This window comes from Ruegeria sp. CDSC079 (genome assembly GCF_059610505.1).
Map to the genome: position 1 here is coordinate 1 of NZ_JBXWNT010000012.1, position 56,569 is coordinate 56,569.

The 56,569-nt window shown below is 57.0% G+C and carries 56 protein-coding genes (1 of these 56 cut by a window edge); 28 read left to right on the forward strand and 28 right to left on the reverse strand.

What is annotated here, in order from left to right; translation table 11 throughout:
* The first annotated feature begins 287 nt into the window (after positions 1-287).
* Positions 288-1,031 (forward strand): LytTR family DNA-binding domain-containing protein, encoded by a 744-nt coding sequence (locus tag AC2FIC_RS18770; RefSeq protein WP_496692901.1) that lies wholly within the window; start codon positions 288-290, stop codon positions 1,029-1,031.
* 6 nt (positions 1,032-1,037) lie between these two features.
* Here the strand turns inward: AC2FIC_RS18770 and pdeM are convergent, their stop codons facing one another.
* The 15 genes from pdeM to AC2FIC_RS18845 form a co-directional block, all read right to left on the reverse strand.
* Positions 1,038-1,700: a ligase-associated DNA damage response endonuclease PdeM gene (pdeM, locus tag AC2FIC_RS18775; protein ID WP_496692900.1), complete on the reverse strand. Its 663-nt coding sequence runs from the start codon at positions 1,698-1,700 to the stop codon at positions 1,038-1,040.
* Positions 1,701-1,742: 42 nt separating this feature from the next.
* A complete protein-coding gene (locus tag AC2FIC_RS18780; RefSeq protein ID WP_496692899.1) occupies positions 1,743-4,154 on the reverse strand; it encodes a ligase-associated DNA damage response DEXH box helicase in 2,412 nt (803 codons plus the stop codon).
* A gap of 40 nt (positions 4,155-4,194) precedes the next feature.
* Positions 4,195-5,502: a DUF8689 domain-containing protein gene (locus tag AC2FIC_RS18785; RefSeq protein WP_142637954.1), complete on the reverse strand. Its 1,308-nt coding sequence runs from the start codon at positions 5,500-5,502 to the stop codon at positions 4,195-4,197.
* A 118-nt stretch (positions 5,503-5,620) separates the two neighbouring features.
* Positions 5,621-6,157, reverse strand: a complete 537-nt coding sequence (locus AC2FIC_RS18790; protein ID WP_281973279.1) for a prepilin peptidase — start codon at positions 6,155-6,157, stop codon at positions 5,621-5,623.
* A 3-nt stretch (positions 6,158-6,160) separates the two neighbouring features.
* Complete coding sequence (locus AC2FIC_RS18795; protein WP_496707630.1) at positions 6,161-7,012, reverse strand: tetratricopeptide repeat protein; 852 nt, start codon at positions 7,010-7,012, stop codon at positions 6,161-6,163.
* Between the two features lie 29 nt (positions 7,013-7,041).
* Complete coding sequence (locus AC2FIC_RS18800; protein WP_185956705.1) at positions 7,042-7,623, reverse strand: tetratricopeptide repeat protein; 582 nt, start codon at positions 7,621-7,623, stop codon at positions 7,042-7,044.
* A 6-nt stretch (positions 7,624-7,629) separates the two neighbouring features.
* Positions 7,630-8,607, reverse strand: coding sequence for a type II secretion system F family protein (locus AC2FIC_RS18805; protein ID WP_142637960.1), 978 nt, complete (start codon positions 8,605-8,607; stop codon positions 7,630-7,632).
* Between the two features lie 10 nt (positions 8,608-8,617).
* Positions 8,618-9,586 carry a type II secretion system F family protein gene (locus AC2FIC_RS18810; protein ID WP_142637962.1) on the reverse strand — a complete coding sequence of 323 codons (969 nt, stop codon included), beginning with the start codon at positions 9,584-9,586 and terminating at the stop codon, positions 8,618-8,620.
* 11 nt (positions 9,587-9,597) lie between these two features.
* Complete coding sequence (locus AC2FIC_RS18815) at positions 9,598-11,040, reverse strand: TadA family conjugal transfer-associated ATPase (RefSeq protein ID WP_142637964.1); 1,443 nt, start codon at positions 11,038-11,040, stop codon at positions 9,598-9,600.
* 24 nt (positions 11,041-11,064) lie between these two features.
* The gene (locus AC2FIC_RS18820; protein ID WP_496692897.1) at positions 11,065-12,300 is read right to left on the reverse strand and encodes a CpaE/TadZ family protein; all 1,236 of its coding nucleotides are present in this window, start codon (positions 12,298-12,300) and stop codon (positions 11,065-11,067) included.
* Positions 12,301-12,494: 194 nt separating this feature from the next.
* Positions 12,495-13,124 carry an OmpA family protein gene (locus AC2FIC_RS18825; protein ID WP_496692896.1) on the reverse strand — a complete coding sequence of 210 codons (630 nt, stop codon included), beginning with the start codon at positions 13,122-13,124 and terminating at the stop codon, positions 12,495-12,497.
* A gap of 17 nt (positions 13,125-13,141) precedes the next feature.
* On the reverse strand, positions 13,142-14,548 hold the full coding sequence (locus AC2FIC_RS18830) for a type II and III secretion system protein family protein (protein WP_142637970.1): 1,407 nt from the start codon (positions 14,546-14,548) through the stop codon (positions 13,142-13,144).
* 194 nt (positions 14,549-14,742) lie between these two features.
* Entirely contained in the window at positions 14,743-15,624 is an 882-nt protein-coding gene (cpaB, locus tag AC2FIC_RS18835; RefSeq protein ID WP_142637972.1) for a Flp pilus assembly protein CpaB, read from the reverse strand.
* Positions 15,625-15,767: 143 nt separating this feature from the next.
* Positions 15,768-15,977, reverse strand: coding sequence for a hypothetical protein (locus AC2FIC_RS18840; protein WP_142637974.1), 210 nt, complete (start codon positions 15,975-15,977; stop codon positions 15,768-15,770).
* Positions 15,978-16,058: 81 nt separating this feature from the next.
* Positions 16,059-16,268 (reverse strand): hypothetical protein, encoded by a 210-nt coding sequence (locus AC2FIC_RS18845; RefSeq protein ID WP_496692895.1) that lies wholly within the window; start codon positions 16,266-16,268, stop codon positions 16,059-16,061.
* A 352-nt stretch (positions 16,269-16,620) separates the two neighbouring features.
* Here AC2FIC_RS18845 and AC2FIC_RS18850 point away from each other — a divergent pair, with 352 nt between their 5' ends.
* Positions 16,621-17,487 carry a lytic transglycosylase domain-containing protein gene (locus tag AC2FIC_RS18850; RefSeq protein ID WP_496692894.1) on the forward strand — a complete coding sequence of 289 codons (867 nt, stop codon included), beginning with the start codon at positions 16,621-16,623 and terminating at the stop codon, positions 17,485-17,487.
* Between the two features lie 43 nt (positions 17,488-17,530).
* On the opposite strand, the gene AC2FIC_RS18855 is transcribed toward AC2FIC_RS18850, so the two are convergent.
* The 5 genes from AC2FIC_RS18855 to tldD form a co-directional block, all read right to left on the reverse strand.
* Positions 17,531-18,157: a 3-oxoacid CoA-transferase subunit B gene (locus AC2FIC_RS18855; RefSeq protein WP_142637980.1), complete on the reverse strand. Its 627-nt coding sequence runs from the start codon at positions 18,155-18,157 to the stop codon at positions 17,531-17,533.
* On the reverse strand, positions 18,157-18,861 hold the full coding sequence (locus AC2FIC_RS18860; RefSeq protein WP_281973275.1) for a CoA transferase subunit A: 705 nt from the start codon (positions 18,859-18,861) through the stop codon (positions 18,157-18,159). The genes AC2FIC_RS18855 and AC2FIC_RS18860 overlap by 1 nt, the downstream gene beginning before the upstream one ends.
* A 91-nt stretch (positions 18,862-18,952) precedes the next feature.
* Entirely contained in the window at positions 18,953-21,586 is a 2,634-nt protein-coding gene (gene topA, locus AC2FIC_RS18865; RefSeq protein WP_496692893.1) for a type I DNA topoisomerase, read from the reverse strand.
* 150 nt (positions 21,587-21,736) lie between these two features.
* Complete coding sequence (dprA, locus tag AC2FIC_RS18870; RefSeq protein WP_271950505.1) at positions 21,737-22,867, reverse strand: DNA-processing protein DprA; 1,131 nt, start codon at positions 22,865-22,867, stop codon at positions 21,737-21,739.
* A 239-nt stretch (positions 22,868-23,106) separates the two neighbouring features.
* The gene (gene tldD, locus AC2FIC_RS18875) at positions 23,107-24,528 is read right to left on the reverse strand and encodes a metalloprotease TldD (RefSeq protein WP_496692892.1); all 1,422 of its coding nucleotides are present in this window, start codon (positions 24,526-24,528) and stop codon (positions 23,107-23,109) included.
* Between the two features lie 176 nt (positions 24,529-24,704).
* Here tldD and coxB point away from each other — a divergent pair, with 176 nt between their 5' ends.
* From coxB to AC2FIC_RS18935, 12 genes are all read left to right on the forward strand, one after another.
* Entirely contained in the window at positions 24,705-25,616 is a 912-nt protein-coding gene (gene coxB / locus AC2FIC_RS18880; protein WP_142637990.1) for a cytochrome c oxidase subunit II, read from the forward strand.
* An 87-nt stretch (positions 25,617-25,703) separates the two neighbouring features.
* Complete coding sequence (gene cyoE / locus AC2FIC_RS18885) at positions 25,704-26,660, forward strand: heme o synthase (protein ID WP_142637992.1); 957 nt, start codon at positions 25,704-25,706, stop codon at positions 26,658-26,660.
* Entirely contained in the window at positions 26,657-26,818 is a 162-nt protein-coding gene (locus AC2FIC_RS18890; RefSeq protein WP_185956706.1) for a cytochrome c oxidase system small membrane protein, read from the forward strand. Before cyoE ends, AC2FIC_RS18890 begins: the two co-directional genes overlap by 4 nt.
* Positions 26,818-27,393 (forward strand): cytochrome c oxidase assembly protein, encoded by a 576-nt coding sequence (locus tag AC2FIC_RS18895; protein ID WP_496692891.1) that lies wholly within the window; start codon positions 26,818-26,820, stop codon positions 27,391-27,393. The genes AC2FIC_RS18890 and AC2FIC_RS18895 overlap by 1 nt, the downstream gene beginning before the upstream one ends.
* Before the next feature lie 22 nt (positions 27,394-27,415).
* Positions 27,416-28,231, forward strand: coding sequence for a cytochrome c oxidase subunit 3 (locus AC2FIC_RS18900; RefSeq protein WP_496692890.1), 816 nt, complete (start codon positions 27,416-27,418; stop codon positions 28,229-28,231).
* A 155-nt stretch (positions 28,232-28,386) separates the two neighbouring features.
* The gene (locus AC2FIC_RS18905; protein WP_496692889.1) at positions 28,387-29,064 is read left to right on the forward strand and encodes an SURF1 family protein; all 678 of its coding nucleotides are present in this window, start codon (positions 28,387-28,389) and stop codon (positions 29,062-29,064) included.
* On the forward strand, positions 29,061-30,449 hold the full coding sequence (gene thrC, locus AC2FIC_RS18910) for a threonine synthase (protein ID WP_496692888.1): 1,389 nt from the start codon (positions 29,061-29,063) through the stop codon (positions 30,447-30,449). The genes AC2FIC_RS18905 and thrC overlap by 4 nt, the downstream gene beginning before the upstream one ends.
* Positions 30,446-31,708: a M16 family metallopeptidase gene (locus tag AC2FIC_RS18915; RefSeq protein WP_496692887.1), complete on the forward strand. Its 1,263-nt coding sequence runs from the start codon at positions 30,446-30,448 to the stop codon at positions 31,706-31,708. The genes thrC and AC2FIC_RS18915 overlap by 4 nt, the downstream gene beginning before the upstream one ends.
* The gene (locus AC2FIC_RS18920; RefSeq protein WP_271950493.1) at positions 31,708-32,292 is read left to right on the forward strand and encodes a GNAT family N-acetyltransferase; all 585 of its coding nucleotides are present in this window, start codon (positions 31,708-31,710) and stop codon (positions 32,290-32,292) included. The genes AC2FIC_RS18915 and AC2FIC_RS18920 overlap by 1 nt, the downstream gene beginning before the upstream one ends.
* Before the next feature lie 121 nt (positions 32,293-32,413).
* On the forward strand, positions 32,414-32,923 hold the full coding sequence (locus AC2FIC_RS18925) for an imm11 family protein (protein ID WP_496692886.1): 510 nt from the start codon (positions 32,414-32,416) through the stop codon (positions 32,921-32,923).
* A gap of 75 nt (positions 32,924-32,998) precedes the next feature.
* Entirely contained in the window at positions 32,999-33,817 is an 819-nt protein-coding gene (locus tag AC2FIC_RS18930; RefSeq protein ID WP_496692885.1) for an MBL fold metallo-hydrolase, read from the forward strand.
* Between the two features lie 38 nt (positions 33,818-33,855).
* Entirely contained in the window at positions 33,856-35,271 is a 1,416-nt protein-coding gene (locus AC2FIC_RS18935) for an FAD-binding oxidoreductase (RefSeq protein WP_496692884.1), read from the forward strand.
* Between the two features lie 12 nt (positions 35,272-35,283).
* Here the strand turns inward: AC2FIC_RS18935 and AC2FIC_RS18940 are convergent, their stop codons facing one another.
* Positions 35,284-35,823, reverse strand: a complete 540-nt coding sequence (locus AC2FIC_RS18940; RefSeq protein WP_142638010.1) for an adenine phosphoribosyltransferase — start codon at positions 35,821-35,823, stop codon at positions 35,284-35,286.
* A 312-nt stretch (positions 35,824-36,135) separates the two neighbouring features.
* Here AC2FIC_RS18940 and AC2FIC_RS18945 point away from each other — a divergent pair, with 312 nt between their 5' ends.
* Positions 36,136-36,309 carry a hypothetical protein gene (locus AC2FIC_RS18945; RefSeq protein WP_281995766.1) on the forward strand — a complete coding sequence of 58 codons (174 nt, stop codon included), beginning with the start codon at positions 36,136-36,138 and terminating at the stop codon, positions 36,307-36,309.
* A 4-nt stretch (positions 36,310-36,313) separates the two neighbouring features.
* On the opposite strand, the gene AC2FIC_RS18950 is transcribed toward AC2FIC_RS18945, so the two are convergent.
* The 3 genes from AC2FIC_RS18950 to AC2FIC_RS18960 all read right to left on the reverse strand — a co-directional run bounded on the left by AC2FIC_RS18950 (position 36,314) and on the right by AC2FIC_RS18960 (position 38,984).
* Positions 36,314-36,943: a LysE family translocator gene (locus tag AC2FIC_RS18950; protein ID WP_496692883.1), complete on the reverse strand. Its 630-nt coding sequence runs from the start codon at positions 36,941-36,943 to the stop codon at positions 36,314-36,316.
* A 51-nt stretch (positions 36,944-36,994) separates the two neighbouring features.
* Complete coding sequence (locus tag AC2FIC_RS18955) at positions 36,995-38,011, reverse strand: DUF418 domain-containing protein (RefSeq protein WP_496692882.1); 1,017 nt, start codon at positions 38,009-38,011, stop codon at positions 36,995-36,997.
* Between the two features lie 100 nt (positions 38,012-38,111).
* Positions 38,112-38,984 (reverse strand): S-methyl-5'-thioadenosine phosphorylase, encoded by an 873-nt coding sequence (locus AC2FIC_RS18960; RefSeq protein WP_496692881.1) that lies wholly within the window; start codon positions 38,982-38,984, stop codon positions 38,112-38,114.
* Between the two features lie 302 nt (positions 38,985-39,286).
* On the opposite strand from AC2FIC_RS18960, the gene AC2FIC_RS18965 reads away from it, so the two are divergent.
* Positions 39,287-40,921 carry a SulP family inorganic anion transporter gene (locus tag AC2FIC_RS18965; protein ID WP_142638018.1) on the forward strand — a complete coding sequence of 545 codons (1,635 nt, stop codon included), beginning with the start codon at positions 39,287-39,289 and terminating at the stop codon, positions 40,919-40,921.
* Between the two features lie 32 nt (positions 40,922-40,953).
* On the opposite strand, the gene AC2FIC_RS18970 is transcribed toward AC2FIC_RS18965, so the two are convergent.
* Both AC2FIC_RS18970 and AC2FIC_RS18975 read right to left on the reverse strand, forming a co-directional pair.
* Positions 40,954-41,592: a CatB-related O-acetyltransferase gene (locus AC2FIC_RS18970; RefSeq protein WP_496692880.1), complete on the reverse strand. Its 639-nt coding sequence runs from the start codon at positions 41,590-41,592 to the stop codon at positions 40,954-40,956.
* On the reverse strand, positions 41,592-42,197 hold the full coding sequence (locus AC2FIC_RS18975) for a flavin reductase family protein (RefSeq protein ID WP_142638022.1): 606 nt from the start codon (positions 42,195-42,197) through the stop codon (positions 41,592-41,594). Before AC2FIC_RS18975 ends, AC2FIC_RS18970 begins: the two co-directional genes overlap by 1 nt.
* A 71-nt stretch (positions 42,198-42,268) precedes the next feature.
* On the opposite strand from AC2FIC_RS18975, the gene AC2FIC_RS18980 reads away from it, so the two are divergent.
* The 5 genes from AC2FIC_RS18980 (at position 42,269) to AC2FIC_RS19000 (ending at position 45,298) form a co-directional block, all read left to right on the forward strand.
* Positions 42,269-42,763: a GNAT family N-acetyltransferase gene (locus tag AC2FIC_RS18980; RefSeq protein ID WP_271950478.1), complete on the forward strand. Its 495-nt coding sequence runs from the start codon at positions 42,269-42,271 to the stop codon at positions 42,761-42,763.
* Between the two features lie 53 nt (positions 42,764-42,816).
* On the forward strand, positions 42,817-43,575 hold the full coding sequence (locus tag AC2FIC_RS18985; protein ID WP_496692879.1) for an EcsC family protein: 759 nt from the start codon (positions 42,817-42,819) through the stop codon (positions 43,573-43,575).
* Positions 43,576-43,671: 96 nt separating this feature from the next.
* Entirely contained in the window at positions 43,672-44,130 is a 459-nt protein-coding gene (locus AC2FIC_RS18990; protein ID WP_496692878.1) for an NUDIX hydrolase, read from the forward strand.
* 70 nt (positions 44,131-44,200) lie between these two features.
* Entirely contained in the window at positions 44,201-44,656 is a 456-nt protein-coding gene (locus tag AC2FIC_RS18995; RefSeq protein ID WP_271950473.1) for a DUF1178 family protein, read from the forward strand.
* A gap of 3 nt (positions 44,657-44,659) precedes the next feature.
* Positions 44,660-45,298: an SDR family NAD(P)-dependent oxidoreductase gene (locus AC2FIC_RS19000; RefSeq protein ID WP_496692877.1), complete on the forward strand. Its 639-nt coding sequence runs from the start codon at positions 44,660-44,662 to the stop codon at positions 45,296-45,298.
* On the opposite strand, the gene AC2FIC_RS19005 is transcribed toward AC2FIC_RS19000, so the two are convergent.
* Positions 45,292-45,648 carry a hypothetical protein gene (locus AC2FIC_RS19005; RefSeq protein WP_142638033.1) on the reverse strand — a complete coding sequence of 119 codons (357 nt, stop codon included), beginning with the start codon at positions 45,646-45,648 and terminating at the stop codon, positions 45,292-45,294. The two genes, AC2FIC_RS19000 and AC2FIC_RS19005, sit on opposite strands and share 7 nt — an antisense overlap.
* Positions 45,649-45,812: 164 nt before the next feature.
* Between AC2FIC_RS19005 and AC2FIC_RS19010 the strand changes: the two genes are divergently transcribed.
* The 6 genes from AC2FIC_RS19010 (at position 45,813) to AC2FIC_RS19035 (ending at position 54,612) form a co-directional block, all read left to right on the forward strand.
* The gene (locus AC2FIC_RS19010) at positions 45,813-47,051 is read left to right on the forward strand and encodes an aspartate kinase (protein ID WP_496692876.1); all 1,239 of its coding nucleotides are present in this window, start codon (positions 45,813-45,815) and stop codon (positions 47,049-47,051) included.
* A gap of 46 nt (positions 47,052-47,097) precedes the next feature.
* Complete coding sequence (gene ptsP, locus AC2FIC_RS19015) at positions 47,098-49,341, forward strand: phosphoenolpyruvate--protein phosphotransferase (RefSeq protein ID WP_496692875.1); 2,244 nt, start codon at positions 47,098-47,100, stop codon at positions 49,339-49,341.
* A gap of 138 nt (positions 49,342-49,479) precedes the next feature.
* Positions 49,480-50,925, forward strand: a complete 1,446-nt coding sequence (gene zwf / locus AC2FIC_RS19020; protein ID WP_142638040.1) for a glucose-6-phosphate dehydrogenase — start codon at positions 49,480-49,482, stop codon at positions 50,923-50,925.
* Between the two features lie 2 nt (positions 50,926-50,927).
* Positions 50,928-52,733, forward strand: coding sequence for a phosphogluconate dehydratase (gene edd, locus AC2FIC_RS19025; protein WP_496692874.1), 1,806 nt, complete (start codon positions 50,928-50,930; stop codon positions 52,731-52,733).
* Between the two features lie 5 nt (positions 52,734-52,738).
* Entirely contained in the window at positions 52,739-53,371 is a 633-nt protein-coding gene (locus AC2FIC_RS19030; RefSeq protein ID WP_142638043.1) for a bifunctional 4-hydroxy-2-oxoglutarate aldolase/2-dehydro-3-deoxy-phosphogluconate aldolase, read from the forward strand.
* 50 nt (positions 53,372-53,421) lie between these two features.
* Positions 53,422-54,612, forward strand: a complete 1,191-nt coding sequence (locus tag AC2FIC_RS19035) for a pyridoxal-phosphate-dependent aminotransferase family protein (protein WP_496692873.1) — start codon at positions 53,422-53,424, stop codon at positions 54,610-54,612.
* Between the two features lie 126 nt (positions 54,613-54,738).
* On the opposite strand, the gene AC2FIC_RS19040 is transcribed toward AC2FIC_RS19035, so the two are convergent.
* Complete coding sequence (locus AC2FIC_RS19040; RefSeq protein ID WP_496692872.1) at positions 54,739-55,854, reverse strand: pyridoxal phosphate-dependent aminotransferase; 1,116 nt, start codon at positions 55,852-55,854, stop codon at positions 54,739-54,741.
* A gap of 93 nt (positions 55,855-55,947) precedes the next feature.
* On the opposite strand from AC2FIC_RS19040, the gene AC2FIC_RS19045 reads away from it, so the two are divergent.
* On the forward strand, positions 55,948-56,569 hold the 5' portion of the coding sequence (locus tag AC2FIC_RS19045; RefSeq protein ID WP_496692871.1) for an SMP-30/gluconolactonase/LRE family protein. 449 nt of this gene lie beyond the right edge of the window; the window shows 622 of its 1,071 coding nt (coding positions 1-622); the start codon lies at positions 55,948-55,950; its stop codon lies off the right edge, out of view.

The window sequence follows — 56,569 nt, forward strand, 5'->3', positions numbered from 1 at the left end:
AATCGCATGCCTGCTGGCCAACACCCTGACCGCCGCATGCCGCGCAAACAAACTCCCAGAACCAGAAGGCCTGACGGTGTGACCCATAGCGGACAGTCGTGCATGTAGATTTTCAGGGCCGGGGTACTCCCCGGCCTAAAATTTGTTAATATGTAAACTAAGTGTGAGATTACGGGCATTGAATGTGCCTGTATTGGTGATAAACTTTCTATTCCAGCCGGTTACGTTGTAATATGGCAAGTCCCCGGTAGTATTGGCTGGACCCGGAGAGTTGTTGTCGAGTGTTTATGTTCACGAAACTGCGCCCAGTTTTCGCCGAAATAGTAGGGTACCGGTTGATTGCCGGGCTGGTTTTCCTTCTGCTATTGTCCTTCGTATTCCAACCATTTCAGGCCATCGAAGTAACCTTTCCTTGGCGCTTGGCCTTCTGGATCGGGGTGATGGGGCTGGCGCTAGGGGTGACCTGCGTCGCAAGAAGACTGTTGCGCAGGTTGTTCGCTGAGACCGAGTTTTCTGGGCGCGACCTTGTGCTGATATCTTTGGTTTTCGTCCTTTTCGTTCCAAGCCTTTGGTTGATGGTCTGGTTGCTGTTTTCGGCCAACGGACTGCCGTGCCCGGATATGTTATCCGTAACATCTTATGGCGCCTTGCTGTCGGTGGGCTTGATCCTGGTGCGGCGTGAGGCATCGAAACCTCAATCCGAATATGCTGAAATTCCGCTGCCGCGCATGTACAAGCGGTTGCCGGGATCCTTTCAGGGTCGGGTCTATCGCCTGACGGTCCAAGACCACTATGTGGATGTGGTGACTTCTGAGGGCACGTTTACGATCCGGTCGCGTTTTACCGACGCCATAGAGGAAATGGAACCTATACCGGGCCATTGCACGCACCGATCGCATTGGGTTGTCGATGACGCCATTGCTGGGGTCGAACGTAAGGGTGGCAAGACCATGTTGCGCCTGAAGAACGACGAGCTTGTTCCGGTCAGCAGGAAATACCGTCCGTTCCTAGAAGAAGATGGCCTGATCTGAGACGCCCTATCTGGGCATTGGGATCATTTGCGGGACTTTCCCTGTCAAGATCGCCATTGCCTGATCGCTCATCAAGGCGTCCAGAACGTGATCCGAGCTAAAGAGCCCACCAGTATAAGTCCCATAGGCAGGCAGGATCAGACGCGCCTGATCCATCAGGAAGGCGGGGCGGGTGATGGAACGACCGCGGATCCGCACGCGCGCCTTGGGGTGGTAATGTCCCGAAACCTCAGCCTTGCCCTTGGGTTGCGCAATATGACGAAAGACCAGAGGGTCAACCGCATATTCGGCCAGATGGCTTCCGCCCAGATCTACCGGGCCGGGGTCATGGTTTCCTTCGATCCAGACCCAGCGGCGACCGGCCTGCATCGCCGTAATCTTCAGCCTGTCGGGCACACTCAAGGCGTTTAGGGCATCAAGATCATCAAAACTATCCCCAAGGCAAATAACGATGTCAGGCTGAGTGTGCTCGATATCTGCGGCCAATCGGGCCAGGGTGTCCTGGCTGTCATAGGGGGGTAATGTCGTGCCGCCCCGGCGCGCCAAACGCTCGGATTTACCCAGATGCAGATCGGACACGCAAAGCACGCTTTTGTCGGGCCACCAAAGGGCACCAGACCCAAGCGCCAACAGATTTTGCCCGGCTAAACAGATCGAAACTTCGTTCATGTTACGTTCTTTGCGACGTTCCGCTACCGCGCGCAATAGATTTTAGCAGGATTTCAGCCCAGCCTCTTGCAATAGGCGCGCGCTTTCTTCCGCCAGCAGGCGTTCTTCAGCAGCACCTTTGACGGGTACCTTGCCAACCTCAAGAAACAGTGGTGCAGCCAGAGGTGAAACCCGATCCAATCGCATCAGATCTATGCGTCCCCCGATCCGCTCGATCAGTGCCTCGATCCGCCCGAAATCGACGAGACCGCGCATGGCCTCTTCTCGGGTGATCTGCATTAACAGGTGATCGGGATCGTATTTCAGCAAAGTATCGTAGAGGATATCTGAGGAAAACGTGGCCTGCCGACCACTTTTGCGCTGACCGGCCATGTTCCGTTCGATCAGCCCTGCAATCGTGGCCGAGGCACGAAAGGTGCGCTTCATCACGGCATTGCCCGCCAGCCAGGTTTCCAAGCCGTTGCGCAGCTCGTCCGGTTGGAACAGCAGGCGCGGGTCCATTACTGCGTCCAGCCCCCAAATCAGGGTTGCATAGTCGGTGGCAACAAAGCCCAGCGGTGCCAGGCCGGTTTCCTCCATTCGTTTGGTCAGCAACAGCCCCAGTGTCTGCTGCGCATTGCGACCCGCAAAACCGTAGACACACAGGTTTTCGCGCCCATCGTTGGGGAAACTTTCGATCAGTAACCTGTCACGTTGAGGCAGGCGCGAGATATCGCGCTGCAACGCCAGCCAATCCGCGGTATGCGCGGGTAACTGGGGCCAATCGGGCTGTGCAAACAGCCGCAGGATACGGTCGCTCAGCTGCGTCGAGGTCGCAAATTTGGTGCCTGAAAACATTGCGATCTTGGGCTTCTTATCCGCTCGGCGGCTGACTTCGACCGTCATCTCGCGCAATCCCTCATAGCGCACGATCTGGCCGCCGATCAGAAAGGTATCTCCGTGGGTCAGCGAGGCAGCAAAGGCTTCTTCGACCTCTCCCAGAGGTTTGCCCCCTCGATTGCGTTTCAGGCGGACTTTCAACGTATCGGTGTCCTGAATCGTGCCAAGGTTCATGCGGATACGCTGCGCAGCACGGGGGTCACGTAGCTGCCATTGACCATCTGGCCGTAGCTGCAGCCTTTGCCACCGATCATAGGCGCGCAGCGCATAGCCCCCGGTTGCACAAAAGTCCAAACAGGCGTCGAACTCTGCTCGGGTCAACCCGGCATAGGGGCCCGCTGCGGTCATTTGCCGGAACAGGTCATCGGCCAAGAATGGCCCGGATGCTGCGGCAATCAGGATATGTTGACACAACACATCGCGAGGACCTGCGCCGCGGGAATCACCGTCCAGATCATGAGCTTTCACAGCCTCAAGTGCCGCTATGCATTCCACAACTTCGAAGCGGTTTGCGGGCACTAACAATGCTTTGGAGGGGGCGTTGTATCTGTGATTTGCGCGCCCGATGCGCTGAACCAGCCTTTTGACGTTTTTGGGCGCCCCGATCTGAATGACCAGGTCGACATCGCCCCAATCAATACCAAGATCCAGACTGCCTGTGCAGACGATTGCGCGCAGCTCACCGCGAACCATTGCGGCCTCGACACGTTCGCGTTGCTGCCTGTCCAGACTGCCGTGATGAATGCCAATCGGCAGCCCGTCTTCGTTGGCAAGCCAGAGGTTGTGAAAGAAAATCTCGGCCTGTGCGCGGGTGTTGTGAAAGATAAGCGTCGTCTTATGCTTCCGGATCTGGTCTAGAACGGCAGGGATGGAATAGGCCGCGCCACCGCCCGACCACGGAGGCATTTCCGGCGTTTCCAACATTTGGATATCGGGGTCAGGCCCAGGATCGGCCTCAACGATCCGGCAGGGATCAGGGTGACGTGCCAGAAATCGGGCAATCGCATTGGGGTCTTCGACCGTTGCAGACAAGCCCACCCTGCGCAGGTCCGGGCAGAGCCCCTGCAGACGGGCCAGCGCCAGCATCAGCTGGTCGCCACGCTTGCTCTCGGCCAGGGCGTGGATTTCATCGACAACCACCCGTTGCACGCCCTGAAACATCCGCCCGGCGTCTTCATAAGAGGTCAGCAGGGCCAGGCTTTCAGGTGTGGTCAAAAGGATCTGCGGTGGGTCAACCCGCTGACGCTTTTTCTGTGTGGCTGAGGTATCTCCGGTGCGGTCCTCAATCCGGACGGCCAGGCCCATTTCCTCGGCTGGGCCACGCAGGTTTCGCCGGATATCTGCCGCCAGCGCCTTGAGAGGGGAGACGTAGATTGTATGCAGGCCATCATGGTCCCGCTCTGCCAGATCGGCCAGCGTGGGCAGAAATCCGGCCATTGTCTTGCCCCCGCCGGTGGGGGCTATCAGCAACGTCGCCGGTTCAAGGGCCCGGTCGTACATGTCCTGCTGATGCGGGTGGATGGACCAACCTTTGTCTTCAAACCAGTCAGTAATCCGGGCGGGAATCTGCGTCATAAAGGCAGATTACCCGGCCCGTCAGCGAAATGGCATTAGGTTATTTGACGATTTTCTCATCTTTGACGAACATGTTGGCCCAAGCGCGTTCAATCAGATCGGGGCTCATCTGATAGGGGATGCCCTCGAATTCGCAGATCGAGATCATCTGATCAATCAGGAATATCGGCTGATAGTTCGCATAGATGTTGTCGATGGTCGGGTATTTGACCTTTAGCAGATGGACCAATGCGGCCTCGTCCAGAGGCATCCCGCGTTTGCGGGCCACCATGGCGAAGATTTTCAGGAAGTTCTCTTGGTTCGGACCGTCAATCTTGATCTTGAAGAAGATCCGGCGCAAAGCGGCTTGGTCAAAGATCTCGTTGGGGTGAAAGTTGGTCGAAAAGATGACCAGCGTGTCAAAGGGCACTTCGAATTTTTCACCCGATTGCAGGCCAAGGATATCCTTGTTCTCTTCCAGTGGAACAATCCAGCGGTTGATCAGGGCCTGAGGTGGTTCCTGCTGACGGCCAAGGTCGTCAACGATAAAGATGCCGCCCGTCGATTTCAGCTGCAGCGGGGCCTGATAGGTCCGCGCCGTAGGGTTATAAACCAGATCGAGCATGCTGAGTGACAGTTCACCGCCAGTCACAACAGTTGGTCTTTCACATTGGACATAGCGCGAATCAAACCGCTTGCGGCGGCGCAAGCTATTGGGATCATCTGCTTCTTGTTCGATGGCTGTGTGTACAATCGGGTCATACACCGTGATCACCTGACCAGCGTATTCGATGGCATATGGGACATAGACATTATCGCCCAAAGCATCCCGAATACCGTTCGAGATAGAGGATTTACCATTACCCGGAGGTCCATACATCAGGATTGATCGGCCTGCACTGACCGCGGGTCCAAGGTGGTCCAGCAGGCTGTCAGGCAGAACCAGATGGCCCATTGCCCCGGTCAACTGGTCGCGGGAAACCTGGATATTCCGGATCGACTGGCGTTTTACCTGCTCGCGGTACACATCCAGCGGGACGGGCATGGCGCCGAAATATTCGGACTGGCTCAGCGCATCCAATGCACGCGCTTTGCCCGCATCGGTCAGTTGATACCCCATCTCATTGCCGCTGTTGGCGTTCAAAGTACCGGTTGCTTCCAGCAGCTTTTGTTCGCGGGCAAGGTCGATCAATTCCTGTGTGACAGAACCCGGCAAGCAGATCGCTTGGGCAACTTCGGAAACTGTATCTACGGTTTTACGAAAGATAGTTTTCAGCAGGATATCCCGCATCATAACAATAGGAAGCTGCATATCGCCCAACCCCTTTGGGGTAGGGGGGGCCATTACCGAGGTTGTCTGCATATTCATGAGCGTTGCCCGTCTAATTCAGTATTCACGCCAATAGCCCTGAAAAGGGCCCTTTGACGAAAATTTGGCCGGGCTTTGTGTCAGTTCCAAGGCGGGGACAAGGCGGACTGATGATAGTTTACGAGCCGTAAACAGTTCCAAGTATCAGGTAGATGGCCAGGGTTGCACCAAGCGCGAAACCCATTGGAAATTGTTTGTCCCGACGCCAGCTTTCCCAATCTGGGGCAATAGCTCTGAGAGCGGTATGTTTGGCCAATCGATGCGTGACAAAGGCCGCCAAGGTGGTCGACATCAGGATCAACAATACCAATGTGAAATCGCCCATCCAAACAAAGGCTGAGGCCGCGGCTATGAATTTTGCGTCTCCGGCTCCCATAATGCCGGCTGCGTTGAGCAGAATGCCGATGACCAGCATTACAACTATATGTAACAGCTGCCACAAATAGGGTGGGAGGGACACAGAAAACGGGCCAGAAATCCAACCATCCGACCAGGGCGGCAGGACAAACAAACCGATGACCGCAAATACCGCAGCCAGTGCTACTACGGCGTGATTCTTGATGAGCATGTCACGCAGGTCGGTGAAGGCTACGTAATAGCAGATCGGCAGTACGAACGGCAAAAACCAGGCCGCAGCACCCGCTGGAATATGCATGTATCAGGCTTCCTCAAGCGCGCGCAGGGATCGAACGGCTTCGTCGTAATGTTGCGGATGGGTGGCGATCGCTTCGCGGAACAGGTTCTTGGCCGTCGCCACATCACCGCGTTTCACCGCCGAGATGGCCATTGTGTTCAACAACATCGCGCGTTCGACCTGAGACATGGGAACGACAGGCATGCTGTAATTGCCCTGTGCAGCCCGGGCGAGGACCAGATTGTTCTTTGCCGTGAATAGAGAGTTATCCTGTCGAATGGCCTCGGTGAATAACCGTTCGGCTTCGTCGTACTGGCCGCGCGTCAGTTTGGAATATCCCCAGTTGTTCATTACACCACCGGGGCGGGTCGTCAGACCCACGGCGGTTTCATAGAAATGATCCGCGCGTTTCCAGTCTTTTTGCGAATCCGCGACGACGGCTTCCAGGCGGTAGCGTTTGAAAGATTCAAAAGTCGGCGGGATCGAATCCAATGTCGATTTGGCCTGTGACCAGTTCCCGGAACGTACCAGAGAATCTGCGTATTCGACCTTGTCTACATTGGTCGCACCGCTCATCGTGGTGACTTTTTTCCAGGCGGCGGTTGCCTCGGTCGTCCGTTTAGCGCGCGCCAGTGAAATCGCCAGCCCACGTTGCAGGTCTATACGACCCGGGTTCTTGGCGGCGGCACCCTGGAAATAGGTAACGGCTTCGTTCGGATCGGCGGCCGACAGAAGAACGTCGTTCAGGTTGGTTTCGTCAATGACGTTCACCTCCTGAAATGTACGCTCGACCTTTTCTTCTTCGGACTCTTTTTCACAGGCTGAGAGGATCAGCCCGCAGATTGCGATAGACGGAATCAAGAATTGTTGGCGCATTTTTGCGTCCCTTACTGCTCTTGCCTATGTTACGGGAGCTTGCGCAGCATGAATTGCCCGTCGCCTTGCTGCTCCAGTGTGTATTCTTGTTCTTGAGGGGTATTATTATCAGTATTTTCCATTTTTGCGAGAGCTAACCGCAGATTGTCCCGGATTGCGTCACTTTCGCCATTATCGAGAGCATAGGCCCGGCGAAAGACCTGAGCGGCCTCGGGGTATTCACCGATTTCCATCAGCAACACACCCAGATTGTTCCAGGCGACAGACCATTCGGGGTCATCTTCAACCGCACGGCGCAGCAGTGTTTCCGCCTGTCCAAGCCTCCGAAGGCCCAGATTTGCCGTCCCCATCGAGGTCAGGATCTGCGTTGTCATTCCCTGATTGAGCGCTGCGCGGATAAAGGCATCCAACGCAAGCTCGTATTCACCCGAAGCCATCAGCCGGTTGCCAACTGCGATCTGATCCTCGGCCGGGGCTTTACGATCAATGCCAGGTGCATCCAGATCCCCGGAGGACCCCGTTTCCGTGCAAGAAGCCACCGTGGCAAGAACCACGGTGGCCTGTAACACGCGGCGTATCCCCGTTTGGATGCACCTGGGTTTCAATTTCATAGGCTATTAGCCTCCGCCGAATTCAGCGATGCCTTTGGCCGAGGGTCCAACCAGAATGACCAGCAACGGTGGCACCGTCAGCATCATAGTGGCGAGTGTCATTTTGGTTGGCAACTTGTTAGCGGCCTCTTCGGCGCGCATCACGCGCTTATCTCGCATCTCGCCAGCGTAAACCCGCAAAGCTTCGGCGATGGATGTACCGAATGTTGCCGATTGGATCATCACCGTCACAAATGAGTTAACATCCTGAACGCCACAGCGCGTACCAAAATCGCGAAGAACCGTATCCTTGTCCTTACCGGCCTTCAATTCGTGGGCGACGACTTCAAATTCAAGCGAAATCTCAGGGTAGGAAGCTTTCATTTCGCGTGCGACGCGAACGATGGCCTGGTCCAGCGACTGGCCAGCCTCGACACAGACCAGCATCAGGTCAAGAGTATCGGGAAAGCCTGCGGTGATCGCTTCTTGCCGTTCTGCGACCCTTCGGGTGATCCAATAGCGTGGCAGAAAATACCCGGCGGCCGACGGGACAAGAACTCGTATTATCATCTGCTGCGCGGTAAATTCCTGACCGTCGGAAAGGACAGTGACCAGCAAAACACCAATCACAATTCCGATAATGCCCAAGGAAAATTGAGCGAAGTGGAAGAACCGAACTGCGTCCTTTGATTGATACCCCGCCTGCCGCAGTTTCAGCTGCATGGCAGACAGTTCTTCCTTATTCTGTGGCTCAAGGAAGTTGGCAAACTTCTCAAGCTGCTCGTTTCGCCCGCTGGTTCTGAGCTTGTCCTTTTTGACCTTCTTATCCTGTCGAGGGGCTGCATTAGAACGCTGCAGTTTCTTCAGGGGATCTTCTGGCTGGCTCAGGATCAAGGGGACTGTGATCAAGATCATGAACAGTCCAAGTACACCAACCACGATCAGTGGACCGAAGGGGCCAAGGAGCTCGGTTAGAAAGTCATTTATTTGGGTCAGGATTTCCATGGTGGTGTCCTCAGACCTTGATGTCGGTTAGAATGCGCATGACGATCAGGTTCAGTGTCAGCATGATGCCGACAAAGAAACAGGCAGGAATGAACCATGGGTGATCCATAACTTCGTCATAGTACCCGGGGTCGTTCACCAAAATGAATCCCAGGCAGAACAGTGGAAATCCAGATAGGAATTTTCCTGACCATTTTGCCTCGGCTGTGATAGCGTTGACGCGCCGGAAAAGTCGAAAACGGGCCCGGATCACCTTGGCCAGACCGGCCAGAATTTCGGCCAGGTTACCACCGGATTGCTGTTGGATGCCGACGGCCACTGCCAAAAACCGTAGATCCTGCATATCCAGTCGTTGTGCCAGATCTTTGAGAGATTCACCGACGTCACGGCCATAGGCACATTCATCAGCGATAACTCCGAATTCAGTGGCGAGTGGATCCTGGACTTCATTTGCGACGATTTGAATGGTGGACACAAAAGGGTTCCCGACGCGAAGCGACCGAACCATCAATTCCACAGCATCTGGCAACTGTTCTTCCAGCATTGCCATACGCTTTTTGGCCTTGTTGTTTACCCACGCATAGACACCACCAACACCGATTGCGACCGAAATTGCGGCCCGCATTATGGTTTCCGTTCCCGTTGCAATGCTGAGCCCCATGAAGGCAAAGCCTGTCACCAACACCATAATCAGGATCAACTGACGGGGTGTGAAGGCGATGGCGGCCTTCTGAGCCTTGTCCGCCAACAGGGAATAGAGCGGAATACTCTGGGACTTCATATGCTGCTGCATTTCCTTGCGCAGCTGTTCCAGAACTTGTTCGCGCCCGACGCCTTTATCCAGCATGTCCAGACGGCGGTTCACGCGGCTGTTCAGACTGATGGATTTTCCGAAGGCAACCAGATAGATTCCTTCCACCAACGCAAGTACGCCTACGAAGATCGCGACGTAGATCAGTGCCTCCATAGGCAGTTGCATTTCAAGATCTCCTACATAGTCGTTGGTTCGTAAATCGAAGGGGGCAGATCATAGCCCCACAGACGGAAGCGTTCGGAGTAGTGGCTGCGAACGCCTGTCGCGGTAAAATGGCCAATGATCTTGTTGTCGGGCGTTAATCCAACGCGTTGAAAACGAAAGATTTCCTGCATGGAAATCACATCGCCTTCCATACCAGTGATTTCGGTGATCGAAGTCATACGCCGCGAGCCGTCCTGCAGGCGGCTTGCCTGAACGATCAGGTTCACAGCACTGGAGATCTGGCTACGGACGGCCTTGATCGGCATTTCGATCCCGGCCATCGCGATCATGTTTTCAAGGCGCGAAATCCCGTCTCGGGCCGAGTTCGCGTGGATCGTTGTCATCGAGCCATCATGGCCAGTGTTCATGGCCTGTAGCATGTCGATAACTTCCGAGCCCCGTGTCTCACCCACGATGATACGGTCGGGACGCATACGAAGGGCGTTTTTCAGACAGTCGCGGGGGCTGACTTCACCCTTGCCTTCGACGTTAGGCGGGCGGCTTTCCATCCGGCCAACATGAGACTGTTGCAGCTGGAGTTCCGCTGTATCCTCGATGGTCAGAATACGCTCGGCGTCGTCGATAAAGCTGGACAATGCGTTTAGCGTGGTTGTTTTACCGGAACCGGTACCGCCCGAAACGATCACATTCAGGCGTGTAGATACAGCAGCCTGCAGATAGGCGGCCATTTCTTCGGTGAAGGCACCAAAATTCACCAGGTCATCAATGGCCAGCTTATCTTTTTTGAACTTACGAATGGATACCAGCGAGCCGTCAACGGCAATCGGTGGCACCATGGCGTTGAAACGCGAGCCATCCGCCAGACGGGCGTCCACATAGGGGTTGGATTCGTCAACACGGCGGCCCACGGCGGATACGATCTTGTCGATGATCCGCATCAGGTGCTTTTCGTCTTTAAAGGTAACGTCGCTAATTTCTAGCTTACCGAACCGTTCAACAAAAATTTGCTGCGGGCCGTTGACCAGAATATCGCTGACAGAGTCGTCCTGAAGCAAGGTCTCGAGAGGGCCAAGACCGGTTACTTCGTCATACAGTTCCTTGTTCAGCTGTTGCCGGTCGTCGCGGTTTAGAACGATGTTGCGGGATTCCAGAACCTCACTGGCAATCGCACTGATTTCCGAGCGCAGCTCGGATTCTCCAGCTTTCTCAAGGGCCGCAAGGTTCAGGTTTTCAAGAAGCTCGCGGTGGAGTTCGATCTTGATTTCGCCCAGACGCTCTTTGCGCTTGCGTTCCTTGTCCGCCCCTACAACCTCGACCGCCTTTTTGGGGGTGGGTCGCCGGGCAACAGCAGTAGCGGTTGATGCTTGCTCCGCTGCAGGTGCAGGTGTGGCCTCGGGCGATTTAGCCGGTGCCTGGACCGGTTGTGCTTCGGGTTTTTTATATCTTGAAAACACGGCGGCTCTCCCTGTGGGATTGTGTTATGCGGCTTCGGCGCTATTGCTGCCCAGACTGTGCAGCGACTTCGCAAGCTTTGCGATTTCCTTGCGCAGTGGGTTCTTGGCCGCAGCGTTGGCCAATGGCAGACCGTGATCACCGCTTTGCATCACGGGTTTGCCGCCATCCGGCAGTTGAAGATCAATAGAGATACCCAGGCTTTCACCCATGCGCTTGACCCGGCCCTTACCATTCAGATCGGTAAATTTCGGGGCGCGATTGAGAGCGAAACGCAACTTATTGAAGGGTAGTTCCTCGGCCTGTAAAGCGCGCTTGAGGCGCAATGCGTTCTGAGCCGAACGCATGTCCAGCTCTATCAGGGCAAAGTAAACATGGGCGGCCTGCAGTACAGTTTCCGACCAGTGAACCAATGTCGTTGGCATGTCGACGATCACATAATCGAAGTGCTTTCGTGCCTTTTCGATCACCCGTTCGATATCTTCTTGCGTAATCAGATCCAAAGGCACCATATCCGACGGCGCAGTTAGCACCTGCAGCTTGTCCTCATAGGACTGAAGCGCCTGGGTAAAGAGGTCATCATCCATTGCCGCCGTATCAGACAGCATCTCGAATACAGTTTCTCGACGGGGAAGATCCAGATATGTCGAAACCGTTCCGTATTGCAGGTCCAGGTCAATCAAACAAACCGAAGGGGCCTCTTTGTCAGAGACCGTTGCCAGTTCCCAAGCTAGGTTGACGGCCATAGTCGTCGACCCGACCCCACCGGCAAGTCCTTGAACCACAAACAAAGCACCCTCTTTAGAGTCGCCAGCTGCACGTGCGGCATCTGATCCGGGGGCAACGGCGACGGGTTCGGGTTTGTTCATCCGGTCGATTGCTTCTTGCAATTCACCTTCTGGAAGAGGGTAGGGGACGAATTCGTCCGCGCCCTTGCGCAACAACTGATGCAGCGAAGCTGGGGTCACGTCCTCGGCAATCAGAACTATTTTGATTTTTTTGTCTTTGGCCTGTGTGATGATTTCACCCATCAGTGACAGGTTGTCTTCATCCTCGCCATCAATGGCCAACGCGACAAATTGCAGTGAATTCGCCTCGGGTTGGTTGAAAAATGTCAGGGCTTCGGCAAAGCCGAGATCGCCCCAACGCTCACCCAAAGCGCCTTCCATATCTTCTATAAGCAGATCGAAATTCTGGACATCACGGCTGATCGTGCAGGCCAGAATTGCGGTCTCTTCGTTTTGCGGCGTGGCGCTTGTCATTAACACAATCCTCGTCGAAGGGTAGGCGAACCATCCTGGCCCAGAGGACAGGATTGGCTTGCTGTCACCCTATTGCGGCCATTTTCGGACGCAGGTCACCCAATTGTTGAAAATGTGGCTTGGAACTTAGGCAAGAATTAGGCGCAAAAGAACCAATTGTAGGGAATTGGGCGACGATGTCGCCCAATCACAGTTTATTGTTCGCTTGTATCGCCAATAGCGGTCTCGCGGCGCAGCTGGGATTCATAAACCGCGCTTTCCACGTACTCACGATTGACGATAGCGGCGTATTTGCCATCGAGTAGCTGGGGTGCACGATCAACGAAGCCTGATACTTCGGTCACGGTGCGCCTGTTGCGACGGTCTCGATCCGGCGTAGCCACGAGAGGTCGAGACTTACCGAATGAAACAACCGCCTCCAACCGCGAGCGAGAGATACCCTGCTGCGTAAGGAACGCAACAGCCGCATTCGCGCGCCGCTGGCCCAGGCTTTGGTTATATGCCGTTGATCCAACAGCATCCGTATGGCCATAGACCCGGAACCGTGCCTCGGGGAACTGTTTGATCCAGTTCGCCTGACGCAAGAGTACTCGCTGAGCTGTTTCGTCCAGTTGAGCGCTGTTGAAATCAAAGTTGATCTGGGTCGGCACTTCGGCTGCGAACCGTTGGCCCAGGATCTGGGCATATGTCAGTTCGCCATTCATTACTTGAATGTTGTTCAGTGTCGCATTCCCGAACGCGCCTTGATCGGCTTCGTATCCGGCCTCACGCGTACATGCGGCGACAGCGACCGAAAGACCCAGTGTGATGATCCACTTCTGCATTGGTCCTATCCTCCTAATCAATCCAGGACGTAGCCGTACGAGCTACCGAAGTCCTGATTCGCGACTTCCGAAGCTGCACCGGCACCCAGACGTTCAGTCCGACCGACTTTGCCATTGACGAACAGATCAAATTCGCTGGGCGGTTTGACCCGATCCGTAGGCAGAGCCAGTGCCTCGCCACGAGTCGGCGACACAAGGTGGGCTGTGATGATGATCACCAGTTCACTTTGCTGACGCTGATATTCCGCGCTGCGGAAGAGGGCGCCAAGAACCGGGACGTCACCCAACCAAGGAATCTGGCTGTTCAGGTCGGTGAAATCATCCTGGATCAAGCCAGCGATCGCAAAGCTTTCACCATCGCGCAGCTCAACCGTTGTGCTGGTCTGGCGTGTGATGAAAGATGGAACATTATCACCTTGAATGGTGAAGTTCGACGAACCATCGATAGCTGACACGGCAGCAGCCATTTCAAGGTTGATCAGATCACCATCCACAACGCGGGGGATAAAGTCGATTTCAACACCGAAGGCTTTGTATTCAATCGCAATTACGCCGTCGTCCTGCGGTACCGGAATAGGAACTTCACCACCTGCAAGGAACGTCGCTTCCTGACCCGAAAGTGCGGATAGGTTAGGCTCTGCTAGGCTGCGCGCCAGTCCTTTGGACTCGAGTGCCTCCAGCAGCAGACGAACCTGTGTGGAGCCTGCGCCAAAGCCGAACAGAATTGCGCCGGTATTCGTCTGTACCGCCGGAATGTTGTTGTTCAGGGCATTTGCCAAAGCACCAGCATTGTTCAGCGTGTTGATACCGCCAGTCACATCACTGCCGCCGAAACCAAGCGATGCAGTCAGGCTTTTAGCCACCGACCGATTCATCTCGGCAAAGCGCACTTTCAGCATGACCTGCTGAACGCCGCCAACCGACATCAGGTTCGATACGCGCTCCGGTGCATAGCGCTCTGCCAGCTCCAATGCCCGCGCCAACTTGGCAGCGCTAGAAATTGTGCCAGAAAGAACGATACCGTCATTGGCGGTGCGAACTTCGATAGGCTCGGTTGGCAAAATCTGGCGCAGACGTTCTTTAAACTCGGTAACATCCGGTGCCACACGGACCCGAACATTAGCAAGTAGATTACCTGCACCGTCGAACAATGTCAGGGTCGTCAGGCCAGGAGCCTTACCCAAAACATAGATAGTACGATCCGAAAGCGACGAAATATCAGCGATGCCTGCATTGGCGATGCTGAGTTCGGCAAACGGTTGCTCACTTTCTACAACTATTGCGCGGTTCATTGGCACATCAAGCGTTTCCGCTGTACCCTTCTTTACCACGCGAAGTGTTTCAGCCCAGGCAGCATTGCCGACTGGGCCAACTACGAGCGCCAAGCCCAATAGGGCTGCGCTTATCCAGGAACTTCTTTTCATGTGACCTGCCTCTCCGATCACGCCTCGTTTTTTGCGGCTACTGCCTTATGTCTGATAACACTGCGCGAATTGAGAATTTATTGCAATAATCAATGGTTTCTGGAATTTTCCTTATGTGGACAATGCGCAACATGCGAACAAATTAGGGCCGCGCAATTCGCGCGGCCCCGGTCATGTAACGCACTGATTTTCTGTTAATTTGTGCAGGGTGTTACTATTCCCGTGTCGACGATCTCGGCACCGCGGCGTGTCTTGACCGTACAGACCTCTTCCGCGATTTTGGGTGCCACGGGGACGACATCTTTAATGCCCAGAAGTTTTCTTTGGTCAACTTCGACCGCGCTTGCGATTGTGTCGTCTTGCACGCCAACCAGCGCCAAAGACAGGCGGCCGGTGTTCTGAGCCTGAGCCAGTGCCGCGATTTGTTCCGGAGTAGCAGCGACCGTAACGGTGCGCGCGATCGTGGCTCCGGTCAGATCGGACCCGGCGCTCTGGTCAACAGCGATCAACTCAATGCTGGTTTGAATCAGGCGGGTGATTTCGCCGCGCGACCCGTCGATTCCGCCACCATATGAACCGGTCCAATAAACATCGATACTGTCACCAGGGCGAAGGAAGCCGGATACGCCCGAGGCAACGTCCACGCTGATTGCAAATGCGCGCTTACCTTTCGCGATTCGTGATGTCAGACCCGCTGCCTCGCCTGGTTTGGTTACTTTGACCTCCATCAGGGCTTCGTCTTTTTCCATGGTCCTCAGAACGAAGCGGTCGCCACTTGCATCCTCTGGAAACAGGACGGCCATTTCAAGGAAGCTTCCTTCGGGAATTGCATCCTCAGGCCATTTCACGATCCGCACATCTTCAGCGGCCAGACGCTCACCATACTTAAGAGCACGGTTCGAAACCAGAACGTCCACCGTCGGGACGGACTTAACATTTGCCAATGCTTCCTGAGCCGCCAAACGTTCTCTGGCCAATTCCGCCTGATACTGAGAAATATAGTCCCGCGCCATATAAACAGCTCCTCCTGCCAGAGCCACCCCAACAATCAGGACAAGTCCAAATACTGCACGCATGCGCGTTCCCTCATTTATTTGTATGCGATGTCAGTCGTCATAGGGAATACGACTTCAACTGACTATTGGTTACAGGAGAATTGTGTCGAAAAGGGGGACAATGAAGTATTTTTTTGACGCCCGTGTCCTTAGTGCCAGATTGATCAATCTGATTCCGATGCCTGTTCCTGATTCGCAGAATAGACCTCTATACCGCGAAGTGCGTTACCCGTCTCGGTATCGACGTGTTGTACCCCGCCCGTCAAGTTGAATACGGTGACAAGTCCAAGGCCGACCAGCGCAGCAGTAAGCACCACCCAATCAACGGTGATTGCGCCATGTTCCCCGGATAAGAATTTTGAAATACCCTTCATCGCAGGACCTCGTCTTTTTTCTATAAAAAAGGGGGCCGCGATCTGACGAGCGCAGCCCCCTTCAAAATTCTATCTAAATAATTACGGGGTGGTAGTCGGACCCGAGTTAGGTGCGGTAACCGTTACGCCTGTCAGGGCGGTATCAATGTCGCCGGCCAGATCGTCGACACCGTCGCTAACCTGTGTCCAAGCAACAGCGGCCAGGCCAACAACAGCTGCGGTCAGAACGACCCAGTCTACTGTCACGGCGCCGTCTTCGTCAGTGGTGAAGTTCTTGATGAACTTGATCATGTTACGTCCCTCCTAAAGGATCTAATAAGTCTAATGAACCTCGGCGTCTTCCAGAGCTTCGTCTCTCAGTCCGCTCCCGATCGTCTCGGTATGGCATTATGTTTGCCTGTTGGGCGTGGCAGGAATTGGGCCAAACCCCAAATTTTTGTGCCTCAGCTTAACTTTTTGGTAGCTTTCCGTTTAACTGATTGAAATTAAAGTAATAAAAATATTCCCTCCGTACGAGTACCGATAAAACCCGATGCAAAATGGCGCCAAATGAGGCGAAATTGCCCCAATTCACATTGTTTTTCTGGCCTTACAGACAGATTCGGGGTTCAAATTGACGCAAAAGAGAACGTGAGGCAGGCAAATGAATCTCCGGAACGCAATAACTTGCGCCGGCTTGGCGCTGGCAGTGGTGTCCGCACCTGTGTCTGTCCCCGCCAACGAAGTCGAACCGCGTGGCGTATATAAACGGATCAAAGCACCTAAACCCGGCCAACGTCCGCGCATTACCGTTCAGATATCGCCTACAGAACATGCCTCAGCACCTTCGGCGCCCAGCACAGGGGCTGAGATCGTAGTTCCTGAGATTATCGCGAGGACACGTGTTACGCCTCCGGGGCTTCCGGGAATTACGCCGCAAAACAAACCCGTCGGGTCATATAAAGCGTTCTGGGACAGGATCTCACCCGGGATAGATGAGGCCAGTTCGGGTCGTTTGCAGGACTCGATAAATGCGCTTGCCGCCATAAACGTAGCCTCGCCCCGATTGCAGACGCTTCAGAATATTGCTCAACGGCAGGGGATCGACATTTTACGCTCGACCGTAGGGACAAATGTGTCGCCTGCGTTGGTGCTGGCCGTCATCTCGGTTGAATCGGCGGGCCGGGAGAAGGCGGAAAGTTCGGCCGGAGCGCAGGGGCTGATGCAGCTTATGCCCGCGACCGCGAAACGATTTGGGGTCGAGGACAGCCTTCACCCGGGGCAGAACATCTCGGGCGGAGTGAAATACCTGAACTGGCTGATGGAAGAGTTTGGAAACGACCCGATCCTGGTCCTGGCCGGATATAATGCGGGCGAGGGTGCGGTTCGCAAACATGGTGGTGTACCGCCTTATGCGGAAACACGGGATTATGTGCCCAAGGTTCTCGCGGCTTTTCAGGTGGCGCGAGCGCTGTGTTCGACACCGCCCGAGTTGATTTCTGACGGGTGCGTGTTTCAGGCTCTTAATTGACCAAGGCCCACACTGAAGTGGGCCTTGCCATTAGGTGAATTGATCAGTCGACAATCGTCGCCTGTGTCGCGGCGCGCATCTCATCTTCGCTGACACCATCTGCGAGCTCTACGATCTTCAGGCCGCCATCGACCACATCCAGAACTCCAAAATTGGTGATGATGCGATCCACAACACCCTTGCCGGTCAGCGGCAGGGTGCACTCTTTCAGCACTTTCGATTCACCGTGTTTGTTGGTGTGATCCATAACCACGATCACACGTCCGACGCCTGCAACCAAATCCATCGCGCCGCCCATGCCTTTGACCAGCTTGCCGGGAATCATCCAGTTGGCCAGATCGCCTTTTTCATCCACTTCCATGGCACCCAGGATTGCCGCGGCGATTTTGCCGCCCCGGATCATGGCGAAAGACGTAGCGCTGTCGAAATAAGCAGTCCGAGAAAGTTCGGTGATCGTCTGCTTGCCTGCGTTGATCAGGTCCGGGTCTTCGTCGCCCTCGAAAGGAAAGGGACCCATACCAAGCATTCCGTTTTCGGATTGCAGGGTGATATCCTTGTCGCCAACATAATTTGCCACCAGCGTCGGGATACCGATGCCGAGGTTTACATACATGCCGTCTTCGAGCTCTTGCGCTGCGCGGGCGGCCATCTGATTGCGGTCCCAGGGCATTATGCGTCCTCCTTCTTGCGGGTGGTGCGCTGTTCGATGCGCTTTTCGTGATTGCCCTGAATGATGCGATGCACGTAAATTCCAGGTAGGTGGATCATGTCAGGGTCCAGAGAGCCACGGGGCACGATCTCTTCAACTTCGACCACACAGATCTTGCCGCAAGTGGCGGCGGGCACGTTGAAGTTTCGGGCGGTCTTGCGGAACACCAGATTGCCGGTGTCGTCGGCTTTCCACGCCTTGATAATCGCCAGATCTGCAAAAATACCTTCTTCGAGAATATAGGTCTCGTCGTTGAAGTCTTTGTGTTCTTTCCCATCGGCAATAACAGTGCCTACGCCCGTTTTTGTGTAGAAACCCGGGATCCCGGCACCACCTGCGCGCATCCGTTCGGCCAGGGTGCCTTGAGGGTTGAATTCCAGTTCAAGCTCACCGCTGAGGTACTGACGCATGAATTCGGCGTTTTCGCCCACATATGAACTGATCATCTTTTTGACCTGCTTCGTTTGCAGCAGGATACCGATACCGAAATCGTCCACGCCCGCATTGTTCGAGGCAAAGGTCAGGTCTTTGGCACCCGAGGTCTTGATTGCCTCAAGCAGCAGCTCGGGAATCCCGCACAGGCCAAACCCGCCAGCGGCGATCAACATGCCATCCGAAAGCACGCCATCGAGCGCTTCGTTGGCATTGGCATAGATTTTCTTCATGGAAAACTCCCCCAATGAGATGGTGTTGGGCAGGTTGTGCCGTCACGTCACGGGGAAGTCAATGAAACCGGGCGAAGGGTGGTATTTCTACCTAACCGGCCTTCTTGGTTGTCTTCTTGGCGGCTTTTTTCTTGGGCGCCGCCTTTTTCTTGGTCCCTTTCAGGGCCGCGCGCTCATTGACCAGTTCGATGGCCATTTCCTGCGTTACGTCCTCGGGTTTGATGTCTTTGGGAATGGTCGCGTTGACCTTTTCCCACTTCACATATGGACCATAGCGCCCATCCAGAACCTGCATGGCGCCACCATCGGGATGTTCCCCCAGTTCTTTCAGCGCTTTGGCCGCAGCCCGGCGTCCGCGCCCCGGATTGGAGCGCTTTTCAGCAAGCAATTCGACCGCGCGGTTCATGCCGATCTCGAACACGTCATTGGGGTCTTTGAGGTTTGCGTAAACCGGTTTGGCCTCGTCCGCCAGCTGGTGCATCAGATATGGTCCGAACCGCCCGAAATTCGAGCTGATCATACCGCCCTCGGGGTGCTCACCAATCTGGCGGGGCAGGGATAGCAATGTCAGCGCCTTGTCCAGATCCATATCATCCTTGCTCCAGCCACGTGGCAGCGAGGCGCGCGGAGGTTTCTTGTTCTCGGGCGTTGGCTCTCCACGTTGAACATAAGGTCCGAACCGGCCGGTCTTCAGCCAGATATCATCACCCGAATCTTCACCCAGCAGGCGCTCTTCACCCTCGGCACCTTCACCGGCGATAGGACGGGTATAGGTGCATTCGGGATAGTTGCCGCAGCCGACGAACCCGCCAGTGCGTGAAGTTTTCAGGTGCAACTGGCCTGCGCCGCATTTCGGACAGACACGCGGGTCAGATCCATCCTCGCGTGGCGGATAGAGCTGCGGTGCCAGTGCTTCGTCCAGTTTGTCCAGCACTTCGGAAATGCGCAGTTCCGATGTCTCGCCAATCGCGGCCGAGAAGTCGCGCCAGAATTTGCCCAACAGATCCTTATAGTCCCGATCACCTGCACTCACATCGTCCAGCTGTTCTTCCAGATTGGCGGTGAATTCATAACCGACATACTGACGGAAGAAGTTCAGCAGAAAAATCGTGACGATCCGCCCCTTTTCTTCGGGGATCAGCCGGTTCTTGTCCTTGCGTACATATTCCCGGTCCTGAATCGTTGTGACAATCGAGGCATAGGTCGACGGTCGCCCGATCCCCAACTCTTCCATCCGCTTGACCAACGTCGCCTCGGTATAGCGCGGCGGCGGTTGAGTGTGATGTTGCAGTGCCAGAACTGATTCATTGTCTGACAGAATGGCCTCTTTCGCGGCCCGGTCCGTGCCATCGCTTGTCGCTTTGGTGAACTGATCCCGCAACGTGGTTTTAGAGAACCGTGCAGGGTCGCCCTGCATGATCTGGGGCAGGCGTTTGTCATCCTCATCGGCGACATCATCGCGGCCTTCTTCATAGACACGCATGAACCCGTCAAACATCACCACCTGACCGGTCGCGCGCAGGCCAACCTGCCCATCTTCGCTTCCGATTTCGACAGTTGTGCGTTCCAGCCGGGCAGCGGCCATCTGGCAGGCAATGGTGCGTTTCCAGATCAGGTCATAGAGCTTGCGCTGATCGTCGTCCGTTACCTTCAGCGCTTTGGCATCGCGGGTCATATCCGTAGGCCGGATGCATTCGTGGGCTTCCTGCGCGTTCTTTGCCTTGTTCTTATAGATGCGAGGGCTGTCCGGCACATATTCCGCGCCATAGCGGTCGGCGATGGTCTCGCGCGTAGCCGCCACGGCCTCGGGGGCCATGTCGATGCCATCGGTTCGCATATAGGTAATGTAGCCGGCCTCATACAAGCGCTGTGCCACTTGCATCGCGTGACGCGCACCCATGCCGAACTTGCGGCTGGCCTCTTGCTGCAGGGTCGAGGTCATGAAGGGTGCGCTGGGATTTCGAGCGGCGGGTTTCGCCTCGACCGAAGTGACACTGAGCGCGCGGCTGGTGATCGCCTGCACCGCCAGTTCGGCCTGGGTTGAGTTGGACAGATCGTGCTTGTCCAGCTTTTTACCGGCCAGAGTGACCAGGCGCGCCTCATAGGTCTGACCGCGCGGCGTTTCGAACAGGGCACGCACCGACCAGTATTCAACCGGCTTGAACGCCTCGATCTCCATCTCGCGCTCGACGATCAGGCGCAGGCAGACCGATTGCACGCGACCAGCGGATTTCGCGCCGGGCAGCTTGCGCCATAGAACGGGCGACAGGTTGAAGCCCACGAGATAGTCCAATGCACGGCGGGCCAGATAGGCCTCGACCAGCGGCATGTCGACTTGACGTGGGTTCTGCATCGCCTCGGTCACCGCATCTTTGGTGATGGCGTTGAAGGTCACTCGGCTGACCGGCGTATCTTTCTTGATCGAGCGGCGCTTGGTCAGCGCTTCTTGCAGGTGCCAACTGATCGCCTCCCCCTCACGATCGGGGTCGGTGGCGAGGATCAGGGCGTTGTCTTCTTTCAGCGCGTCGGCGATGGCTTTGACATGTTTGCGGCTGTCGTTCCCGACCTCCCATTTCATCGCAAACTCATCCTCGGTATCGACCGAGCCATCTTTGGGCGGCAGATCTCGAACATGGCCGTAAGACGCCAGAACCGTGTAGTCCGGGCCAAGATATTTATTGATTGTTTTGGCCTTGGCAGGGGATTCTACAACAACTACAGGCATTTAAGGGGAAACCTCGCTCGACGGAATTGGCGCCTTCTATGAGTGTGCAAGATGTGTAGGGCAAGAGCGAATTGTCAATGCGTTCCTTTGAAGGCAAGGATTTATACGCGATTACAATGGGATACATGTGTAAGATTGGATATCCAACACTCAGGCGGTCAATGACAGAAGACCCCCGGGTTGGCGTTGAATACGTCCGTCCAGTTCCAGATCGACCAAAACCGGGGCAATTTCACCCGCCGTTGCCTCAACATCGCGGATCAACTGGTCTTCGGCGATAGGAGAGGGGCCGAGCCGGGTCAGAATTAGGCGTTCCAGGTCATTGGTTGAGCATGGTGTGCGGGGTAAATTCTTTTGGAGCATTTGCTGGGGTTCGAATAGGTTCGCTTGCTGCGGTAGCGCTTCGATCACATCTTCTGCAGACCTTATCAAAGTAGCACCGTCGCGGATCAGCAGGTTGCAGCCAGCCGCACGCGCGTCAAACGGGTGTCCGGGCACAGCCAGAACATCGCGCCCCTGGTCCAAGGCGTCGCGCGCTGTAATCAGGCTGCCGGATTTGGCGGCGGCTTCGACCACAATAACGGCCTTTGCCAGGCCCGAGATGATCCGGTTGCGACGCGGGAAATGGCGCGCCTGTGGCGTGACGCCCATGGGTTGCTCCGAGACGCGCAGCCCGGAACCTGCGATTTCAGCGGCAAGATCGGTATTTTCAGCAGGGTAAACCACGTCGACCCCCCCCGCCATAACGGCGATGGTGCCTGTTTCAACCGTGGCTAGGTGCGCCGCGGTATCAATCCCGCGGGCCAGGCCAGAAACGATCACATAACCCTGTTTTCCCAGATCGGTCGCCAATCCGCGCGCCATTCGCGCGCCCAGAGATGAGCAGTTGCGGGCACCGACCATAGCGACCGAGGGGCGCTGTAAAAGAGAGGTGTCACCGATTGCCCACAACATTGGCGGAGCATCATTCAGATCATGTAAAGCGGATGGGAAATCGGCGGACCCTAGGCACAAAAGCCGCGCATTGGCAGCTTTTGCGGCCTTGAGTTCCGCCTCAATCACGCCGGGCGGGCAGATTTCATACCCTTCTATTCCGGCAGCGCGTGCCATTTCCGGCAGCGCGGCCAGCGCATTCTGCGCCGAGCCATGTTCGCGAAGCAGCCGCCGAAACGTCGCCGGGCCCACTTTGCGAGAACGCAACAGACGAAGCCAGGAAAACCGATCCTCTTCCGTGGTGGGTGGGAGTGTGGGGTGATTGGAAGAAAGCTGCTCTTCGGTCATCCGTTGCTCCGTCTGATTGCAGAACTGGTTTACGGCTGCCAGGGTTAACAGCGTGTGAATCCCGTCAAATTTTCCGGATATATTTCGAGTCTCGGTTGTCTCAGTTGCGTAGGTTGTTGAAAAACAACGGCAAAAAATACAGCCGAGTCGGAAGTCGGAAAACGCCTCTCCGCAAAGTATCAATGCATATCCAAAGCGGGGCGTTAACCCTGCGCTTTGGAAGCAGTGACCGATTCTACTTAGGCCGCCGATCCTCCAATCGTCAGCCCATCCATCAGGACCGTAGGTTGACCGACGCCCACGGGCACCCATTGGCCATCCTTGCCACACGTGCCCATTCCCGGATCCAAGGCCATGTCGTTGCCCAACCCGCGAACGCGTTTGAGGGCAGAGGGGCCATCGCCAATCAATGTTGCCCCTTTGACCGGCGCGCCGATTTTGCCGTTTTCAACCCGGTATGCCTCGGTACAGGAAAACACAAATTTGCCGTTGGTGATATCCACCTGACCGCCGCCAAAGCCTACGGCCCAGATGCCATCCTTTATATCGGCTACCAAAGCGGCGGGATCGGCATCGCCACCCAGCATGATTGTATTTGTCATCCGTGGCATTGGTTTATGGGCATAGCTTTGACGCCGCCCATTCCCGGTTGGCGCAACACCCATCAGACGGGCGTTCTGGCGATCCTGCATATATCCGGTCAGGATGCCGTCTTCGATCAGCACCGTGCGCGAACTGGGTGTGCCCTCATCATCGACGCTGATTGATCCGCGCCGGTCGGCGATTGTGCCGTCATCAACGACCGTGACGCCTTTGGAGGCGATCTGTTGACCCATCAGCCCGGCAAAGGCGGAACTGCCCTTGCGGTTGAAATCCCCTTCAAGGCCGTGGCCAATTGCTTCGTGCAGCAAGATGCCAGGCCAGCCAGGGCCCAGTGCGACCTCCATCACGCCCGCAGGGGCGGGAACAGCCTCGAGGTTGACCATGGCGATGCGAAGGGCCTCGCGGGCTTTATCCTGCCAGTCGGTTGGGTCGATCAGCCCGTCCAGGCCGATCCGGCCACCTCCACCGGTCGAGCCGCTCTCACGACGGCCGTTCTGTTCCACGATGACCGAGATATTCAACCGGGTCATGGGGCGGACATCGCGGACCAGAATGCCGTCAGGGCGAAGAATCTCAACCTCCTGCACCGCAGCAGCAATAGTAGCACTGACCTGTACTACACGCGGATCAAGATCACGGGCAAAGGCGTCAATCTCGCGCAATGTTTCGATCTTGACGGGAAAACTGGCAGATTCGATCGGGTCTTCGTCTGTATAGAGGCGCTTGTTGGTGGCCCGGGGGGCATCAGCTAGCGTTCCGCCACCATCACCGACCGCCAGCCGCGCGGTCTCGGCGGCCCGTTTCAGGGCAGGAATCGAGACGTCCGTTGAATGCGCATAGCCTGCCACTTCGCCCTTTACGGCGCGCAGGCCGAAACCTTCGGACGCGTCATAAGAAGCGGTCCGCAAGCGCCCGTCATCAAAGACCAGAGACTCGGATTTCCGGCGTTCAACGTACAGTTCTCCGTCCTCGGCCCCGGCGGTGGCGGATTGCAGTACCGCAAGCGCCTCGTCATGTGGAAGAGCGCTTTCAAACGGGCGAAACGGGTCGTTGGGCATCTCTTGGGACCTTTCGAGTTTGATCCAGATCAAAAATAGCGTCTGTTTGACGCAAGCATTTTGCTTTATCTACCCGCAGGAATATGGTTTTTAACGCGGCCAAAGACAACGGGTGAGGTGTGGCCGATTCACACCTTTTCGCCAGGGACGCAAAGATCAAACGATCAGGACAGAAAATGAAGAACGCTTTGAAGCTTTCGGGGCTTATGACAGCCCTCTCCAGCCTTCCCGCCATGGCTCAGGAGCTTGAGATTATCGGTCAGCCGGTTGACGGCGGCATAGGATTCCAGCCCGCAGCCACAAGCCTTGCCGAGGGGATTCATCGCCTGGATAATATGATTCTGGTGATTATTACCGCGATCTGCATATTCGTTGCGGGCCTGCTGGTTTACTGCATCATGCGTTATAACCAACGCGTCAACCCGACCCCGGCGCGATTCTCGCACTATACTCCGGTCGAGATCGTCTGGACGTTGGGTCCGATTCTGATTCTAGTATTCATCGGTGCTTTCTCTCTGCCGGTTCTGTTCAAGCAGCAGGAGATTCCCGAAGGTGATGTCGTTATCAAGGTTGTCGGCAACCAGTGGTATTGGACATATGAGTATGTCGATCACGATTTTGCATTCGATAGCTATCTGCTTGGCCATCCGGCCACGTTGGACGAAGGTACCCGCCCCGCCGATGCAGACGTGACGGCGTTTGTCCTGGATGACGCGATGCGGGCCAAGCTGGCAGACGCAGGGTATAGCGACGATGAGTGGCTGCTGGCCACCGACACAGCGGTAGTTGTCCCGGTTGGCAAGGTCATCGTGATGCAAGTTACTGCGTCCGACGTGATCCATTCCTGGACAATTCCGTCCTTCGGTGTGAAGCAGGACGGTGTACCCGGACGCCTGGCTGAGCTGTGGTTTGAGGCCGAAAAGGAAGGCATCTATTTCGGCCAGTGTTCGGAACTGTGCGGCAAAGACCATGCCTATATGCCGATCACTGTCAAAGTTGTCAGCCAAGAGGCGTATGACGCGTGGCTGAAAGGTGCGATCGACGAGTATGCGGGCCTGCCGCAGAACTATCAGGTCGCTTCGAACTGATTTCAGTAAGGGCGGGATGCGTCCCACCTGCTACAAGATGCAGGCTGTGCGAGAGATCGCACAGCCTTCGCCCCCAAAGGACCCGAGATGAGCGACGCAAGCATCAATGCAAGCCAAACGACCGCCCAAGCGTATGCGAATGAGGCCAGCTTTGGCGATTACTTCGCCCTGCTGAAGCCGCGCGTGATGTCGCTGGTTGTATTCACGGCGCTTGTTGGTCTGCTGGCAGCGCCGGTACCGGTACATCCGTTCGTTGGGTTCTGCGCGATATTGTTCATTGCCATCGGAGGTGGCGCATCCGGCGCGCTGAACATGTGGTGGGATGCAGATATCGACCGCGTTATGAAGCGCACCAAAGGTCGCCCCATACCGTCGGGCAAGGTACAAGAGGGCGAAGCGATGGCCTTGGGCCTGGCACTGTCCGGCTTGTCGGTGATCATGTTGGGTCTTGCAACCAACTGGTTCGCCGGAGCCTTTCTGGGCTTCACCATCTTCTTCTATGTCGTTGTCTACACGATGTGGCTCAAGCGCTCGACGCCACAGAACATCGTGATTGGCGGCGCAGCTGGGGCTTTCCCGCCGGTCATCGGCTGGGTCGCTGCAACCGGATCCATGTCCGTCGAACCTTGGCTGATGTTTGCCCTCACCTTCATGTGGACGCCGCCGCATTTCTGGGCGCTGGCCCTGTTTATGCGGTCGGATTACGACGATGCGGGTGTGCCGATGTTGACGGTAACCCATGGTCGGCGGGCGACGCGCTGGCATATTCTGGTCTACACCGTTCTGCTGGCAGTGCTTGCGATTGGAACCGGCTTTTCGGCAATCGGCGGTCCGATCTATCTGACTGTCGCTATTGTACTGAACGCGTTGTTCCTGCGCGGAGCATGGGCAATATCGCGTCGGACCGAGGATGACTCCGAGGCTGATAACTTCAAAGTTGAGCGTGGCTTTTTCAAGCTCTCGCTGCTGTATCTTTTCCTGCATTTCGGCGCGATCCTTGCCGAAGCACTGCTGAAGCCTTACGGGCTGGGAGGCTGGGCATGAGCCTGCGCAAAAGCCATGAGTTGCATCAACGTCGGTTCAGCCGAAATCTGGGCGTTGGCCTGACGCTTGCTGCATTCATCGTGCTGATCTTTGGGCTGACGATCGTCAAAGTCTCAGGGACCGATTTTAACAGGGCCATGCAAGAGGTGCAGAACTGATGGCGCTCAATGGGCCGCAAAAAACCGTCGTGCAAACCGTCGGCGTTGTTGTCCTGATGGGCAGCCTCGCCTGGGCTTCGGTGCCGTTTTACGACTGGTTTTGCCGGGTCACCGGGTATGGCGGCACAACCGGAGTGGCTGAAGCCGCGCCAGAGGACATCCTTGAGCGCACTGTTACCGTTCGCTTTGACGCCTCAAAGGCGAAAGACATGGCCTGGGAATTTAAGCCGGTCGAGCGCCAGATGGAAATCCGCATCGGTGAAACGGGCCTGGCCTTCTATGAGGCATATAACCCCACGGACCGCCCGATTGCCGGTCAGGCGTCTTACAACGTTGCGCCTTATTCGGCCGGTGGGTATTTCCAGAAGATCGCCTGTTTCTGTTTTGAAGAACAGGTGTTGCAACCCGGAGAACGGGTTCAGATGCCGGTGAGCTTTTTCGTCGATCCCGAAATGGTCGAGGATCTGGAAGCCAAATATGTGCATACGATCACTCTGTCGTATACATTCTACGAAATTGACCTGCCCGAGGGCTATGCCGCCCTTGATGTTCAGGCTGATACAAACAAGAACTAACGCCTGTAGGTGAGGGACGCTGATGGCACACGCAAAAAATCATGATTACCACATTCTGACCCCTTCGATCTGGCCACTGATCGGCGCTGCGGGCGGCTTTGTGATGTTGTTCGGAGCCGTCCTCTGGATGCACGGCGTCACCTCCTACATGTTCTGGGCCGGTCTTGTCGCGGTTCTTTACACCATGTTCGCCTGGTGGTCCGAAGTGGTGGCCGAAAGCCGTGTAGGCGATCACACGCCGGTCGTGCGCATTGGCCTGCGCTATGGGTTCATCCTGTTCGTGATGTCCGAGGTGATGTTCTTCTTCGCCTGGTTCTGGTCGTTCTTCAAACACCGTATGTACCCGATGTACGACTATGCGGGCACCGAGTACATCCAGCCGGATATCCACGCGGTTGACCCGTTCCACTTGCCGCTGATCAACACGCTGGTCTTGCTGCTTTCGGGCTGTGCCATCACCTGGGCACACCACGCGCTGGTGCATGACAATGACCGCAAGGCGCTGATCAACGGCCTCGCTATTGGTATCGTTTTGGGCATCGCCTTTACCGCTCTGCAGGGCTTTGAGTACTACGAATTGCTGGCTCATGAGGGCTGGAAATTCGGTGGTGATCAGTTCTATTCGAACTTTTTCATGGCAACCGGCTTTCACGGCTTCCACGTGATTATCGGCACCATCTTCTTGTCGGTTTGTTTGATCCGGGCAGTGAAGGGTGATTTCACGCCGGAAAAGCACGTCGGTTTCGAGGCCGCGGCCTGGTACTGGCACTTTGTTGACGTTGTCTGGCTGTTCCTGTTCTTCGCAGTCTATATCTGGGGACAAGCCCCTTTGATCTGACGCCGGACCGGTAACAAAATTGCAAAAGCCGCCCCCAAGGGCGGCTTTTTCTCTATCAGGGTGCAAGATTGCACCCGATACAAATGGGTGGTTGCAATTCAGTTCACACCGCCCTTAACAAGACGCCGGTTTCTGCAACAAGGTTTGACCCCGCCATGCGCCGCATAACTTTCCTGCTGATCTTCGGGCTCGCCGGTCTGGGCGTACTTGTGTCGCTGGGCGTCTGGCAGGTACAGCGGCTTGGGTGGAAACAAGACGTGTTGGCCGAGATTAACGACCGGATCTCCGCCGAACCTGTTTCCCTGCCGCAGCAGCCTTCCGAGACACGGGACAAGTACTTACCGGTTTTCGTCCAGGGTGAGATGCAGCCGGGTGAAATCCATGTTCTGGTTTCGGTGAAACAAGTAGGCGCTGGCTATCGAGTTATCCAAGCTTTCGATACTGGCGACCGGACTATTCTGGTCGATCGCGGTTTTATCCCAACCACTGCCAAACAGGTTGAAAGACAAACCGGGCAGATCGAACTGACGGGCAATCTGCACTGGCCGGATGAGATCGACAGCTATACGCCCGAGCCAGATGTGGATGCCAATATCTGGTTTGCCCGCGATGTTCCCGCTCTTGCCGCAGCTCTGGGAACCGACCCGGTTCTGCTGATCGCACGGTCCCAAACCGATCCGAATGTGACCCCTCTGCCAGTGGACACTGCGGGCATCCCGAATGATCATCTGGGATACGCAATCACATGGTTTGGCCTGGCTTTGGTCTGGGCTGCGATGACTGGTTATTTCCTGTGGCGCGGCCGCGCCCCATCAGAAAGTGAAGCGCAATGAAATATGTCTCAACCCGTGGGCAGGCGCCCGAACTGAGTTTTGAAGAGGCGATGCTGACCGGGCTGGCCCGCGACGGCGGCCTGTATCTGCCCGCTGAAATCCCGGTCTTGAGCCACGATGAAATCGCCGCGTTGGCAGGACTGTCTTATGAGGACATCGCCTTTCGCGTGATGTGGCCCTATGTCAGCGGATCATTTGGGGAAGATGAGTTTAAACAGATCATTGCCCGCGCCTATAAAGGGTTCGGCCATGACGCCCGCGCACCGTTGAAGCAGTTGAACGAGAACCACTTCCTGCTGGAGTTGTTTCACGGCCCGACACTGGCCTTCAAAGACTTCGCCATGCAGCTAATCGGTCAGTTGTTCCAGGTAGCGCTGAAGCGTCGCGGGGATCGGGTGACTATCGTGGGCGCGACCAGCGGTGATACCGGTTCGGCCGCGATTGAGGCGTTCCGGGGGCTGGATGCGGTAGACGTGTTTATCCTGTATCCGCATGGCCGTGTATCTGAGGTGCAGCGTTGTCAGATGACCACACCTGCGGACAGCAATGTGCATGCTCTGGCCGTCGACGGGGACTTTGACGACTGTCAGGCCGCGCTGAAGGATATGTTCAACGATTTCGACTTCCGTGACGGTGTGAAACTGGCGGGGGTGAACTCGATCAACTTTGCCCGCGTGCTGGCACAGATCGTCTATTACTTCTCGGCCGCCGTCAGCCTTGGCGCACCGCATCGCAAGGTCAGCTTTACCGTGCCGACAGGCAATTTCGGCGACATTTTTGCGGGCTACTTGGCCAAACGCATGGGCTTGCCGATTGACCGGTTGGTAGTGGCGACCAACCAGAATGATATCCTGCACCGCTGCTTGTCGGGCGAGGGGTATTTCAAGGGCGATACGATCCCCTCGATCAGCCCGTCGATGGATATTCAGGTCAGCTCGAACTTTGAACGGGCGCTGTATTATGCCTATGACGAGGATGGCAATTCTGTGGCTCAGCTGATGGACGAGCTGAAGACGGGCGGCTTCAATGTCAGCCAAGGCGCGATGGAAGCGTTGCGCGAAAGCTTCGACTCGGGCCGCGTGTCCGAAGAGGAAACACTGGCGACGATCACAGCCACGCTGGCCCACAGCACCGAACTGGTCTGCCCCCATACTGCCGTGGGTATCAAAGTTGCCGAGGAGCACCGCGACGCGAACGTCCCGATGATCACTTTGGCGACCGCACACCCGGCCAAGTTCCCGGCTGCGGTCGAGAAGGCGAGTGGCGTACATCCGCCTCTTCCCTCTCGCATGTCTGATCTGTATGAACGTCCGGAACGGGTGACCCGCATCGCCAATGATCTGGGCGCCCTTGAGGATCATATCAAAGGGCATATCGCCGAGTGACTGTCAGACAAGACCAACTGAAGAACGGCTTCCGTATCGTCAGTGAACATATGCCGGGGCTGCAATCTGCGGCCATAGGCATCTGGGTAACCGCCGGTGCGCGCAATGAGCGGATCGAACAGAATGGCATAGCCCATTTCCTTGAGCATATGGCGTTCAAGGGAACCAAACGGCGATCCGCGCTGCAAATTGCCGAAGCGATCGAGGATGTGGGCGGGTATATCAACGCCTATACTTCGCGCGAGGTGACGGCCTATTACGCGCGCGTTCTAAAAGACGATGTGGCGCTGGCGATGGATGTCATCGGTGACATCGTCCTGAACCCGATCTTCGATCCGCGCGAGATTGAGGTCGAACGCGGTGTGATCCTACAGGAAATCGGTCAGGCCTATGACACGCCCGACGATGTAATCTTTGACTGGCTGCAAGAGCAAAGCTATCACGACCAGCCCTTGGGCCGGACCATACTTGGCCCCACTGAACGCGTCAGCGCATTCTCGCGCGAGGATCTGTCGGGTTTCGTGGCCGAGCATTATGGCCCTGAACAGATGATCCTATCCGCTGCTGGTGCGGTTGATCATGATGCACTGATGAAAACGGCCGAAGTGATGTTTGGTCACCTGCAACCACGCAAGGGTTTGATCCCTGAAGTGGCTCGATTTACCGGTGGTGAGGCGCGGCAGGAAAAAGAACTGGAGCAAGCTCATTTCGCTTTGGCGCTGGAAAGCCCCGGCTATCGCGACGACGCGATCTATACCGCGCAGATTTATTCGACCGCGCTGGGCGGGGGTATGTCTTCGCGCTTGTTTCAGGAAGTTCGGGAAACACGCGGGCTTTGCTATACGATCTTTGCCCAGGCCGGCGCCTATGCCGACACCGGGACAACCACGATCTACGCGGGCACATCTGCGGATCAGATCGGTGAGTTGGCGACGATCACCATTGACGAAATGAAACGTGCCGCCGAGGATATGAGCCCCGAAGAGGTCGCCCGTGCTCGTGCGCAAATGAAGGCCGGAATGCTGATGGGGCTGGAAAGCCCCTCGAACCGGGCCGAGCGACTGGCGCGTCTGGTGCAGATCTGGGGACGGGTGCCGTCGCTTGAGGATACAGTCGCCAAGATTGACGCGGTCAGCACCGAAGATGTCCGCAGCTTTGCTGAACAGATAGCAGCACAAGCGCCAGCGGCGCTGGCGCTGTATGGTCCGGTATCAGGTGCACCCACACTTGCGGACTTGCAGGAGAGGCGCGCGGCGTGATGCTTCTGGGCAGACGCAAGCTGAAACTTGAAACCGAGCGGCTCAGCTTGCGCCCGCCCGTGCACTCCGACTTTAATGACTGGGCAGCGCTGCGGCGCTCGTCCAGAGATTTTCTGACCCAGTGGGAGCCGATCTGGGCTTCGGATCATCTGAGTCGGAAGTCCTTTACCAACCGGGTCTACTGGGCGCAGCGATCTGTTGCGAGCGGGACGGCGATTCCGTTGTTCCTGTTCCGGCGCTCTGATGACCTGCTGGTTGGTGCGATCACCCTGGACAATGTGCGCCGTGGCCCGGCACAGGCTGGGACCTTGGGCTATTGGACCGGTCAGGCTTTTGCCCGCAACGGGTATATGCGCGAGGCTATTGGCGCGGTGGTCCATCATGCCTTCACGCGTTTAGACCTGAGCCGGATCGAGGCGGCCTGCCTGCCCGAAAACAAACCCTCGCGCGGATTGCTGGAAAGCTCGGGCTTTAAATACGAAGGCGTGGCGCAGTCCTATCTGCAGATTGACGGGCGCTGGCGAACGCATGTGTTATATGCCTGTCTGCGGTCGGACCGGCGCGGGAAGACAGAAGCGGGGTAGGACCATGGCGCGGGCGAAACAGCCAATGATTTGGATCAGCCGTGCGATGGTAAGCACCTCTAGCATCAAAGGGTTTGAGGCAGACGTTGTCTTGAACGACAGGGAGCGAGCCGTTGAAGCAATGAAGCGGAACAGACTTGGCGAACCGCAGCCCGAAGATTGCTTCCCCAAAGAAGTGTACGCGAAATACAAAGACAAAAAGGAAAAGAAGCAGCCGGACTTCTTTATGGCTGGAGGGCTATGGACGGTTTCTGCAGCATGCGCCGCTGTTTTGCGCGAGTTCGATCTGGGTGACGGAAATCTCTATCCAGTCAAACTGTTTCAACACGATCGCACCACACCGGTTGAGGGCGAGTACTTCTGTCTGAACTTTGGGGCGCAAAAGACAGCAGTGCTGACTGATCAATCACCGCGCATCACAAAGCCTTACCCAAATTATGATATCTGGCAGCCGCCCGGCGCAATGCAAGACAAGGACATCGCCGTGAGCGTGTCTGCGTTGGATGGGCCGGACATCTGGATGGACACACAAATGCGCGACGCGTTTTTTGTGAGCGACGCATTGGCACAGGCGTTGCGTGCGGCGAAGGTCTCACGCCCGTTCAAGCTGCGTAAGTGCATCGTGGTTTAAGGCACTTCAACCCGCGGAAAGTTCAATTTAACTTTGCAGTCGTGACTCAACGTTGCTCTGCGCTACAATCACGTCATGCGCTGGGTGGTTTTGGCATTTTTGGTGATCTCGGGCGGGGCTGTGGCACAGGAGCGGCGGCCAAGCCATTGCATCGCCATTGCGGATGCGGCACCAGGGATCGAATACCTGCATAAAGCGGGGTGGCAAGATCCGGTGCCGGAGTATTCCGTCCGGATCAGCTATGTCGCGCATGCTTCTTTTCTGATCCAGACACCGGGCGGGTTGAACGCCGTGACAGATTTCACCGGCTTCATCGGCGGGGCCAGTTTGATTCCCGATGTGGTGACGATGAACCACGCCCATGGCACGCATTGGACCGCGCATCCCGATCCTGCCATTCCGCATGTGCTGGAAGGGTGGGGCGTGTTCGGGGAGGGGATCGAACATCATCTGGATCTGGAAGAGATGTTGGTGCGCAATGTCTCGACCGATATCCGGTCCGTCTATGGCGGGGTCGAAGAACGTGGCAATTCGATCTTTGTGTTTGAGGTTGCCGGGTTGTGCATTGGGCATCTGGGTCATCTGCACCACATTCCGTCGGACGCGCAATTTGCGGCCCTTGGACGGTTGGATGTTGTTATGGCAGCGGTGGATGGTGGGACGACCATGCCGCTGCCCGAAATGATTACAGTTCTGAAACGGTTGAAGAGTTCGGTCATCATTCCGATGCATTGGTTTTCGGACTATTCGCTGGATCGGTTTCTGGCGGATATCAGGGGGGATTTCCCTGTTGAACGCGATGGCGTGTCGGAAATCACCGTATCCCTGCGCTCACTTCCGGACCGGCCAACGGTGGTTGTGTTAGAGCCGCAATACCTGATCGAGTTGGAATAGGGCTTGTCGGGACCCGTTGCCTTGGGCAAGGAATGGGCATGACCCTGAATCCCGCAGACGATCAATTCGCCCAATCAATTCGCGCCGCCTTGCCGGATGAAGTGCTGCGACCGGTCACCGCGCGATATCTCGAGGAGCCGCGCCGTCGGATTTCCGGGCAGGCGGGGGTGCTTGCGGTGCCCAGAACGGTCGAGGAGGTGGCGGTTCTGATCCGATTGGCTGCCGAGGCATCGGTCCCAGTGGTGCCATATGGGGGCGGCACCGGTGTGGTTGGCGGTCAGGTGACGTCGGACGGGCCTGCGCCTTTGCTGATCTCGCTAGAGCGGATGACAGCGATCCGGGCTGTCTATCCGACAGAGAATGTGATGATTGCAGAAGGTGGTGTGATCCTTGCAGATGTGCAGGCGGCTGCCGAAGGTGCGAACCGGTTATTTCCACTCTCCCTTGCCTCACAGGGGTCATGTAGGATCGGAGGGAACCTGTCGACAAATGCAGGGGGGGTTAACGTGTTGCGCTATGGAAACGCCCGTGACCTGTGTCTGGGCCTTGAGGCGGTTCTACCAAGTGGCGAAATCTGGCATGGGCTCAGCCGGTTGCGAAAGGACAATACCGGGTATGATCTGCGCAATCTTTTGATCGGAGCCGAAGGGACGCTAGGGATCATCACTGCGGCGGCACTCAAGCTGTTTCCCCGTCCTGAGGCGGTTGGAACGGCCATGGTTCAGGTCACCTCTGCCGAAGCGGCGGTTGATTTGCTGGCGCTGGCGCGGGACCTCATGGGCGACAGCGTCAGCGCATTTGAACTGATTCACCAACAGGGGCTTTTGTTCCTGAGTGAGGTTCTGCCAGAGACGCGGCAGGCTTTTGCCGAGCCGCCCGAATGGTCTGTACTGATCGAGATTGGCTTGTCGATGGGACAATCACCTGAAACCGCGTTTGAGGTGCTGTACGAGGCCGCTGAGGCACGTGGGCTGGTCACCGATGCGGTGATTGCACAAAGCGAGGCGCAGCGGCAGGACATGTGGGCTGTGCGCGAGCGTATTCCGGATGCAAACCGGCTGATCGGGTCGGTCTCAAGCCACGATATCTCGGTGCCGATCTCGGCCATCCCAGAATTTATCCGGCGTGGTGCAGATGTTGTGGCCGCGCTTGGTCCGTATCGGGTGAACTGTTTCGGGCATCTGGGCGACGGGAACCTACATTACAATGTGTTTCCGCCAAACGGGCATTCCCGGTCAGAGTATGACGCCGAAAGTGCGAAGGTAAAAAGGGCCGTTCATGACCTTGTGCATGAGTTTCAGGGATCCGTCAGCGCAGAGCACGGTATCGGGCGATTGAAGACCGAAGATCTGGAGCGATATGGCGATCCGGTCAAATTGAGCGCGATGCGGGCGATCAAATCGGCGTTGGACCCTAAAGGGATCATGAACCCCGGCGCGGTCCTGCGGCTGTAACTGTGGGATCGATCAGAGTCCTTCGAATTCGCACAGGACATGAACATCCATGCCCATCTCTTCCAGAACCTTGCGCCCGCCCAGTTCTGGCAGGTCAATGATGAAGGAACATGACACGATCTCGCCGCCCAGCCGTTCGATCAGTTTGATCCCGGCGGCGGCGGTGCCTCCGGTGGCCAGCAGGTCATCCACGACCAGAATTTTCTCACCCGGTTGAATGGCATCATCGTGGATCTCGACAATGGCCTCGCCATATTCCAGCGTGTAATCCTGGCTGATTGTTGTGCCGGGCAGCTTGCCCTTTTTGCGGATGGGGACGAAACCGACGCTCAGCTGATGTGCGATGGCGCCGCCCAAAATGAAACCGCGCGCCTCAAGCCCCACGACCTTGTCGATCTGTTCGCCAGCATAGGGGTGCAACATCTGGTCAATCGCCATGCGAAACCCGCGCGGGTCCGCAAACAAGGTGGTGACATCCCGAAACATGATCCCTTCGTGCGGAAAATCGACGATGGTTCGGATGTAATCCTTGACCGACTTGTTTCTTGACATGACCAACCCCTTCTGGCGTCAAAACACGCTGGGTTGTTTGGCCCATCGGGGACGGTCATGCAAGAACAGAATGAACGTGCTGGCTTGCAATCTTCCTAGAACGTGCGATTGCCTATCTCACCGAAAAAACCAGATAGGTTTCCCAAGACGTCGTCTTTTTTAGCCAATGCGTTGGTTCCGAAAAAGAATTACCTGAATTGAACACAGGCTACTTGCAAAGATTCCGCAAGGTTGTTAGCTGCCCATCATATGTTTTCTATATACTTAGTATATACGTTTCATTCCTTCTGAAGTCTTTTGGAGACAAAGTGCATGTCAGGGACAGATCGTAAGGTTTCAGCCAAAAAGGACAGCCAGCTGGTTCTGCGGCTGGATCGTGGCGAGCGCGATGCTTTTGTAGAGCTGTGCAGGGAACTCGACACGTCGGCGGCGCGAGAAATCAGGCGGTTTATTCGCGGATTTATGAATGATCACACTGCAGAATAGGCCCTCAGGCCGGGCGACGCAGGATTGATGTGGCGATCCCCATACCGATCAGGGTCAGCCCCCCGAAACGCGTCAATGCGCGAATGGTGCTTGCGCGGCCGATCATATGGCGCAGCCGATCTGCCAAAAGGGCATAGGCCAATGCGTTCAACCAGGCCAGCCCAACGAAAGTGCCTATCAGGATCGCGAATTGAGGGCCCAAAGGTTCGGTAGGGCGCAGGAATTGCGGCACGAAGGCGATAAAGAACGCAATCGATTTGGGGTTCAGGGCGGTTACAGCGGCCGCGTGACCAAAGACGCCTCGCGCAGTGATATCTGCGCCGGGTTCAACCGCTTGCAGCCCCGCCGAAGGAGCGCTGCGGAGTAACTTGATACCCAGCCACACCAGATAGGCCGCGCCGATCCACTTCAATACGGAAAACAACGTAGCTGAGGCCAGAACCAATGCTCCCAATCCCAGCAATGAGGCCGTCATGGCCACCAAATCGCCAACCGCCACCCCGGTGGCCGAGGCTACGGCAACGCTGCGGCCTTTGGACAGCGCATAGCTGAGCACCAGCAGCACAGTGGGGCCGGGGATCAGCAGCAAAGCGGTGGATGCGGCCACAAAGGCCAGCCAGATGTCAAAGGGCATGTGATCTCCGAATAAGATACGCGGGTATCAAGCTTTGGTGACGAGCAAAGGTCAAGCCCCTGAGGGCCGGGTCACGCGGTGCATCAACGCCTCAAGTGGTCCGCGTCTGAAGCGCAGGAACCATAGCAGCGCAAATCCTGAGGACAGCACGCAGAAACCCAAGGCGTAGCCAACGATCTGTGGCGCGCTGAGCGATCCGTCCAGCAGGCCGGCCTCTTCCAGAATGCCCATCCCGATTACGATATGCGCAATATAAAGCGTCAGGCTTTGCCGTCCGGGCGCAGTCAGCGCCATCGCGGCGCCCAGCCCTTGAATCCGCGGCCAGAGCTTTAGCAACAGGCCGATCACCACGCAGGCGGATCCAGCCCCGGCCAAAATGTAAAACGGCCCGGGAGGGATGGATTGAGTGCCCAGATAGGCCACCAGGTCAGGATCGGTTGCCAGCTTTTGTGGAAACAGGGCCAGAACCGCTGCGCCAAATCCCCACATGATCAACCGGTGCTGAACACAGACCGTCTGTAGTTGCGATCGCCCAATCGCCATACCGATCAGCAAGAACGCTGCCCAAGGTAGAACGGGGTGCCAACCATTGAACAGCAAGTTTCGTACAAAGCCCGGTATCGTCCACAGGTCGGTATGGGTCAGGGAAACCCAGTCCCATCCCTGATCATAGTCAAAGATAAGATTGGCGAGAACGGCCAGGACAACGACACTGCATGCGCCAAGCCACAAACCAAAGATGGACGAGGACAGAAACGCCGCGCCGACAACAAAATACAATGCATAGAAATGCAGGATATCGGCCTCAAACATGGTCATGTTGATCAGGCCAAGTACGAACAGAAATGCAGCCCGTCGTAACAGAATTCCAGCAGAAGGGCTGGACAGGCCAATACCGATCCCGGCCAGAATGACAAACAATGCAGCAGCACGACCTTCCAGTGCATCGACAAGCGCCGATGCCCAGTCATCTGTCGGATTGACCTGCGCCGCGATGCGAAAGTTCACCAGCACCATGCCGCAAAATGCCAGAAAGCGTGCGGCGTCCAGGGCCTCGAGCCGTTTCATTCCTATCCTCTTCGTTCCCTGCCGCCCGTACCGAACTTAAAAGGCTGCCTTTCGGTTAAGTACTGATGCGGCCGACCGGAATAGGCGCTGATACCAATCGCTAGAGCACCCGCCCCGCGACTGCGTCCAGTTTCGTCAGCAGCGCCGGATCACGTTTTTCTGGCGCGGTCAGGATCGCGTATTCCAGCGCCCGGTCACACCCGTGCGGGCAGGGCAGGCGCTCTGCCCCCAGCAACTCTGGCAAGCCCTTGACCAGGGCCCGGCCTTTTTCGGCGTTCCCGGTCAGGGTGGCGATAATGGCGGTCACGTCGACCTCTCCATGGTCCGGGTGCCAACTGTCATAGTCGGTGACCATCGCGATCGAAGCATAACAAAGCTCGGCCTCTCGGGCGAGTTTAGCCTCGGGCATGTTGGTCATTCCGATCACATCGCAGCCCCAATGCTCGCGGTACATTTTGGATTCCGCCAGTGTCGAGAATTGCGGCCCCTCCATCGCCAGATAGGTGCCGTCGCGATGAATGGTGATGCCGGCGGCCTTGCCAGCAGTCTCACAAGCATCTGACAAACGCGGGCAGGTTGGGTGTGCAACGCTGACATGGGCCACGCAGCCAGAGCCAAAAAAGCTCTTGTCCCGCGCAAAGGTGCGATCGATGAACTGGTCGACGACAACAAAATCTCCGGGCGCCATATGCTCGCGGAACGATCCGCAGGCCGAGATCGAGATCACATCCGTAACCCCCAGACGTTTCAGCGCGTCGATGTTGGCGCGATAGGGCACGTCCGTCGGCGAATGAATGTGGCCACGCCCGTGGCGAGGCAGGAACGCCATCTCGATGCCGTTCAGCGCGCCGGTCAGTATTTGGTCCGAAGGCTTACCCCAAGGCGTTTCAACCGAGACCCATTGCGCATTCTCCAATCCGTCGATGTCGTAAATGCCTGATCCGCCGATGACGGCAATCTTGGTCTGGGTCACTGGTTTTCTCCGATTTTGGTGCCTGTTCAGCGATTTGTGCGCTGCGCTGCATGGTTTGACAAGGGTGATCGCCCGGTGGTTCTATCACTTTTTTCGCAGGGATTCGGGTCGTTGCTATCCGAGCCAGGCAGAGCATCAAGCCAAGGTGTGACGGCAACGAACCGACATCAATTCACCTATTCGCGAGATATGTGCTATGCGTGCTGCGCATATCAGCCTCCCGCCTGATGCGGTGGCTCAAAAACCGGTTCACAGATAGAAGTCCCTTTTTCGCGCGAACCCATAAACCAACAGGACGCCCTATGCCCCGAGCTATGCTGGCAAGCTTTGCCAATCGTATCGCCAAACCTGATCTTCGTTGGGTTCCGGATGAGGGCCTGACCGTCTCGCGCCTTCGGATCGAGCTGCTGTCCGGCCTGACGGTTGCACTTGCTTTGGTCCCTGAGGCGGTGGCCTTTGCGTTTGTCGCGGGCGTGCATCCTCTGGTTGGTTTGTATGCTGCGTTCATGGTGGGGCTGATCACTGCACTGATCGGTGGGCGTCCGGGTATGATTTCGGGCGCAACCGGGGCCCTGGCCGTGGTGATGGTTGCCTTGGTGGCAGAACATGGGGTCGAATACCTCTTCGCTACAGTTGTTTTGATGGGAATACTGCAGCTGATCGCAGGGGCGATGCACTGGGGGCGTTTTATCAGGCTGGTACCACATCCAGTGATGCTTGGGTTTGTGAACGGATTGGCCATCGTGATTTTTCTGGCCCAGATGGGCCAGTTCAAAGTTCCCGGCAGCATGGAGAACACGGGCCATGGCATGAGCGGTGGCGAATGGCTTTCCGGTATTCAGCTTTTTACTATGTTGGGTCTGGTCGGCCTGACTATGGCGGTGATCCTTATCGTGCCGCGCATTACACGCATTGTCCCGGCGCCTTTGGCAGGGATCATGGTCGTCGCAGCATTGGTGATTGGTTTTGGACTGGACGTCCCACGGGTGGGCGATCTTGCCTCGATCGAAGGTGGCTTGCCGCCGTTCCACATCCCGATGGTGCCGCTGAACTGGGAGACGTTTGAGATCATCCTGCCATACGCCGTGATATTGGCAGCGATTGGCCTGATCGAGTCGCTTCTGACGCTGAACCTTGTTGGCGAAATCACCGGCAAACGTGGTGGTGCCTCGCAAGAATGTATCGCCCAAGGGTTTGCCAATGTGGCCACTGGCTTTTTCGGAGGCATGGGCGGCTGTGCCATGATAGGTCAGTCCATGATCAACGTGAAATCAGGTGGGCGCACGCGCATTGCAGGTATCGCAGCGGCGCTGTTCCTGTTGGTATTCATCCTGTTCGCCTCCCCGCTGATTGAGCAGATTCCATTGGCCGCTTTGGTCGGGGTGATGTTCATGGTGGTGATCGGGACCTTCGCCTGGAACTCGTTCAAGATCATGCGCAAAGTGCCTTTGATGGACGCGTTTGTCATCGTGCTGGTGACTGTCGTGACCGTGATGGAGGACCTGGCGGTAGCGGTTGTTGTTGGTGTGATCGTCTCGGCCCTGGCTTATGCTTGGAACAACGCCAAGCGTATCCATGCAATCACCCGCGATTCACTGACGGAAAAAGGCGCAAAGGTCTATGAGATTCAAGGGCCGCTGTTCTTCGGTTCGTCCGAGGGATTTGTTGAGATATTCGACGTTTCAAACGACCCGGAAACCGTGATTGTCGATTTTGCCGAAAGCCGTGTGGTGGATCAGTCGGCATTGCAGGCCATCGAGAACATCGCTTCGAAGTATGAAGCCGCAGGAAAGCGCGTCATGCTCCGCCACCTCAGTCGTGACTGTCACAAACTGCTGAACAAGGCAGGCCATCTGATGGTCGACAGCGACGATGACCCCGATTACGCGCTGGCGGTCGACTATTCTGTTCGCACCGGCATTCTGGGTGGGCACTGATTGTGAAAGGCGGCCAAATGGGCCGCCTTTTTTTAGGGGGCTAAACGCTCCAGCATATCGACGTTTCCGGACAGCAGAGCACTTTCGGATTCGGTAATCAGATCAGTTGGCCAATCCCACCACTTCAAAGCAAGCATCCGGTCGATTGTACCGGCCTCAAACCGATACCGTCGTACCTCTGCAGGATTGCCTGTCACGATTGCATAAGGCGGTACTGTTCCGCGCACGACGGATCCTGCACCGATAATGGCGCCATCTCCGATTTTAGCGCCAGGCATGATCAAGGCACCGTATGCGATCCAAACGTCATTTCCGATCACGGTATCGCGCCTGTCAGGTTGATATTCCAACAGCTTTTCGGGATCGAAAACGGGAAAAGGATAGCATGTCGCCCCGCTCATGGCGTGATTGGCCGATGAAGTGATGAACCGGACGCCGTGGGCGAATTGACAGAATCTACCCAAGACAAGTTTTTCGCGGGAAAACGGGAATAGATAAGGGGCAAGGCGTTGCGCCCAATCCTCTGGTGCGTCGAAATCCGACGCATAGCTATATTCACCGGCTTCTATTCTGGGGTGGTCGATAGCCTGAGACAGGAAGACCGTTCCCGGGTGGTCCGAGCCGTCAGGCAATGTGATTGGGTATCGGCGCGATGCGTCAGGTAAAGGCATTAGTCATCCGGTCTTGAAAGGCTGAACAGCTCGGACGCGACCGAATAATCCCGGTAGCCAAGCCGTGCCAGTGGTTTGAAAGACGTCACATCGAATTTGCCATCCCGCATATGGTCGTCGTGCAGATGCACTCCTGTCACTTCGCCGAACACAACCCGGTTCGCCTGTCCGGGCAAGGTCACGATCTGCGTGAGCTTGCATTCCAATGCGGCTGGGGCACCTTCGACACGGGCGCAGGGGATGGTCTCGCATTCGATTGCGGTAAGGCCGGCGTGTTTGAACTCGTCGACATGTTTGGGTAGCGCGGCTGAACTGGCGTTCATTGCGTCGCGGTGGGCGTGGGCGACAACGTTCACGCAGAATACGCCTGTTGCCTCGATATTGGCGATGCTGTCCTTTCCACCGTCCTGATCGGCCTTGGTTCCGGTCGAGGCAAACATGACCTGCGGGGGTGTGTAGGCCACACCATTAAAGAACGAATAGGGCGCGAGGTTGTTGGTCCCATCCGCGCCACGGGTTGATATCCAGCCGATCGGGCGCGGGGTGATAATGGCGTTGAACGGATTGTGTGGCAGGCCGTGGCCGTCTTCTGGGCGATAGAACATAAGGTCTCCAAGCGTTTGCCCAAGGCGTAACGAAGTGCTAGGGCGAATTCCAGCTAGGAAAAGAGGGCAGGGTGCAGCAATTCGTGATCAGGCCGGAGGAGCCGGACGATTGGTGGGAAGTCGAGGCTTTGTACGATTTGTGCTTTGCGCCCGGGCGCGAAGCGCTGTCTTCGTATCGCCTGCGCGATGATGTTCCGCCAATGTCAGGCTTGTCACAAGTGGTGCGGGACGGGCAGGATATCCTGGCCGGTGCAATAAGATTCTGGCCCGTGCATGTTGGCGATCAGGACGCGCTGCTTTTGGGCCCTGTGGCCGTCCACCCGACCCATCAAGGTGAAGGACTGGGTGGATTTTTGATCCACGAAGGATTGCGGGCCGGGCGAACCAAGGGTTGGGACAGGGTCATGTTGGTCGGGGATGCACCCTATTATGCTCGGTTTGGATTCACCCGTCTGACCGGGGTCGAGATGCCCCCGCCAACCAACCCGGATCGGGTTCTGGGCGTAGACCTGATACCCGGCGGATGGGACGGAATAACTGGTCTGGTAACTCGCTGGAGCCGCTGAGCTATTGAAACCGCTGCGGTAAGTGCCGATGTTCTAGGGGCAGGAGGGTACTTATGCAGGACTTGGTTCTTGTCGGAAAACTCAATGCCGAAGCGGAACTGGACCGTTTGGCCGGATACTACCAATCCGCCGGAGGGCCGGGCGTCAAGTTGTTGAACAGTGTCGGTGGCTCGGCAGAGTCGTTGCTTGAACAGTTGCCGCCATCTGTGCGCGAAGCCCTAACCGGGGCGACAGAAAAGGCGCTTTGGATTGCTATGAACGCGGCTGAAGGGTCGCGTAGGGCGGTGCCCGATCAGTTGCCATGGGTCAATACGGCCCTGACGACAGCCATGGGAGCTGCAGGCGGTATCGGTGGCGTTCCGACCGCATTGATGGAGTTACCGGCAACCACGACCATGCTGCTGCGTTCAATTCAGGGCGCTGCGGCGCGCGAAGGGTTTGACCCTTCAGAGGTTGGTGTCAAATTCGACTGTGTCCGGGTATTGTCAGCCGCTGGTCCGATGTCTTTCGATGACGGCGCGGATCTGGGTTTCTTTTCGGCGCGTCTGACCCTGACAGGCCCAGCTTTGCAACAGCTGATATCTGCCGTTGCCCCGAAACTGGCGGTGGTTTTGGGGCAAAAACTGGCTGCGCAATCCGTGCCTGTGTTGGGCGCCATTGCCGGTGGCGGGACGAATTACGTCTATACCCGCTATTACCAACAGATTGCCCGCGTCCACTTTGGCCTCAGGCGGCTGTCGGTAGATGCCGATATCCCGCATGAGGTTCTGGTCCGCAAACTTGAGGCGCGGATGCAAGGGATTGAAAAATAACGCTTCATATGGCATTCTTCAGGCGCAGGTCCGATAAATAAGCGCAAAAGCGCACCGGGCAGGCGGATAAAACGTTCCCTGGAGAGGCAGCAGGACGTGATCGAGCAAAGGCAACTCAACCTGCATCAAGCGGGCACTGTACGAGTCGTACGGCAATCGGCAGCTCTGTGCTATCGTGTCCAACGCGGCACGCCAGAGGTGTTGCTTATTACGACGCGTGGTTCCGGTCGTTGGATAATACCCAAGGGGAATTTGATCGAAGGCCTCTCACCCTCCGGGACAGCCAGTCAGGAAGCCTGGGAAGAGGCGGGTGTGACCGGTACTTGCACTCCAAATGCCTTTGGGCAGTTCCTGCATTACAAGCGGCGGTACAAGAAAGGATCAGCGGTTTATCTGGTCGATGTCTATCCGCTGGTGGTCAAATCCCTGGCCGCGCGATACCCTGAATGGCAAGAGCGCAAGCGCAGGTGGTTTTCGCTGGGACATGCCGCCTCTCGGGTTAATTCGCCCGATCTTGCATCATTGTTACGCAATGTAGAGCATTTGTATCACTGATGTCCCCCTCAGGGGCTTGCCATTGCAATAGTGGTTGGTATCTATTTGGCATCCGACATTTGGACAGAACATGATTCAATATGCGTTGAAATGTAATAGCGGTCACAGCTTTGACAGTTGGTTTCAATCAGCCGCCGCTTACGACAAACTTGCCGCCGCGGGCATGGTGACATGCGCTGTGTGCGGTGATCCGCAAGTTGAAAAAGCAATCATGACCCCGCGTGTCCGCCCCGGACGTACGGTCGAATCTCGTACCACGGTCCCGGCATCTCGGGATGAGGTCGTCAACATGGCAACGCCAAGCGTTGATGTCGAGAAAGCCCTTTCCGAGCTGCGGCGCAAAGTCGAGGACAACTCGGATTACGTTGGCAAGGATTTTGCCAAAGAGGCCCGTAAGATTCATTTGGGCGACGCGCCGGAACGTGCGATCTATGGCGAGGCCAAGCCAGAAGAAGCCAGGGCATTGATCGATGACGGCGTACCTGTTGCGCCGCTGCCTTTCGTACCTTCGCGCAAGACGAACTAGCCGATGCATGTTGTTATCACCGGTGCTGGGCGGGGGATCGGAAAGGTTCTGGCGGACAGGTATCGTGCGCAAGGATGCGACGTAACGGGCACGGCTCGGGATGGCAGCGCGGAGGTGGCGCTGGATGTAACAGACCCGAAACAACATCAAGCGATGGCGGAAAAGCTGGCAATGCGCCCTGTTGATCTGCTGGTCTGCAATGCCGGTGTATATCTGGATAAATCCCAAACCATCGATGGCTACCCCGCCGAAATGTGGGCGCAGAGTTTCGCTGCCAATGTGACCGGGGTCTTTCTGACAGTTCAGGCCTTGTTGCCCAATCTGCGCGCGGCACAGGGCAAGATTGCGATTTTATCCTCGCAGATGGCCTCGCACACGCGGGCGCCTGGTGGCAGCTATATCTACCGCTCGTCCAAGGCTGCTGTTCTGAATCTGGGGCGCAATCTGGCTGTGGACCTGCGCGGCGACGGCATTTCAGTAGGCATTTACCATCCCGGCTGGGCTCAGACGGATATGGGTGGGACCGGGGCTGATATTACGGTTGATAAGGCTGTTCAGGGCCTGATCAACCGTTTCGATACTCTGTCACTTGAAAGTACTGGGTGCTTTGAAACCTATGAAGGCCAGTCGCACCCTTACTGACGGGCAAGAGCGACTTTAGGGATCTCATATACCTCACCGGGATCAACGAAAATCACCATAACATCGCCTCGGTTTTCATAGGTGATCTTAGCTGCCGAATTTGTTGAATCCGGGATGCCATCGGTGAAATAGATGTTGCGGACTTCGCCATTTCCCATCGCAACCGCAAGCGTAGAGCTGCCGTCGTCACGGCGCCGCATTTCGGCGTTGCAAGTGCGCATCGCCTCGCCTGGGCTGGTCGCACAGGGCACCTTCCCCAAGGCGTTTTGACCGTCGGTGCCGGTCAGCGAGGCGACTTGCGCCGCCGCAGGTGTGGAAAATAGGGCAAGGACAAGGGCAAGACGGTGCATTGAATACCTCGTAGTGAATTTGATGCGTCAGGCTTACACCGTCATGCGCGGTTGTAAAGCGATGCTAGGCCCGGACTGATGCGGTATTGCACTCTTGCTCTTGCGGCCCCCCTCGCATAAGACGCACGGGATCTGAATTCCAAGGCGCGGAGACATCAGCCCCCATGCCCGTACTCGTGATGAAATTCGGCGGCACATCCGTCGCAAATCTGGACCGTATCCGCCGTGCTGCAAAGCGCATCGGCGTTGAGGTGGCCAAGGGTTATGACGTGATCGTCATCGTCTCGGCCATGTCGGGCAAGACCAACGAGCTGGTGGGCTGGGTCAACGAAACCTCGCCACTGTTTGATGCGCGCGAATATGACGCCGTGGTGTCTTCGGGGGAAAACGTCACCGCCGGCCTTATGGCGCTGACATTGCAAGAGATGGACATACCAGCCCGCAGTTGGCAGGGCTGGCAGGTGCCGTTGCTGACCACCAGCGCCCACAGCCAGGCCCGGATCGAGGATATCCCGACCGACAACCTGAACCAGAAATTCGGCGAGGGTATGAAAGTGGCCGTTGTGGCGGGTTTCCAGGGTCTCAGCCCCGAAGGCCGTATCACGACACTGGGCCGTGGCGGGTCGGATACCACTGCCGTGGCCTTTGCTGCTGCATTCGGGGCCGAGCGCTGCGACATCTATACCGATGTCGACGGCGTTTACACGACCGACCCGCGCATCTGCCAAAAAGCGCGTAAGCTGGATCGGATCTCATTCGAAGAAATGCTGGAACTGGCCTCGCTTGGGGCTAAGGTGCTGCAAACCCGCTCGGTTGAGCTGGCGATGCGATATAAAGTGAAATTGCGCGTTCTCTCAAGTTTTGAAGAACAATCCGACGAGGCCGGTACGCTGGTCTGCGACGAGGAGGATATCATGGAATCCAATGTTGTGGCCGGTGTGGCCTATTCTCGTGACGAGGCCAAGATGACCGTCGTTTCCGTGGCGGACCGCCCCGGTATCGCCTCGATCATCTTCACGGCGCTTAGCGACGCGGGCGTGAATGTGGATATGATCGTTCAGAACATCTCGGACGAAGGGCGCACGGATATGACCTTTTCCTGCCCCACGGATCAGGTGGCGCGCGCCGAAAAGGCGCTGTTGGCTGTGAAAGACCGAGGAGAGCTGAACTATGCCGACCTGGTCGCAGATAATGATGTCTGCAAGGTTTCTGTGGTCGGGATTGGAATGCGTTCGCAATCGGGTGTTGCGGCAAAAATGTTCAAGATACTCTCGGATGAGGGTATCAACATCAAGGTCATTACAACCTCTGAGATAAAAATTTCCGTCTTGGTGGACAGGAAATACATGGAACTTGCGGTTCAGGCACTGCATGATGCCTTTGAATTGGACAAGGCGGCCTGAGCAATTCAGCCAAGGTTCACGCCTTAAACCTTAGACTGGTTGGGCTATGGCAGACGGCACTGAAACAGAATCCCGTAAGCTGCTGGTGCGGCTGCGTGAAGAGATGGCGAGCGAAGCTGCGGGTCAGGAACGTCTTGACCGGATCACTCACCTGATCGCAGACAGTATCCGGGCCGAGGTCTGCTCGATCTATCTGTTCCGCGACGAAGAAACCCTGGAACTTTGTGCGACCGAAGGCCTGTCGCCCGAGGCTGTTCATAAGACCCGTATGCGCATGGGCGAAGGACTGGTGGGGCGCGTCGCGAAATCCGGCAAAATCGTGAATACACCCGATGCGCCGTCAGCCAAGGGCTTTCGCTATATGCCGGAAACGGGCGAGGAGCGTTTCTCGTCTTTTCTGGGTGTGCCGATTCAGCGGCTGGGTGAAAAGCTTGGCGTTCTGGTTGTTCAGTCCCGCAACGCGCGCGAATATTCTGCGGATGAAGTTTATGCGCTGGAAGTGGTTGCAATGGTTCTGGCCGAAATGGCTGAACTGGGAGCATTCGTTGGCGAGGGCGCGGCCCTGTCGCCACGCCACCAGCAACCGGTTCAGTTTACAGGCGGCCCTGCACAAGAGGGCTCGGCCGAAGGCCATGTCTGGCTGCACGAACCGCGCGTTGTTGTTACCAACCCGATTGCCGATGACCCGCACCGCGAACAGGAGCGTCTGACCGAGGCGGTCGAAGAATTGCGCGTCGGTGTCGACAAGATGCTCGAGATATCCAAGAACGGCGACAAGGAACAGCTTCAGGTTCTGGAAGCCTATCGCATGTTCGCCAACTCCAAGGGCTGGATGCGCCGAATGGAAGAGGACATTGCACTTGGGCTTAGCGCCGAAGCTGCGGTGGAAAAGGAACAATCCCAGGCGCGCGCGCGCATGAGCCAAGTCTCCGACCCCTATCTGCGCGAGCGATTGGCGGATTTGGACGATCTCAGCAACCGTCTGCTGCGCATTTTGACCGGGCAGGGGCAGACAAACAGTGCCGACCTGCCACCGGACCCAATCCTGGTTGCCCGGAATATCGGTCCAGGTGACCTGCTGGAATATGGCCGGTCCTTGAAAGGCATCGTGCTCGAAGAGGGCTCGGTCGGAAGCCATGCCACCATTGTTGCCCGTGCTTTGGCCATACCACTGGTGGTCCATGTTGGGCGCATTACGACCGAGGCCCTGAACGGAGACCATATTCTGGTTGATGGCGATCAGGGCACTGTGCAGCTCAGACCAGAAGATACCGTGGTCAGCGCGTTCCGTGATAAGGTCGCGATGCAGGCCAAGGCGCAGAAACGCTATGCCTCGATCCGCGAAACGCCAACGGTGACGCGGGATGGAGAGCGGATCAATCTGGTGATGAACGCGGGTCTGATGGCGGACCTGCCTTCGCTGAACAATTCCGGTGCCGAAGGCGTGGGCCTGTTTCGTACCGAGCTGCAGTTCCTGATCCGGAATAAGATGCCCAAGCGTTCCGAGCTTGTGACGCAATATCAGCGGGTTCTGGATGCGGCCGATAAAAAGCGCGTGGTATTTCGCACGCTGGATATCGGGTCCGACAAAGTTCTGCCCTACATGAAACATATCGAGGAGCCGAACCCGGCCTTAGGCTGGCGCGCAATTCGGGTTGGCCTGGATAAGCGCGGCGTGATGCGGATGCAGCTGCAGGCTCTGATCCGGGCCGCCAATGGTCGTCCGTTGACAGTCATGTTCCCATTCGTGGCACAAGCCGAAGAGTATTATGAAGCGCGATGGGAAGTGAATAAGACCATCGACCGCGAGAAACGTCTGGGCCATGCCCTGCCTGAAAGTATTGAAGTCGGAGCGATGTTGGAAACACCCTCACTCGCTTTTGCACCGCAGAAGTTTTTTGACGAAGTCGATTTCATTTCAATTGGTGGCAATGATCTGAAACAGTTCTTCTTTGCTGCCGACCGTGAAAACGAGTTGGTCCGCCGCCGCTATGACTCGCTGAATGTCAGTTTCCTGACTTTTATCGAACGGATCGTAGAACGCTGCAACATCTCGGATACGCCGCTCAGCTTCTGCGGTGAAGACGCAGGACGCCCGGTCGAGGCGCTGTGTCTGGCCGCGATGGGAATCCGGACGTTGTCGATGCGCCCGGCGTCGATTGGGCCGGTCAAAAGCGTATTGTTGCGGGCAGATCTGCAAGCAGTGCGCAAGATCATATCGGACGCTCGTCATCGCGGAGAGCAATCCGTGCGACCAGCTGTGATGGAATGGTTACGCAGCCAGGGGTAGTGCGTCAAATCCACCCTTGCTTTCTTTACTCGCTTTGCCTAAGGAAATGGGGAATGTTAGCGATAACATTTCCAATTCACCGGCGCTGTCAGCTTTAAGTGCTATTGTGGTTCAGCAGAGGATTGAAGGAGCCCGACGATGGTTTCACGCGTAATTCCCGTTAACCCGTTCGATCTGGTGCTGTTTGGCGCGACCGGTGATCTGGCGCAGCGAAAAATCCTGCCGGGTTTGTGTCATCGTTTCGAAGTCGGCCAGATGCCAGACGAAGCCCGGATTATCGGGTCTGCCCGATCCGCCATTGATAGCGACGCGTTTCGGGATCAGATACGCGCCTCGATGAAAGAGTTCGCGCCGGAATTCAAAAAAGACGTTCTGGACCGCTTTCTGTCACGCGTGGAATATGTACAGGTTGATGCCTTGGGTGATGCGGGCTGGGACAATCTGGCCAAGTCATTGCGCCCAGACGTTGTGCGAGCGTTTTACCTTTCTGTCGGCCCAAGCTTGTTCTCGGGCATTGCGAAACGGCTGAACGATCACGATCTTGCAACGCCTGACAGTCGTATCGTTGTGGAAAAGCCGTTTGGTCATGATCTGGCCTCGGCCAAGGCGCTGAACGAAGGGCTGCGCGCCTGTTTCGAAGAACATCAGATCTATAGGATCGACCACTATTTGGGCAAAGAGACCGTGCAGAACCTGATGGCCCTGCGCTTTGCCAATTCCCTGTTCGAGCCGTTGTGGAACGCAACACATGTCGACCACGTCCAGATCACCGTGGCTGAAACCGTCGGCGTCGAGGGGCGTGGGGCCTATTACGATCAGTCGGGTGCAATGCGGGATATGATCCAGAACCACTTGGTACAGCTGCTGTGCCTGACAGCGATGGAGCCGCCGTCCAAGTTCTCTCCCAACGCGGTTCGCGATGAAAAGGTCAAAGTGATCGAGGCGCTTGAGCCGGTGATGCCTGCGGATATCGCCCGCGGTCAATACCGCACGGGCGAGGGCGGTGACGGGTATCTGGACCATGTCGGCAACCCTGCAAGCCGGACAGAAAGCTATATTGCGCTAAAGGTTCATTTGGGTAACTGGCGTTGGGCTGGGGTGCCTTTTTATCTGCGCACCGGAAAACGTTTGCGTGCGCGCGAGTCGGAAATCGCCGTCTACTTCAAGGATCCTCCACACACTATCTTCCCCAATGTAGGGCCATTGCATGGAAATGTGCTGGTGATCCGTCTGCAACCGGACGAAGGGATCACCCTGCGCACCACCATCAAAGATCCCGGTCCGGGCGGATTCCGGCTGTCGGATGTGTCGCTGGATATGAGTTTTGCCGAGGCGCTGGGCGCAGATGCGCGGGCTCAGGACGCTTATGAACGGCTGGTGATGGATGTGATCCGCGGTGACCAGACCCTGTTCATGCGTGGCGACGAGGCCGAAGCCGCCTGGGCTTGGGTTGACCCTATTATTCAGGGTTGGGAAAACCGGGGCGACCGGCCATCGAAATATGATCAGGGCAGTTCCGGGCCCGAAGAAGCTCTGATGCTGATGCATCGCGACGGGCGCCGCTGGCGTCAGATCGGAGGTTAGACATGGTTAATTCAGTTATCACCGACGTCACGCAACGGATTATAGCGCGCAGCGCCGATTTGCGCGGCCCGCATCTTGAGCGGATGGAACAGGCCCGGTCCAAAGGCCCGGCGCGGGCGCATCTGTCCTGCAGCGGTCAGGCCCACGCCTATGCCGGCGCAGGCGATGACCAACAATCGATGGCCACTGGTACGGCGGGCAATCTGGGCATCGTCACCGCCTATAACGACATGCTGTCAGCCCATCAGCCGTTCGAGCGCTATCCCGGCCTGATCCGCGATGCGATCCGCACCGCAGGTGGAACCGCGCAAGTGGCAGGTGGCGTACCGGCAATGTGTGACGGCGTCACGCAGGGCGAGGCGGGGATGGAACTGTCGCTGTTCTCGCGCGATGTGATCGCATTGGCTACAGGCGTGGCGCTGAGCCACAACACTTATGACGCCGCCGTGTTTCTGGGGGTCTGCGACAAGATCGTGCCCGGCCTTGTGATCGGCGCGCAGGCGTTCGGCCATCTGCCAGCTGTATTTCTGCCCGCAGGCCCGATGACCAGCGGTTTGCCAAATGACGAAAAGGCCAAGATCCGCCAGAAATTCGCCGCCGGAGAGATCACCCGCGCCGAGCTCATGGCCGCCGAGATGGCCGCCTATCATGGCCCCGGCACCTGCACCTTTTATGGCACCGCTAATACCAACCAGATGCTGATGGAGTTCATGGGCCTGCACCTTCCGGGATCCAGCTTTGTCAATCCAAACACACCGCTGCGCGATGCGCTGACTGAAGAAGGTGCGCGCCGTGCTCTGTCGCTCAGTGCGCTGGGCAACAACTATGCGCCGGTCTGCCAGATACTTGACGAACGTGCCTTTGTGAACGGCATCGTTGGTCTGATGGCCACTGGCGGGTCGACAAACCTGCTGATCCACCTGATCGCGATGGCGCGCGCGGGCGGTATCGTGCTGGATTGGCAGGATTTTTCCGAAATCTCCGCCGTGGTGCCACTGGTCGCGCGAGTCTATCCCAACGGACTGGCCGATGTGAACCATTTCCACGCCGCGGGCGGGCTGGGCTATTGCATTGGCACGCTGCTCGAAGACGGGTTGCTGCACCCCGACACGCTGACCGTCGCGGGGCAGGGGTTGCACAATTATACCAAAGAACCCAAGCTGAAAGACGGCGACCTGACCTGGGAGGACGGCGCAGGCCAAAGCCTGAATGACAAGATATTGCGCCCCGCCAAAGACCCGTTCCAACCTACAGGAGGTCTCTCGCGGCTCAGCGGCAATCTGGGTACCGGAGTGATGAAGGTTTCGGCGGTTGCCCCCGAGCATCAGGTGGTCGAGGCCCCGGTGCGGGTGTTCCAAACTCAGGATGCGGTCAAGGCGGCGTTCAAAGCCGGAGAGTTCACGGATGACGTCATCGTCGTTGTGCGCTTTCAGGGACCCAAAGCGAATGGCATGCCCGAATTGCATTCATTGACGCCGATGCTGTCGATCCTTCAGGGCCGGGGGCAAAAGGTGGCGCTGGTGACCGATGGCCGTATGTCCGGCGCCTCCGGCAAGGTTCCCGCTGCCATTCATATTTGCCCCGAGGCTCTGGATGGCGGTGCGATCGCCTATTTGCAGGATGGCGACATTCTGCGCGTGGATGCCATAAACGGCGCGCTCGAAATCCTCACCCCAGGTGTGCTAGATCGCACTCCGGCCACGGCTGACCTTTCTGCCAACCAACATGGTGTCGGGCGCGATCTGTTCGGCGCGTTTCGCAACGCTGTCGGCACCGCGGATACCGGCGCCAGCATCTTCGGAGTGTAAGACCTATGTCCAAAACACAACGCACCCGTGAAATCTGTGCCCTTGCCCCGATTGTCCCGGTTCTTGTAATTGACGACGCCGCCAGCGCACGACCTCTGGCCGAAGCTCTGGTCGCGGGCGGTCTTCCTGCGCTCGAAGTCACCTTGCGCACCCCGGCTGCGCTCGATGCGATCCGGGCGATGGCGCAGGTTCCCGGTGGCGTCGTCGGGGCGGGTACATTGATCACGCCTGATGACGTGCGCGCCGCGAAAGAGGCTGGCGCGCAGTTTGGCGTCTCGCCCGGTGCCACTGACGCCCTGATCGCCGCATGCGAAGCCCAAGACCTGCCCCTGCTGCCCGGCGCCGCAACCGCCACCGAGGCGATGGCCCTGCTGGAAAAAGGCTATGACATGCTGAAGTTCTTCCCGGCCGAGGCCTCGGGCGGGGCGCCTGCGCTCAAGGCTATCGGCGCGCCCTTGCCGCAAATCACCTTCTGCCCAACGGGCGGTGTATCGCCTTCAAATGCCCGAGATTACCTGTCTTTGTCCAACGTGATCTGTGCGGGTGGCAGCTGGGTAGCACCCAAACAGATGGTCGCAGAAGGCAACTGGTCCGGGATCGAAACGCTTGCCCGGGATGCCGCCAAGCTGATGGATTGACGCCGAAATTGGCCACGTTAGGGTAGGGCCAATTCAAACAGGTTGATCCCATGACACATCCAATCTCCCTCGCGCGTGGGCGCGAGTATCTGGCTATTCCAGGCCCCTCGGTCATGCCTGACGCAGTGCTGCAGGCGATGCACCGACCGTCACCTAATATCTACGACGGCGAATTGATCGAGATGATGCCCGATCTGATCCGCGATCTGCGTCGCGTTGCCCGCACGGCCCATAACGTGGCCATCTACATTGCCAACGGCCATGGCACGTGGGAGGCGGCACTGTCGAACACCATCGCGCCAGGTGAGACAGTGCTTGCACCCGCATCGGGGCGGTTTACCCATGGATGGGCCGAAATGGCCGAAGGGATCGGCGCCAAGGTGGATGTGATTGATTTCGGAACCAGCACGGTCTGGGATTTCGATCGCATTGCCGAGGTGCTACGTGCTGATTCGTCGCATGATATCAAGGCTATACTTGCAGTTCACGTGGATACCTCGAGCTCAATTCGCAACAACCTCCCGGCGCTGCGCGCGTTGTTGGATGATTTGGGTCACCCGGGGCTGGTGATGGCGGACTGCATCGCCTCGCTGGGATGTGAGCAATTCGAGATGGATGCCTGGGGTGTCGACGTGACTGTTACCGCCTGTCAAAAAGGGCTGATGACCCCACCGGGCATGGGGTTTGTATTCTTCAACGACAAGGCGCAGGCAAAACGGGCAGCAATGCCGCGTGTTTCCCGGTATTGGGACTGGCAACCACGAGCCAATCCCGAGCTATTCTACCAATACTTCGATGGTACCGCACCGACCCATCATCTCTATGGGCTGCGGGCCGCGCTCGACCTGATCCACGCGGAAGGGATTGAAAATGTCTGGGCGCGCCATCAACGCCTCGCTCAGGCAATTTGGACCGCCTGCGAAATCTGGGCACAGGGCGGTGCGCTGTCGTTGAACGTAGCTGACCGCGCCGACCGAAGTCATGCGGTCACCGCGCTGCGCCTGAGTGGAGGGCTCGGAACACCATTGCGATCCTATACCGAACAATCGCTGGGCCTGACTTTGGGAATAGGCCTCGGGATGGAAGATTGGGACGGCTGTTTTCGCCTGGGCCATATGGGACACATCAATGCACAGATGGTCATGGCGATGCTTGGCGGCGTGGAAACTGCCATGGCCGCCCTTGATATTCCGCGCGGCACGGGTGCGTTAGAAGCCGCCGCCACCGCGCTTGTGACCTGAGACCAGCCCCCGATCTCAGTGCTAATCTGTATCTTCATCTGACTCAAAATACTTTCGGGGGGAATCGCGCAAACGGCGCGATGGGGGCAGACAGCCCCCCCGTCCCGATGGCCATAAGCGAGAGCTTCAGACGTTCAGCGCCCGGGCGTCAGCAAGCGCTTTTGGCAAAGAGGCGGCAAAAGCCCCTAGATTGGAGGCATCGCCGCAGCTCACTCGAATGCACCTGTTCTGAGGCGCGGCAAAGGGCATCCGAACGAAAACCCCCTGCGCCACCAGCGACTCCAGAACAGCCTTGGCAAACACCCCATCCTGACCGCAATCAATGGCCACGAAATTGGTGGCTGAGGGTAAAGGGTGCAGCCCGTTCTCCAACGCTATCGCGTTGATCCTCTCGCGCGCATCTGAGATGCGGGCACGGATTTGTAACAGCCAAACTTCATCCTGCAGCGCAGCCAACGCGCCTGCTTGTGCAGCCTTGTTCATACCGAAATGGTTGCGCACCTTGTTGAACGCCGAGATCAGGCCTGGCGCCCCAATGGCATAGCCGACACGCGCGCCGGCCATTCCGTACACTTTGGAAAACGTGCGCATCCGGATCACACGCGGGTCATCTGCGGCAACCGGCGCTGCAGTCCCGTCGGGGGCGCATTCCACATATGCCTCGTCCAGAACCAGCAAACAGCCATCGGGCAGCGCATCCAATACAGCCACGATATCAGTGCCCGAATGCCAGCTGCCCATAGGGTTGTCAGGATTGGCCAGATAGACCAGCTTAGCCTCGACCTCTGCGGCCTTGGTAAAGAGTGCCTGAGGGTCTTCGTGATCGTCGCGATAAGGAACCGTGTGTATCACCCCGCCAAACCCGGCGACGTGATAGTTGAAGGTCGGATAGGCCCCGTCCGAGGTCACAACCGTATCTCCTTGCCCAACCAGCAGGCGCACCAGATAGCCCAGCAACCCATCAATGCCTTCGCCAACCACGATATTTTCGGGTGAGACGGAGTGGTACTCAGCCAGGGCGTGGCGCAGGTTGTGGTTTTCTGGATCAGCATACATCCAGATATCGCCAGTTGCCTGCCGCATGGCCTCAATAGCGCGCGGCGAAGGGCCAAAGACATTCTCATTCGCACCCAGACGGGCCACAAATGGTGCACCGCGCTGTCGTTCCTGTGTTTCAGGGCCGACAAAAGGCACAGAAGCAGGAAGAGATTGGGCAAGCGGGGTATAGCGTGGATTGGTCATGCAGACAGATAAACGCAAGGTCATCCGACAGGCAACCTTGCTTTGCCTGCACAGTGCCCACAGTCTGGCATCAACAAAAACAAAGGAGTGTCCATGCGCATCGCGATTGGTTTGGCTTTAGTGGGGCTTGCCTATTTGATATTTTGGCCTGTTGGCGTGGACCCAGTGGCCTGGGAGCCGCCCGAAGCTCCGGGCTTTACCGGCGTGTTTGCCGAGAACAACGCTTTGGACAGCCTCGAACTGATCTCTTTGCCGGATGGGGAGGAAGGCCCGGAAGACATCGCGATCATGCCGGATGGCACGATCTACACGACATCCATGTCCGGCGCGCTTTATCGGATCGACGGCGACAGCCCGGTCAAGATCGACGACCTGGGTGGGCGCCCTTTGGGTCTGCAAGCTGGGCCGGACGGCGCGCTATATATCGCAGATAGCTACCGGGGGCTGATGCGCTGGACCGGGCCCGGCACGCTGGTATCCCTTGTGTCCGAGATTGGCGGGTCTCCGGTGGTCTATGCCAATCAGTTGGACGTGGCTCCGGACGGTACGGTCTATTTCTCGAACTCGTCTGATCGGTTCGATCCCGAAACCATGGGCGGTACCAAAGCCACCTCGGTCCTGACCATCTGGGAGCAGTCGGATACGGGATACGTGGCCCGCTATTCCCCTGATGGCACAACAAAAAAGGTGGCCGAGGGCTTTGTCTATACCAATG

What these genes read in the sequence shown, in the direction of transcription:
- AC2FIC_RS18770 (WP_496692901.1), top strand. Translation starts at nt 288, where the DNA reads ATGTTCACGAAACTGCGCCCAGTTTTCGCCGAAATAGTAGGGTACCGG.
- pdeM (WP_496692900.1), bottom strand. Translation starts at nt 1,700, where the DNA reads ATGAACGAAGTTTCGATCTGTTTAGCCGGGCAAAATCTGTTGGCGCTT.
- AC2FIC_RS18780 (WP_496692899.1), bottom strand. Translation starts at nt 4,154, where the DNA reads ATGACGCAGATTCCCGCCCGGATTACTGACTGGTTTGAAGACAAAGGT.
- AC2FIC_RS18785 (WP_142637954.1), bottom strand. Translation starts at nt 5,502, where the DNA reads ATGAATATGCAGACAACCTCGGTAATGGCCCCCCCTACCCCAAAGGGG.
- AC2FIC_RS18790 (WP_281973279.1), bottom strand. Translation starts at nt 6,157, where the DNA reads ATGCATATTCCAGCGGGTGCTGCGGCCTGGTTTTTGCCGTTCGTACTG.
- AC2FIC_RS18795 (WP_496707630.1), bottom strand. Translation starts at nt 7,012, where the DNA reads ATGCGCCAACAATTCTTGATTCCGTCTATCGCAATCTGCGGGCTGATC.
- AC2FIC_RS18800 (WP_185956705.1), bottom strand. Translation starts at nt 7,623, where the DNA reads ATGAAATTGAAACCCAGGTGCATCCAAACGGGGATACGCCGCGTGTTA.
- AC2FIC_RS18805 (WP_142637960.1), bottom strand. Translation starts at nt 8,607, where the DNA reads ATGGAAATCCTGACCCAAATAAATGACTTTCTAACCGAGCTCCTTGGC.
- AC2FIC_RS18810 (WP_142637962.1), bottom strand. Translation starts at nt 9,586, where the DNA reads ATGCAACTGCCTATGGAGGCACTGATCTACGTCGCGATCTTCGTAGGC.
- AC2FIC_RS18820 (WP_496692897.1), bottom strand. Translation starts at nt 12,300, where the DNA reads ATGACAAGCGCCACGCCGCAAAACGAAGAGACCGCAATTCTGGCCTGC.
- AC2FIC_RS18825 (WP_496692896.1), bottom strand. Translation starts at nt 13,124, where the DNA reads ATGCAGAAGTGGATCATCACACTGGGTCTTTCGGTCGCTGTCGCCGCA.
- AC2FIC_RS18830 (WP_142637970.1), bottom strand. Translation starts at nt 14,548, where the DNA reads ATGAAAAGAAGTTCCTGGATAAGCGCAGCCCTATTGGGCTTGGCGCTC.
- cpaB (WP_142637972.1), bottom strand. Translation starts at nt 15,624, where the DNA reads ATGCGTGCAGTATTTGGACTTGTCCTGATTGTTGGGGTGGCTCTGGCA.
- AC2FIC_RS18840 (WP_142637974.1), bottom strand. Translation starts at nt 15,977, where the DNA reads ATGAAGGGTATTTCAAAATTCTTATCCGGGGAACATGGCGCAATCACC.
- AC2FIC_RS18845 (WP_496692895.1), bottom strand. Translation starts at nt 16,268, where the DNA reads ATGATCAAGTTCATCAAGAACTTCACCACTGACGAAGACGGCGCCGTG.
- AC2FIC_RS18850 (WP_496692894.1), top strand. Translation starts at nt 16,621, where the DNA reads ATGAATCTCCGGAACGCAATAACTTGCGCCGGCTTGGCGCTGGCAGTG.
- AC2FIC_RS18855 (WP_142637980.1), bottom strand. Translation starts at nt 18,157, where the DNA reads ATGCCCTGGGACCGCAATCAGATGGCCGCCCGCGCAGCGCAAGAGCTC.
- AC2FIC_RS18860 (WP_281973275.1), bottom strand. Translation starts at nt 18,861, where the DNA reads ATGAAGAAAATCTATGCCAATGCCAACGAAGCGCTCGATGGCGTGCTT.
- topA (WP_496692893.1), bottom strand. Translation starts at nt 21,586, where the DNA reads ATGCCTGTAGTTGTTGTAGAATCCCCTGCCAAGGCCAAAACAATCAAT.
- dprA (WP_271950505.1), bottom strand. Translation starts at nt 22,867, where the DNA reads ATGACCGAAGAGCAGCTTTCTTCCAATCACCCCACACTCCCACCCACC.
- tldD (WP_496692892.1), bottom strand. Translation starts at nt 24,528, where the DNA reads ATGCCCAACGACCCGTTTCGCCCGTTTGAAAGCGCTCTTCCACATGAC.
- coxB (WP_142637990.1), top strand. Translation starts at nt 24,705, where the DNA reads ATGAAGAACGCTTTGAAGCTTTCGGGGCTTATGACAGCCCTCTCCAGC.
- cyoE (WP_142637992.1), top strand. Translation starts at nt 25,704, where the DNA reads ATGAGCGACGCAAGCATCAATGCAAGCCAAACGACCGCCCAAGCGTAT.
- AC2FIC_RS18890 (WP_185956706.1), top strand. Translation starts at nt 26,657, where the DNA reads ATGAGCCTGCGCAAAAGCCATGAGTTGCATCAACGTCGGTTCAGCCGA.
- AC2FIC_RS18895 (WP_496692891.1), top strand. Translation starts at nt 26,818, where the DNA reads ATGGCGCTCAATGGGCCGCAAAAAACCGTCGTGCAAACCGTCGGCGTT.
- AC2FIC_RS18900 (WP_496692890.1), top strand. Translation starts at nt 27,416, where the DNA reads ATGGCACACGCAAAAAATCATGATTACCACATTCTGACCCCTTCGATC.
- AC2FIC_RS18905 (WP_496692889.1), top strand. Translation starts at nt 28,387, where the DNA reads ATGCGCCGCATAACTTTCCTGCTGATCTTCGGGCTCGCCGGTCTGGGC.
- thrC (WP_496692888.1), top strand. Translation starts at nt 29,061, where the DNA reads ATGAAATATGTCTCAACCCGTGGGCAGGCGCCCGAACTGAGTTTTGAA.
- AC2FIC_RS18920 (WP_271950493.1), top strand. Translation starts at nt 31,708, where the DNA reads ATGCTTCTGGGCAGACGCAAGCTGAAACTTGAAACCGAGCGGCTCAGC.
- AC2FIC_RS18925 (WP_496692886.1), top strand. Translation starts at nt 32,414, where the DNA reads ATGAAGCGGAACAGACTTGGCGAACCGCAGCCCGAAGATTGCTTCCCC.
- AC2FIC_RS18930 (WP_496692885.1), top strand. Translation starts at nt 32,999, where the DNA reads ATGCGCTGGGTGGTTTTGGCATTTTTGGTGATCTCGGGCGGGGCTGTG.
- AC2FIC_RS18935 (WP_496692884.1), top strand. Translation starts at nt 33,856, where the DNA reads ATGACCCTGAATCCCGCAGACGATCAATTCGCCCAATCAATTCGCGCC.
- AC2FIC_RS18940 (WP_142638010.1), bottom strand. Translation starts at nt 35,823, where the DNA reads ATGTCAAGAAACAAGTCGGTCAAGGATTACATCCGAACCATCGTCGAT.
- AC2FIC_RS18945 (WP_281995766.1), top strand. Translation starts at nt 36,136, where the DNA reads ATGTCAGGGACAGATCGTAAGGTTTCAGCCAAAAAGGACAGCCAGCTG.
- AC2FIC_RS18950 (WP_496692883.1), bottom strand. Translation starts at nt 36,943, where the DNA reads ATGCCCTTTGACATCTGGCTGGCCTTTGTGGCCGCATCCACCGCTTTG.
- AC2FIC_RS18955 (WP_496692882.1), bottom strand. Translation starts at nt 38,011, where the DNA reads ATGAAACGGCTCGAGGCCCTGGACGCCGCACGCTTTCTGGCATTTTGC.
- AC2FIC_RS18965 (WP_142638018.1), top strand. Translation starts at nt 39,287, where the DNA reads ATGCCCCGAGCTATGCTGGCAAGCTTTGCCAATCGTATCGCCAAACCT.
- AC2FIC_RS18970 (WP_496692880.1), bottom strand. Translation starts at nt 41,592, where the DNA reads ATGCCTTTACCTGACGCATCGCGCCGATACCCAATCACATTGCCTGAC.
- AC2FIC_RS18975 (WP_142638022.1), bottom strand. Translation starts at nt 42,197, where the DNA reads ATGTTCTATCGCCCAGAAGACGGCCACGGCCTGCCACACAATCCGTTC.
- AC2FIC_RS18985 (WP_496692879.1), top strand. Translation starts at nt 42,817, where the DNA reads ATGCAGGACTTGGTTCTTGTCGGAAAACTCAATGCCGAAGCGGAACTG.
- AC2FIC_RS18995 (WP_271950473.1), top strand. Translation starts at nt 44,201, where the DNA reads ATGATTCAATATGCGTTGAAATGTAATAGCGGTCACAGCTTTGACAGT.
- AC2FIC_RS19000 (WP_496692877.1), top strand. Translation starts at nt 44,660, where the DNA reads ATGCATGTTGTTATCACCGGTGCTGGGCGGGGGATCGGAAAGGTTCTG.
- AC2FIC_RS19005 (WP_142638033.1), bottom strand. Translation starts at nt 45,648, where the DNA reads ATGCACCGTCTTGCCCTTGTCCTTGCCCTATTTTCCACACCTGCGGCG.
- AC2FIC_RS19010 (WP_496692876.1), top strand. Translation starts at nt 45,813, where the DNA reads ATGCCCGTACTCGTGATGAAATTCGGCGGCACATCCGTCGCAAATCTG.
- ptsP (WP_496692875.1), top strand. Translation starts at nt 47,098, where the DNA reads ATGGCAGACGGCACTGAAACAGAATCCCGTAAGCTGCTGGTGCGGCTG.
- zwf (WP_142638040.1), top strand. Translation starts at nt 49,480, where the DNA reads ATGGTTTCACGCGTAATTCCCGTTAACCCGTTCGATCTGGTGCTGTTT.
- edd (WP_496692874.1), top strand. Translation starts at nt 50,928, where the DNA reads ATGGTTAATTCAGTTATCACCGACGTCACGCAACGGATTATAGCGCGC.
- AC2FIC_RS19030 (WP_142638043.1), top strand. Translation starts at nt 52,739, where the DNA reads ATGTCCAAAACACAACGCACCCGTGAAATCTGTGCCCTTGCCCCGATT.
- AC2FIC_RS19035 (WP_496692873.1), top strand. Translation starts at nt 53,422, where the DNA reads ATGACACATCCAATCTCCCTCGCGCGTGGGCGCGAGTATCTGGCTATT.
- AC2FIC_RS19040 (WP_496692872.1), bottom strand. Translation starts at nt 55,854, where the DNA reads ATGACCAATCCACGCTATACCCCGCTTGCCCAATCTCTTCCTGCTTCT.